This is a genomic window from Hyphomicrobium denitrificans 1NES1 (assembly GCF_000230975.2).
Lineage (GTDB): Bacteria > Pseudomonadota > Alphaproteobacteria > Rhizobiales > Hyphomicrobiaceae > Hyphomicrobium_B > Hyphomicrobium_B denitrificans_A.
Map to the genome: position 1 here is coordinate 969,173 of NC_021172.1, position 57,671 is coordinate 1,026,843.

Annotated in this window: 44 protein-coding genes and 1 pseudogene (2 of these 45 running past the window's edge); 13 read left to right on the forward strand and 32 right to left on the reverse strand. The window is 62.9% G+C overall.

Annotation, left to right across the window (positions count from 1 at the left end; translation table 11 throughout):
• Positions 1-1,562, forward strand: partial view of a bifunctional organomercurial lyase/mercury(II) reductase MerBA gene (merBA, locus tag HYPDE_RS04645; protein WP_015597218.1) — the 3' portion only. Its footprint begins 742 nt before the window's first position; the window shows 1,562 of its 2,304 coding nt (coding positions 743-2,304); its start codon lies beyond the left edge, outside the window; its stop codon occupies positions 1,560-1,562.
• 46 nt (positions 1,563-1,608) lie between these two features.
• On the opposite strand, the gene HYPDE_RS04650 is transcribed toward merBA, so the two are convergent.
• From HYPDE_RS04650 to HYPDE_RS04755, 23 genes and pseudogenes are all read right to left on the reverse strand, one after another.
• The gene (locus HYPDE_RS04650) at positions 1,609-3,360 is read right to left on the reverse strand and encodes a relaxase/mobilization nuclease domain-containing protein (protein WP_015597219.1); all 1,752 of its coding nucleotides are present in this window, start codon (positions 3,358-3,360) and stop codon (positions 1,609-1,611) included.
• Between the two features lie 247 nt (positions 3,361-3,607).
• On the reverse strand, positions 3,608-4,447 hold the full coding sequence (locus tag HYPDE_RS04655; RefSeq protein WP_015597221.1) for a lytic transglycosylase domain-containing protein: 840 nt from the start codon (positions 4,445-4,447) through the stop codon (positions 3,608-3,610).
• Positions 4,448-4,449: 2 nt separating this feature from the next.
• On the reverse strand, positions 4,450-4,962 hold the full coding sequence (locus HYPDE_RS04660) for a S26 family signal peptidase (RefSeq protein WP_015597222.1): 513 nt from the start codon (positions 4,960-4,962) through the stop codon (positions 4,450-4,452).
• Complete coding sequence (locus HYPDE_RS04665) at positions 4,959-5,468, reverse strand: DUF2840 domain-containing protein (protein ID WP_015597223.1); 510 nt, start codon at positions 5,466-5,468, stop codon at positions 4,959-4,961. The genes HYPDE_RS04660 and HYPDE_RS04665 overlap by 4 nt, the downstream gene beginning before the upstream one ends.
• Positions 5,465-5,719 carry a hypothetical protein gene (locus tag HYPDE_RS04670; RefSeq protein ID WP_015597224.1) on the reverse strand — a complete coding sequence of 85 codons (255 nt, stop codon included), beginning with the start codon at positions 5,717-5,719 and terminating at the stop codon, positions 5,465-5,467. The genes HYPDE_RS04665 and HYPDE_RS04670 overlap by 4 nt, the downstream gene beginning before the upstream one ends.
• Positions 5,716-6,354: a ParA family partition ATPase gene (gene parA, locus HYPDE_RS04675; protein ID WP_015597225.1), complete on the reverse strand. Its 639-nt coding sequence runs from the start codon at positions 6,352-6,354 to the stop codon at positions 5,716-5,718. Before parA ends, HYPDE_RS04670 begins: the two co-directional genes overlap by 4 nt.
• Positions 6,351-7,409: a replication initiator protein A gene (locus HYPDE_RS04680; RefSeq protein WP_015597226.1), complete on the reverse strand. Its 1,059-nt coding sequence runs from the start codon at positions 7,407-7,409 to the stop codon at positions 6,351-6,353. Before HYPDE_RS04680 ends, parA begins: the two co-directional genes overlap by 4 nt.
• 8 nt (positions 7,410-7,417) lie before the next feature.
• On the reverse strand, positions 7,418-7,702 hold the full coding sequence (locus HYPDE_RS04685; RefSeq protein ID WP_015597227.1) for a helix-turn-helix transcriptional regulator: 285 nt from the start codon (positions 7,700-7,702) through the stop codon (positions 7,418-7,420).
• 132 nt (positions 7,703-7,834) lie between these two features.
• Positions 7,835-8,458, reverse strand: a complete 624-nt coding sequence (locus HYPDE_RS04690; RefSeq protein WP_015597228.1) for a DUF2285 domain-containing protein — start codon at positions 8,456-8,458, stop codon at positions 7,835-7,837.
• Between the two features lie 7 nt (positions 8,459-8,465).
• Positions 8,466-8,606: pseudogene (locus HYPDE_RS19800) on the reverse strand (transcriptional regulator domain-containing protein); the annotation flags it as partial.
• 121 nt (positions 8,607-8,727) lie between these two features.
• Entirely contained in the window at positions 8,728-9,006 is a 279-nt protein-coding gene (locus HYPDE_RS04695) for a DNA -binding domain-containing protein (protein WP_015597229.1), read from the reverse strand.
• A gap of 57 nt (positions 9,007-9,063) precedes the next feature.
• A complete protein-coding gene (locus tag HYPDE_RS04700; RefSeq protein ID WP_015597230.1) occupies positions 9,064-9,336 on the reverse strand; it encodes a hypothetical protein in 273 nt (90 codons plus the stop codon).
• A gap of 182 nt (positions 9,337-9,518) precedes the next feature.
• Positions 9,519-9,878 carry a response regulator gene (locus HYPDE_RS04705; protein WP_041320871.1) on the reverse strand — a complete coding sequence of 120 codons (360 nt, stop codon included), beginning with the start codon at positions 9,876-9,878 and terminating at the stop codon, positions 9,519-9,521.
• 92 nt (positions 9,879-9,970) lie between these two features.
• Positions 9,971-10,291, reverse strand: coding sequence for a DUF736 domain-containing protein (locus tag HYPDE_RS04710; RefSeq protein ID WP_015597232.1), 321 nt, complete (start codon positions 10,289-10,291; stop codon positions 9,971-9,973).
• 544 nt (positions 10,292-10,835) lie between these two features.
• Complete coding sequence (locus HYPDE_RS04715) at positions 10,836-11,318, reverse strand: hypothetical protein (RefSeq protein ID WP_041320873.1); 483 nt, start codon at positions 11,316-11,318, stop codon at positions 10,836-10,838.
• Positions 11,319-11,459: 141 nt separating this feature from the next.
• A complete protein-coding gene (locus HYPDE_RS04720; RefSeq protein WP_015597235.1) occupies positions 11,460-12,398 on the reverse strand; it encodes a DUF2493 domain-containing protein in 939 nt (312 codons plus the stop codon).
• A 308-nt stretch (positions 12,399-12,706) separates the two neighbouring features.
• Positions 12,707-13,768 carry a DUF7146 domain-containing protein gene (locus HYPDE_RS04725; protein WP_015597236.1) on the reverse strand — a complete coding sequence of 354 codons (1,062 nt, stop codon included), beginning with the start codon at positions 13,766-13,768 and terminating at the stop codon, positions 12,707-12,709.
• Positions 13,768-18,093, reverse strand: coding sequence for a bifunctional class I SAM-dependent methyltransferase/DEAD/DEAH box helicase (locus HYPDE_RS04730; protein WP_015597237.1), 4,326 nt, complete (start codon positions 18,091-18,093; stop codon positions 13,768-13,770). The genes HYPDE_RS04725 and HYPDE_RS04730 overlap by 1 nt, the downstream gene beginning before the upstream one ends.
• 209 nt (positions 18,094-18,302) lie before the next feature.
• Complete coding sequence (locus tag HYPDE_RS04735; RefSeq protein ID WP_041320875.1) at positions 18,303-20,438, reverse strand: ParB/RepB/Spo0J family partition protein; 2,136 nt, start codon at positions 20,436-20,438, stop codon at positions 18,303-18,305.
• A gap of 172 nt (positions 20,439-20,610) precedes the next feature.
• Positions 20,611-21,564, reverse strand: coding sequence for an ArdC family protein (locus tag HYPDE_RS04740; protein ID WP_015597239.1), 954 nt, complete (start codon positions 21,562-21,564; stop codon positions 20,611-20,613).
• Positions 21,565-21,825: 261 nt separating this feature from the next.
• The gene (locus tag HYPDE_RS04745; RefSeq protein ID WP_015597240.1) at positions 21,826-22,950 is read right to left on the reverse strand and encodes a hypothetical protein; all 1,125 of its coding nucleotides are present in this window, start codon (positions 22,948-22,950) and stop codon (positions 21,826-21,828) included.
• Positions 22,947-24,194, reverse strand: coding sequence for a type II toxin-antitoxin system HipA family toxin (locus tag HYPDE_RS04750; RefSeq protein ID WP_015597241.1), 1,248 nt, complete (start codon positions 24,192-24,194; stop codon positions 22,947-22,949). The genes HYPDE_RS04745 and HYPDE_RS04750 overlap by 4 nt, the downstream gene beginning before the upstream one ends.
• A complete protein-coding gene (locus HYPDE_RS04755; RefSeq protein WP_015597242.1) occupies positions 24,187-24,522 on the reverse strand; it encodes a helix-turn-helix domain-containing protein in 336 nt (111 codons plus the stop codon). Before HYPDE_RS04755 ends, HYPDE_RS04750 begins: the two co-directional genes overlap by 8 nt.
• Before the next feature lie 335 nt (positions 24,523-24,857).
• Between HYPDE_RS04755 and HYPDE_RS04760 the strand changes: the two genes are divergently transcribed.
• The 6 genes from HYPDE_RS04760 to HYPDE_RS04785 all read left to right on the forward strand — a co-directional run bounded on the left by HYPDE_RS04760 (position 24,858) and on the right by HYPDE_RS04785 (position 38,405).
• The gene (locus tag HYPDE_RS04760) at positions 24,858-26,060 is read left to right on the forward strand and encodes a Druantia anti-phage system protein DruA (RefSeq protein ID WP_051111969.1); all 1,203 of its coding nucleotides are present in this window, start codon (positions 24,858-24,860) and stop codon (positions 26,058-26,060) included.
• A gap of 33 nt (positions 26,061-26,093) precedes the next feature.
• The gene (locus HYPDE_RS04765; protein ID WP_051111970.1) at positions 26,094-28,967 is read left to right on the forward strand and encodes a hypothetical protein; all 2,874 of its coding nucleotides are present in this window, start codon (positions 26,094-26,096) and stop codon (positions 28,965-28,967) included.
• The gene (locus HYPDE_RS04770) at positions 28,961-30,073 is read left to right on the forward strand and encodes a hypothetical protein (RefSeq protein WP_015597245.1); all 1,113 of its coding nucleotides are present in this window, start codon (positions 28,961-28,963) and stop codon (positions 30,071-30,073) included. The genes HYPDE_RS04765 and HYPDE_RS04770 overlap by 7 nt, the downstream gene beginning before the upstream one ends.
• Positions 30,057-35,597 carry a DEAD/DEAH box helicase gene (locus HYPDE_RS04775; protein ID WP_015597246.1) on the forward strand — a complete coding sequence of 1,847 codons (5,541 nt, stop codon included), beginning with the start codon at positions 30,057-30,059 and terminating at the stop codon, positions 35,595-35,597. Before HYPDE_RS04770 ends, HYPDE_RS04775 begins: the two co-directional genes overlap by 17 nt.
• A 28-nt stretch (positions 35,598-35,625) precedes the next feature.
• Positions 35,626-37,602 (forward strand): AAA family ATPase, encoded by a 1,977-nt coding sequence (locus HYPDE_RS04780; protein WP_041320001.1) that lies wholly within the window; start codon positions 35,626-35,628, stop codon positions 37,600-37,602.
• An 89-nt stretch (positions 37,603-37,691) separates the two neighbouring features.
• A complete protein-coding gene (locus HYPDE_RS04785; protein ID WP_144061201.1) occupies positions 37,692-38,405 on the forward strand; it encodes a hypothetical protein in 714 nt (237 codons plus the stop codon).
• A 653-nt stretch (positions 38,406-39,058) separates the two neighbouring features.
• Here HYPDE_RS04785 and aat read toward each other — a convergent pair.
• The 7 genes from aat to HYPDE_RS04820 form a co-directional block, all read right to left on the reverse strand.
• Positions 39,059-39,730: a leucyl/phenylalanyl-tRNA--protein transferase gene (gene aat / locus HYPDE_RS04790; RefSeq protein ID WP_041320004.1), complete on the reverse strand. Its 672-nt coding sequence runs from the start codon at positions 39,728-39,730 to the stop codon at positions 39,059-39,061.
• Positions 39,731-39,790: 60 nt separating this feature from the next.
• Positions 39,791-41,131 carry an acetyl-CoA carboxylase biotin carboxylase subunit gene (accC, locus tag HYPDE_RS04795; RefSeq protein ID WP_015597250.1) on the reverse strand — a complete coding sequence of 447 codons (1,341 nt, stop codon included), beginning with the start codon at positions 41,129-41,131 and terminating at the stop codon, positions 39,791-39,793.
• Between the two features lie 45 nt (positions 41,132-41,176).
• A complete protein-coding gene (gene accB, locus HYPDE_RS04800; RefSeq protein ID WP_015597251.1) occupies positions 41,177-41,668 on the reverse strand; it encodes an acetyl-CoA carboxylase biotin carboxyl carrier protein in 492 nt (163 codons plus the stop codon).
• A 63-nt stretch (positions 41,669-41,731) separates the two neighbouring features.
• Positions 41,732-42,181, reverse strand: coding sequence for a type II 3-dehydroquinate dehydratase (gene aroQ / locus HYPDE_RS04805; protein WP_041320005.1), 450 nt, complete (start codon positions 42,179-42,181; stop codon positions 41,732-41,734).
• Positions 42,182-42,339: 158 nt separating this feature from the next.
• Positions 42,340-43,206, reverse strand: a complete 867-nt coding sequence (locus HYPDE_RS04810; protein ID WP_015597253.1) for a DsbA family protein — start codon at positions 43,204-43,206, stop codon at positions 42,340-42,342.
• 32 nt (positions 43,207-43,238) lie between these two features.
• The gene (locus HYPDE_RS04815) at positions 43,239-44,645 is read right to left on the reverse strand and encodes a M48 family metalloprotease (RefSeq protein ID WP_015597254.1); all 1,407 of its coding nucleotides are present in this window, start codon (positions 44,643-44,645) and stop codon (positions 43,239-43,241) included.
• 228 nt (positions 44,646-44,873) lie between these two features.
• Positions 44,874-47,885, reverse strand: a complete 3,012-nt coding sequence (locus tag HYPDE_RS04820; RefSeq protein WP_015597255.1) for an Rne/Rng family ribonuclease — start codon at positions 47,883-47,885, stop codon at positions 44,874-44,876.
• Positions 47,886-48,651: 766 nt separating this feature from the next.
• On the opposite strand from HYPDE_RS04820, the gene HYPDE_RS04825 reads away from it, so the two are divergent.
• The 3 genes from HYPDE_RS04825 to prfB all read left to right on the forward strand — a co-directional run bounded on the left by HYPDE_RS04825 (position 48,652) and on the right by prfB (position 53,900).
• A complete protein-coding gene (locus HYPDE_RS04825) occupies positions 48,652-49,914 on the forward strand; it encodes an N-acetylmuramoyl-L-alanine amidase (protein WP_041320006.1) in 1,263 nt (420 codons plus the stop codon).
• Positions 49,915-50,059: 145 nt separating this feature from the next.
• Positions 50,060-52,639, forward strand: coding sequence for a penicillin-binding protein 1A (locus tag HYPDE_RS04830; protein WP_015597258.1), 2,580 nt, complete (start codon positions 50,060-50,062; stop codon positions 52,637-52,639).
• 126 nt (positions 52,640-52,765) lie between these two features.
• Positions 52,766-53,900, forward strand: a protein-coding gene (prfB, locus tag HYPDE_RS04835) for a peptide chain release factor 2 (RefSeq protein WP_144061203.1) whose coding sequence is annotated in 2 segments (ribosomal slippage) — positions 52,766-52,834 and positions 52,836-53,900 — 1,134 coding nt in all. Because the reading frame shifts where the segments join, the coding sequence is not laid out codon by codon here.
• 33 nt (positions 53,901-53,933) lie between these two features.
• On the opposite strand, the gene HYPDE_RS04840 is transcribed toward prfB, so the two are convergent.
• Entirely contained in the window at positions 53,934-54,323 is a 390-nt protein-coding gene (locus HYPDE_RS04840) for a tautomerase family protein (RefSeq protein ID WP_015597260.1), read from the reverse strand.
• A 132-nt stretch (positions 54,324-54,455) separates the two neighbouring features.
• Entirely contained in the window at positions 54,456-54,764 is a 309-nt protein-coding gene (locus tag HYPDE_RS04845; protein ID WP_015597261.1) for a hypothetical protein, read from the reverse strand.
• A gap of 210 nt (positions 54,765-54,974) precedes the next feature.
• On the opposite strand from HYPDE_RS04845, the gene HYPDE_RS04850 reads away from it, so the two are divergent.
• The 3 genes in view from HYPDE_RS04850 to HYPDE_RS04860 are tightly spaced (at most 3 nt apart) and all read left to right on the forward strand, a layout consistent with a single transcriptional unit that may run on beyond the window.
• Complete coding sequence (locus HYPDE_RS04850; protein ID WP_015597262.1) at positions 54,975-55,979, forward strand: class I SAM-dependent methyltransferase; 1,005 nt, start codon at positions 54,975-54,977, stop codon at positions 55,977-55,979.
• Complete coding sequence (locus HYPDE_RS04855; RefSeq protein ID WP_015597263.1) at positions 55,976-56,788, forward strand: TrmH family RNA methyltransferase; 813 nt, start codon at positions 55,976-55,978, stop codon at positions 56,786-56,788. Before HYPDE_RS04850 ends, HYPDE_RS04855 begins: the two co-directional genes overlap by 4 nt.
• 3 nt (positions 56,789-56,791) lie before the next feature.
• Positions 56,792-57,671 carry the 5' portion of a 50S ribosomal protein L11 methyltransferase gene (locus tag HYPDE_RS04860; protein WP_015597264.1) on the forward strand. The gene runs 59 nt beyond the window's last position, so the window shows 880 of its 939 coding nt (coding positions 1-880); the start codon lies at positions 56,792-56,794; its stop codon lies off the right edge, out of view.

Below are 57,671 nucleotides of genomic sequence, written 5' to 3' on the forward strand. Positions count from 1 at the left end.
AAGCCGGCCGGGCGCTCTTCGGGCCGAGCCTCGCCGGCGTCGATGCGGTGCAGGACGTCGACAGCAACGCCGAAACACGCAGCATTTCACAGTCGGCGTCGGCCGATCGAACACCAACGAACGGCCCAATGCCGAACCGTCGTATCCGTGCGAGCGGGCGCAATGGTGGTGCCTACGATCTTGTCGTCATCGGTGCCGGCTCGGCCGGGTTCTCGGCCGCGATCACCGCCGCCGACCAGGGCGCGAATGTCGCGCTGATCGGCCACGGCACGATCGGCGGAACCTGCGTCAATATCGGCTGCGTGCCGTCGAAGACGCTGATCCGCGCGGCGGAGACGCTGCACAACGCGCGCGTCACGGCGCGTTTCGCCGGTGTCTCAGCGCATGCGGAACTCGCCGATTGGCGCGCGACCGTACGGCAGAAGGACGACCTCGTCGCCAGGTTGCGCCAAGCCAAATATGCCGACCTGCTACGTGCCTATAACGGCATCGCCTATCGCGAAGGCTTTGCGCGTCTTGTCGAAGGCGGCGTCGAGGTGGGAGACGCCCACATAGCCGCAGGCAAGATCATCATCGCGACTGGGGCGCGACCGGCGGCGCCCGTCATTCCCGGCATCGAGACCATTCCCTATTTGACCAGCACGACCGCGCTCGATCTCGACGCGTTACCCCGGTCGCTGGTGGTGGTCGGCGGGGGTTACATCGGCGTGGAGCTCGCCCAGATGTTCGCCCGCGCCGGTGTCAAGGTGACGCTGGTCTGTCGCTCCCGCCTTTTGCCGGAGGCCGAGCCGGAGATCGGCACGGCGCTGACCGGCTATTTCGCCGACGAGGAGATCGAGGTCGTTTCGGGTATCGCCTATCGCGCGATCCGAAAAACCGAGAGCGGCGTGGCTCTCGAGATCGTGTGCGACGGCCGCAACGTGATCATCGATGCGGAGAAAGTCCTGGTCGCCACGGGGCGCGCGCCCAACATCGATGGCCTGGGTTTGTCCGAGTTCGGCGTCTCGCTCTCGCCGAAAGGCGCGATCATCATCGACGACCGCATGCGTACGACCCGCGCAGGGATCTACGCCGCCGGTGACGTCACGGGCCGGGATCAGTTCGTGTATATGGCCGCCTACGGCGCGAAGCTCGCGGCCAAAAACGCCCTCAATGGCGACAGCCTGCGATACGACAACGCGGCGATGCCGGCCATCGTGTTCACCGACCCACAAGTGGCGAGCGTCGGCCTGACCGAGGCTGCGGCGCGCGCGGCGGGGCATGCCGTTCGGGTCTCGACGATCGGTCTCGACCAGGTGCCGCGCGCACTCGCCGCTCGGGACACCCGCGGCCTCATCAAGCTCGTCACTGACGCCGGTAGCGGTCTGCTGCTCGGCGCACATATCCTCGCCCCGGAAGGGGCCGACAGCATCCAGACTGCGGCGCTTGCGATCCGGCAGGGGCTCACCGTCGACGACCTCACGGACACGATCTTTCCGTATCTGACCACAGTCGAAGGCTTGAAGCTCGCGGCTCTGTCGTTTGGCAAGGACGTTGCGAAGCTATCCTGCTGCGCTGGGTGAAACTCAAGGTTGGAGCACGGACGACTCAGGGCTGGACATCGGACACCTACAGCCCAAGCCCGCGGCGCTTTCCAAAATTCCAATCCACGCTCCCTCCTGGCGTTAGTACGCCACTGACTTGGCGGCCGAGCTCCTTCTCCAATGCCGGCCGCCATGGCACGAGCTGGAAACCGAGTCCGTCGTCGATCATGGCGAAACGGCCGGAGGCGAGCGTCAGCCGCTGCCGATAGACGCCCGACACATGCTCGCCTTCGGCCGCTGGCTGATGGGCGAGACCCGTCTCGGCAGATAGCTTCGCTGCGGCGTCTTCCAACTCCCGCCGTCGCAGCGTGGCGAGGAGTTCGCGTGCGAAGACGACACGCTGTCCTTGCCGCCTTGCGAGGCCTTCTTCGGCGAGATGATCGATACGCGCCTCCATCGCGTCGCGGACCTCGGCGCCGAACCCACCACCGCTAAGCGGTGAATCCTTCGCGAGGAGCTGCCGGTCGAGCCAGGTTGCGCCGGACGCGGATACCTGCGTCTCGATCGAGAGGTCGGAACGGGTCGCGAGCGACAGGCGGCGCCGCCCGTTCGCGTCGTCGTAGACCCGCGCTTCGACGATCGCACCGGCGGGCGCGTCGCCGGTCAGCTCGATGTCATTGAACCGGAGATGATGCGTGCGTCCATCGATGCCCGCGACGATCGCATAGGCCGATCCCTTGAGTTCGTCGTCGAGGCCTCGCTTGATGAGTTTGCCCAGCACCGGGTCTGACGGATCCTCGCCGTGCAGAGCGAAGGTGCTGACGTCCGGTTCATGTCCATCGGCGGTCATGGCCTGGTGCATGGTCTTGATGATGTCGCCGCGGATGCCGAGCTGGCGCAGCGTCTGCTCGAGCCCAGGCTTCAACGTCCAGCACGCCGGACCGACCGGATCGGCCAAGCCAAAGCGTTCGAGCTTGGCCGCGCGGCCGAGCAACAGCCGGCGTAGCTCCGGGTCCTCGGCGTTCGGCCCGGGCCTCAAGTCGGCGACGCCGCCGCACTCATCCGCGATGTCGCGCAATCCGCGGTCGAGACTCGTCCAACGCTCCGACTCCACCTCACGCTGGAGCGCGGTGCGGATCTCCTGCTCGTTGCGCGGGCCGAGCTCCAGCGTGACGCGTTCGGCGGCACGATCACGGAAGCCGCAGCTGATATATTCACGGCTGATGACCAGGTCCTGGCCGTCATCGGCGCGGCCCCGAAGGAGGACATGGACGTGCGGGTTATCCGTGTTCCAGTGATCGACCGCGACCCAGTCGAGCTTGGTGCCGAGATCCTTCTCGACGTCGCGCATCAGCTCGCGCGTGAACGTCTTGAGGTCGCCGATTTTGGCCGCATCCTCCGGCGAGATGATGAAGCGGAAGTGGTGCCGATCGTCCTCGCACCGTTCGGCGAAGGCGCGCTCGTCGGCTGTGTCGGAGGCGGCATCGAACATGCGCGCGTCCTCGCCGTCGCGTGTTACGCCCTCCCGCTTGAGGTAGGCGATGTGCTTCGGCAGCGGTGCCGATCGGAAGCGCGCCCCCTGGTGTCGGACGACGCGCGCTTTCATCACCACGCGGCGGGCATTCGATCGCAGCCGGATCGAGACCGCCGCCCGGCGACCGCGGCCGAACCGGGACCGGCTCCGGCCCTGGCTCGATCGAAAGCTGTTGCCGACATGCCCGGCCTTCTTCGCGGCCCGCATGACCTCGCCGACAAAAGTCTGCGGGCGCTTGGCGCCACGATTGCCGTGATTGATGCGCCCAGGCCGGACGCGCAGGTCGTCGTCGCGCGTCGTCATGGCCCTGCGCCCCAGGCCGAGCCGAGGCGACGGCGCTCGGATGCTTGAAATCCTTGGACTATTGGGCGAAAGCGCCAGCAGGGGGTGTTGGCGACGTTGGCAAATTCCTCAATCTTCCCAACCACATATGCCGGACCGCGGGCCGGCCTTTTCCCTTGCCGTCCGTGGGTTGGTTGCCTCCGCTCCCCTGCGCCCCCACCCAAACCTGTCCGACGACCCGCCAGAGACCGATGAGACCAAAGGCAGTTCATAGCCTGGGCTCATGCGCCGACAAGGGCGCAAACAGGCCTACGGATGAGGGCGCAAGGCCCGTCCAATCCGTCGCCGGCCTTGGCATGGACCGACGTTTGCCGATGTCACCGGACGACACTGCGCTTGCGCTTGAGCCGTCGTTCGCGCGCATCGGAAACAACGGCGAACTGGTCCAGGACCGGATGATGGCGGTGATGACGTTGGCCGGCGCCGACCCATCGTCGCGCAGCAACGGTGCGAGCGCGGCGACGTAGGCTTGCGTCTCCACCGGCAGTGGACGGCCGCTCGCAAGGTAGTCTTCGTAGCGTCCAGGGCCGGCATTATAGGCAGCGAGGAAGCCGGCTGCGCCGTAGCGATCGTGCAGCTCGCGAAGATACCCCGAACCCGCGAGAATGTTGTCGTGCGGATCAAAGGGATCGGCGCCAAGGCCGTAGCGCGACCGCAAGTCGGCCCACGTCTGCGGCATGATCTGCATCAGCCCCATCGCCCCCTTGGGCGACACGGCGCGCACGTCACTGCGACTTTCGGCCTGCATGATGGTTTTGATCCAAGACGCTGGAATGCCGAAACGCAGCGCGGCTTCCGCGACGAAACGCTCAATCCGATCACTCTTCGATGGCACGGTCGATTGCGCGGCCGGTACGGTCTGCGCGTTGGCGATGTCGTGCGCGGCGAACAGCACCAGCGCGACCGCGACATGCAGATGGCGGCGAAAGCGGCGTGCATGATGTGAGCCGGAACGGTGAGCGGGATGCGCGGCGATGGCCGGGAAGAAGGAAGGGACGCAAGCCCCGGAGGACTGGATGCCCGCTGAGTGTGAGGACGGTCGAGGCATGGTCAGTTCTCCTCGCGCGTCCAGATCGGATCGGCCCGGCCGACAATGGTGGTGAGTGGCAGTGGCCCGAAATACCGACCGTCGAGGGAGTCGGCCGGCACAGTGTTCATGACGAAGACTTCGCCAGACGTGAGCGCGCGGCAGCCCTGCCAGTCGGGCAGAGCGCGGCCGAAGCGATCGCGTTCGAGTGCCTCGCCCACGGTGATGCCATCCACGGTGATGGCTCGCCCGGTGCGGCAGACGGTTTGGCCGGGAAGCGCGAGGACGTGCTTCACCAGCGGCACGCCGAGCGGCAAGTAATGGCGCGACGCGAAGAATTGCGCGAGTGATTGGGGCGGCGTGACTACGACGAGTTCGCCGACATGGAGCGGAAGCGCGCGCCGCAAGGCGTAGAGCCCGATCGGCACGCTGGAGCTGGCGTTCCACAGCAGCTTCGGCGCGGGATGAAAGACGCTCGTCAGCCCCACGAACAGCACCACGGCGCAGGTAGTGATGGCGAAGCCGAAGCGCGTCATGGAGTAAGCCTTCGGCGCAGCAGCCATGCGCGGTGCTGGTCGCGGCTGTAGGGCCGCGGTGGCTCGCCGGCGACGAGGCGGTTGTGGAGATGGCGCCAATGGTCGGGCGCGGCATCGGCAGCATCGATGTCAAGCGCCTCCACGGCGTCGATCGCCTGCAGCACGCGCTCGACCTTGGGCCAACCGCTGATCCGCAGCAGAATCTCGCCGCCCGGACGGACGAAGGGCAGCGTCTGATAGGTTTCGCCCCGGTCGATCGCGCGCACGATGTCGATGCGCGAGACGATCGTGCCGAAGTCGTTGGACGCCCATCGGACGAATGCGAAGACGCTGCCCGGTGCAAAGCGCAGGATGCGTCGGCGGCGATCGAGGATCGTCTCGCCGCAGTCATGGCCGAAGCGGATCCAGTGCTCGATGCGCCCCTCGAGCCAGGTCAGCTCTACGTCGGTGTGCAGCGGTCCGGCGTCAGGGCGCGGTGCGCGCGCCGTGTTGGGATCGACTCTCACGGACGATCTCCATCGGTGTCGGGATATTCGCGCGCGAGCAGGTCGCGCAGCATGTCGGCGACGGTGATGCCGCGCTGGAAGGCGGCGATCTTGATGCGTCCGCGGAGCGCCGGCGTGATGTCGACAGTGAGGCGGGCGGTGTAAAGGTCTGCGGCGATGCTGGCCGACGAGGATGGATCGGGGCTCCTGATCCAGCTCTCGGCATCGCGCGGCCGCGCTGCGAAGCCGCTGTTACGGTCGCGCGCGGTCATGGCGCAAGCCTCTCGATTTCCGACGCCAGTGTTGCGATCTCGCGTGTGGCGAGGCTGCCGTCGTCGCGTTCGAACACGAGCTGACCGGTCTGCGCCGCCTCGGCGAAGATGATGCGCTGGCCGATCCGCGCCGCGAGCGCCGGCGGATCGTGTTCGGCCAGGCTCTCAGCCGTTTCGCGGGCGATGACGGTACGCGCCGGACAGCGGTTGAGGACAAAGCGCGCGCGGAGTGCCGGGCGGAAGACCCGCGCTTCGGCGATCAGCGCCAGCATCTCGGCGGACGCCCAGCCGTCGAATGGTGACGGCAGCGCCGGAATCAGCGCGAGATCGGCGGCGAGGAGCGCCGAGCGCAGCGAGGCGGCGACGCGCGGTGGGCCGTCGATGACAACGTGATCGGAATGTCGGGCGAGCTCGGGCGCCTCGCGATGCAGCGTGTCGCGCGCCAGGCCGATGACGCCGAACAGGCGGTCGAAACAGCGGCGCGCACGCTGCTCGGACCAATCGAGGGCCGAGCCTTGCGGATCGGCGTCGATGAGCGTGATCCGCTTTCCTTGCCGGGCCCATTGGTCGGCGAGATGCAGCGCGAGCGTCGTCTTACCGACGCCGCCTTTCTGGTTGAGCAGCGCGACGATCATCGCCTGCTCCCGTCGGCGGTTTTCCACCGATCGGCGTCGCGTCCAACATCAGAAGAGTTAGATTCTTCTTGGTTAGAGTCTAAGTTAGGTGGCTCGCAAGTGACGGAATTTCCAGCGGAAAATACCGCCCCGGGTTCCTGATAGCACGCGATGCCGGTTCCTGATGGCACGCGGTCCTGGGTTCCTGAAGGCACGACGCCATCAACAGGCTGTCCACAAGCGCCTGTGGATAAGGTGCCCGGGGCGAAGACCAACAACTCGCGTCCGGTGCGGTCGCACTCGACGGCGACGCGATAGCCTGGCAGCGGCTGTCGGCGTGCGATATCGCGCAGCTCGAAGGCGAAGCGCTTGAACGGCGAGAGGCTCGCCGACTTGGCGTAGAGATGCCGGAGGTCGAACCGCCAACCTGCGCGCTGTCTGCCAGCGTGCTTGCGCACGATGCGATAAAGCCAGCGCTCGAGGCCGCCGGTCAGCGCGAAATATTCGCGATCGATGGTGAGGACGAGCGCATCGTCGAGGACGGCGCGATAGAACCAGTCGGGCACGATGAGATCGATGCCGTCGGCGTGTCCGTGCGCGTCGGCGCGTTCGGTCCATTCGTTGATCCAGGAGAAGCGGTGCATGCGCCGCTCGCTGGTCTGGCGCAGCGTGGTGGCGACAGTGGTGGATTGCAGGCGGTCGAGCGCCGCTTTGAGCCGATGGTAGTCGCGTGCGCTGACACCGCGGCCGATGAAGGTGAGAATCTCGTAGGGCGTGGCGGCCATGAGGCGCGAAGTGCGCAGACCGGCGTCGCGTGCCTCGACGATCTGGCTGGCGGCCCAGATCAGAACGTCTGCATCCCAGATGGTGGCCATGCCGTGCTCGGGCACGGCTTCGACGCGGATGGCGATGTCGTTCATCCGATAATCGATTGGCGTGATGCGATGCGTCTTGGCGAGCGAGAAGAATGGATATGCCATGAGGTCTTGCGCGTCGCGTGGCGCGAGATTGCCCGGTAGGGCTCGAAACAATTCGAGCTGCTCGCGCTCTGATCGAGTGAGGTGCCGCCGCGACATGAGTTCTGTCAGCGGCGTGGATGGCGGGCTTGCTCGAGTTCGGCCGGCGTATGGCGCCGCGCCGGCAGCACGACGACCTTGCCGGGGTCGGACGTCGACGCTTTGGCGGCGGATTGGACCCAGCTCTGCAGATCGTCGACCGCGTAGACGACGCGGCCGCCGAGCTTCGAATAGCGCGGCCCGGTGCCGTAGATGCGGTGCTTCTCAAGCGTGCGGATGGAAAGGCCGACGAAGCGCGCGGCCTCGGGCGTGCGCAAGTAGCGCGGTGGCAGGCCGGCGAGATTGGTGGACAAGGGATACCTCCGTGATCCTGTTGAGGGCTGCCGAGTGACAGCGGCTGTCTCGGATCACGGTGGCGGACGGCGTGCGCCCAGGGGGATGGCGAAGTCGTGGGGTAGCGAGATCGCCACCCCTGCCGAGAGCGGCTAGGTTCGGCCTCGGAATGGATAAAGCAGCAAGCGACGGTAGCCGCCCTGCATCAACGAGAAGCCGAGGCGCGCCAGGCGCACGGTCCGATCGCGAATGTCGTGGGTTTTCCAGCCGCGATCCGGCATTCGACTGCTACCGAAGAGCGCCTCGGCGATGTCTCGGTAACTTGCCTTGTCGAGCCGGCCGTCGAGCGCGCGCAGCGCGAGCACGAGGCGTTCGCGGCGCGCGGCGGGCAATTCTGCCGGGTTTCGGCCTAAGGCGCGTCCGGTCAAACCATGCCACAGGCGGATCGCCGCTGCGGCGCGCACCTCGAAGAGCTCGTCAAGCGGCAGAACAACGCAAGGGGTGTGCTCGCCGTGCGCTTCGAGGATGTGCAGTCGGAACACGGTGCCGCGCCGTTGGATCAGCCGCGTGGGCCCGTCCTCGGCAAGCGCCGGGTCGAGTGAGACGGCGTTACGTTTGCGGTCTGAACCTGCGAGACCAAGCGGGAGAGAACTTATCGGGATTACGCTCGGCAGGCTCGCCACCGTCCAGAGGGGATGAAGAACTTGGCTGGCTTCGCCCGTCGTGAAATCGCACCCCCCAGCGCTCGGCGAAGCGATCGAGCTCGATAGCGGCAAGGGACCGGTGTTCGCTCGCTCTCTCGAGCCTCTTCCAGTCGCGCTCGAAGTCGAGGTTTCGGTTTAGGAACTGCCATGCGAAACCGGGCGCGTCCAAGGACCGCAGGTCGTCATAAGCTGCCCGTGAACGCCATTCGGCACGAGGCATAAGCGATCACTCCTCCGATCGACACGCTCCCCGGCGTCTCTCGGAAGATTCGGTTGAGAGAAGCGAAATCGCTACCGTCCAGACCCGCAACGGGCGTTGCCGCCGCGGCAAGGAACCAAATTCAGTGGGGAGCGCCACCGCGCAGGAGATGGCGGTAGCCGTGCTCCGTCATCCAGCGGGCCCGCGCCAGGTGGGTTTCCCAGGCGCGCCGCGCCCTGGCCGGCTCGGATGCTGGATCGATGTGCAACACCAGCTTCGCGACTTCCTGCCAGTCGGCGCCATCCTCGGCGGCGTCCAACAGGCGCAGATAGGTGACGAGGTGCTGCTCGTCATAGCCCGTAAGGATGCCATCGGTTGGCGCCGCGTCTGCGACAAGGGGATCGAGCGGTGGCGTATGCATCAAGCGCGAATCCATCAAGGTCGGTCGGTGTCCATGCTCCGCGAGCGTAGCAGCGTTTCAGATTCGAACGCGTGATGCTCGCCGCGCAGGAGCGGCGGGCGGCTCGTTGAGGAGCATGACACCGCGACCCCGGTCGGATTCGACGAACAGGACGCCCGCGCCTTCCAGCGCGCGGCGGACCTGATCGCGCGTGCCCTCGTGCACCGGGAGGCCGCGTTCGGACTCCAGGCGCTTAAGCGCGGTCAGCGCCACGAGGGCTTTCTCGGCGAGCATTTCCTGCTTCCAATTCAGCAAGGCTCGCGCCGCCCGAACTTGTCGGCCGGTGATCATCCATGATCACCTCCGACAGACGATCTGCGCAAACCAGGAAAACGACTATAATAGTCGCCTTTGCGCGCTTCAACGCCGTCTTTGGCCCGAATCGGGCGGCAAGTAGGGTCGTTTGGGCGCCGCCGGGCGGTCGCCGATTCGCGCCACCGGGGAGCGAAGCGCTAAGGCGCACCGAGGGGGCGTTAGCGTTCGCGGATGTGCGCTGCAATCGCGCGAATGACGGTCTCATAAGGCGCCGGCTTGAGAATAACGACGATGTCTGGGTGTAACCTTTGGAGATCCGGGGGGAGGCCCAGTCCTGTGAATATCACCAGTGGGACTGACTTGTCGCAGAGCGCGCGGGCGACCGGAGTGATCGGACCGTCTAGCAGGTTGGCGTCGAGAATGGCTCCGTCGGGAAGCTCAAGGATAAGCGCGAGGGCCGCCGTGGTGGTCTGTGCTGGGCCGAGTGCAACGCCGTCGCAACCGATGATCGCGTCGACGAGTCCAGCGGCAATCCATTCATTGTCCTCGGCGACGAGGATTCGCTTTCCGCTCAGCATGGCCGTCATCTCGTGGAAGGCAGGCTCTGAAATTGCTTGGCTACGCGAAAGCCCCGCCCGGTGGAGCCGGGCGGGGCATTGGCGGAACGGCCTCAGTCGTTGTTCTTGCGCGGACGGGACCAGATCAGGGTGTAGCCTTCGCCGTCCTCGTCATCGAACAGGTTCGCGTAGATCGGCGCGTTGAACGAGGGATCATCGAGCTTGAGTGAGAGGTAGTCGCGGCCCTCTTCGGAGCGCTTCGACCAGGCGGCCCCGATCTCGGCCCGGCCCACGTAGACGCGGTGGCTCGGAGCGTTGTCGTTGGAGCGGTTGGTCTCGGCGACGATGCGGACGCCCTTGGCCTGCACGCTCAGGGTGACGATCTCGCCCTGGAAGTCGCTGCCGACCTTCTTGAAGGAACCGATGTTGGCCATGTCATTTCTCCTTGGCTGTTTCGAGCCCGCGACCACCGCGGCCTCGATGGCGATCGACAGGCCGAGGACGATCGACGACGCACCCGCTCGCGGGCCGGAGCGCAGCGGAGGATGTCGGCGGTGAGACTTTCTTGTTTCGCGAGGAATGGGCTTTAGCCCAGGGGAAGAAAGTCGATCCGCCGACGTTGCGGCTCAGGCGATCGAGGCGCAGCCGCTCTTCGGCCAGATCAGGCCATCAAGAGGCCAGGTGCGTCCGTGCGCTGAACAGCATCCTCAGGAGAAGACGTGGCGGATGTCGGTTGTCCCGCACAAGATGTCGGACGGTTCAGGCGTAGAGAAAGAAACCGTGGCGCAGGAAAAGGCGGGATTGCTATTCGCGGAACAGCCGCTCAGCAACGCTCCGGACAGCGATTCACTGGTGGGCGATCGATCGCGACTGCATAGAGGGAAGCGCCTCTCCGAAGTGAGTCGCTGCATCGGGAACTCAGCACATGATCTGTCAGCGCCTGATCACCAAGGGATCGGTTGCCGAGACGGCGAAGGTCTAACCCTGTCGCGTCGCGCCAGTGAGAAGTGGCTGAGGCTCGTTCTGTGATGCCCCGCCCGGTCGCAACGGAAGGGGCTCCGCGAACACTGTCATCCGCGCCCAAGCCGTGCCGCCGATGAAGAGCGCCCCAATCCAGGCGAACACCTCGCGCCAGACAAGCGAGGGCACGCCGATCTGCGAGAGACCGAGGACAGCATGGTAGCCGGCAATCGCGGCGGGAATGGCGAAGGCGGCGGCGATGACGGCGCGAAGCACTGGCGGGCGAACCACGGCGAACGCGATCTGTCCGATTGCCAGCGTGACGGCGCCGGTCACGATGCCGACAAGGAATGCGCCCAGGACGCCGGCGCCGCTGTGAAACGCGGCCATACCAGCGGTAAGCCCGATGAAGAACGGTAGCGCGTAAACAGCAAGCGTGAAGATCAGCCAGCAAAACAGGCCGATCCCGAACATGCTGAGGATGAGTCCGATGACAAGCATGGTGGAAGCCTCCGTGACAAAAGATGTGACGGTCGCGCCTTCCACCACCACCGCGGCGCGGTCCGAATTATAGCCGAGGGCAGCCCATCTTGCGAGAGCGATGCGGCGGGATCGGGTTGCCTGTCGTGGGGTGGCGGCGCGTCATGCGCCGCCCGCGCCGAATTTCCAGACCGGAATGCCAAGCTTCTTCGCCTTGTCGGCGAGGTTGTCCTGGATGCCCGTGCCCGGGAAGTGAAGGACGCCGATCGGCAGGATCGCGAGCATCGCGTCGTTGCGCTTGAATGGAGCGGCCTTCGCGTGCTTCGTCCAGTCGGGCTTGAAGGCGATCTGCGGCACCTTGCGGTTGCTCGCCCATTTGGCTGCGATGAGTTCGGCGCCCTTCGGTGAGCCGCCGTGGAGCAGCACCATGTCGGGGTGCTTGGCGTGGACCTTGTCGAGCCGATCCCAGATGAGGCGGTGATCGTTGAAGTCGAGCCCGCCGGTGAGCGCGATCTTCGGCCCGGGCGGCAGCATCACGTCCGTCTCGGCGCGCCGCTTGGCGGCCAGGAAGTCGCGGCTGTCGATCATCGCGGCGGTGAGCGTGCGATGGCTGACCTGCGATCCTGAGCGGGGACGCCAGGGCGTGGCGGTGTGCGTTTCGAAGCGCTCGGCGGCCTGGTCGCGGAAGAGCTCCATGCAGTTGCGGCGCTCGGCCAGCGTGAGACCCTCGGTGGTGAGCCGCTCGAGTTCGACGGATTGCACCTCCGAGCCGTTCTGCTCGCGCTGGCTTCGCTGCTGCGCCAGCTCGTTGTCGTCGAGTTCGCGCTCGATGCGTTCGACAGCGCGGTGGAAGAGATTGACGGTCGACCAGAGCAAGTCCTCGAGGTCTGGTTCGAGACGGGTGTCGTTCAGGGTCGAGACCAGGGCGTCGAAGATGTCGGCGATGGCGCCGGCCACCGCGTTGCCTTCGGGAAGCGGCCTCGGATCGGGCTCGTCCTGGAAGGGGCGGTAGCCGTAGAGCTGAAGCTCGTTGAGGACATGGTCGGTCGGGGATGAGCTGTGCGGCGGTTCGAATTCGGTGTCGTCGTGGTCGGTCGTCATGGTGAGGCCCTTTTTGCCGGATCGGCCGCGCCCATCGCGGCCTTCGTGGCGATCACCAGACGGCGGGCGGCGCGGCCCAGAACCCGGAGCGCAGCGCAGGGCCGCAGCGTCAGCGGAGGATGGCGAAGCCCGGCTATTTTGCCTCGCGATGCAAAGGCCCGAGAGGGCCGGCGGAAAATAGCCGGGCGCAGCCATTGCCGGGCGGGGCCGGCTGCCGTCCGATCGCCCTCTAGAAGGCCAGGGCGCGGACTCTGTGCGGCACTTCGGCCTCGCCCGACCGGCCATGGGGACACTCGAACTGCTGCTGCTCAGCCCGTCTCGGCCGACATCAAGAGCATGAAGCGGGCGACATCCTCGGGGACGAACTGAATCCGCAAGGCTGCCCGAAGCGCATCGAGGCCAAAGGCGCGTAAATCCTCGTTGAAGTCGCCGCGCCTGGGTATCCACACGATCGTCTCGACGCCAGTTGCCTCGGCGCGTTCGGTCAGAGCCATCGCGGCCACTTCGCCGGCCGCATCATTGTCGCGCGCGATATAGAGCCTGCGCAGCGTCGGCGGGAGCATAAGCGCTGCGAGGTGGTTGGCCGACAGGGCAGCGGCCATCGGCAGTGTTGGCAGCACGCAGCGCAGCGACAGCATGGTCTCGATGCCTTCGCCGGCGGCGAGCACGTCGTTCGCCACGCCGAAGCGCACGGCGTTGCCAAGGAGATCGCCCATCGCGCGTCGCGGCGTGTCGATCGGCGCCTTGCCGAGCCGCACGACGTCGAAACCGTAGGGATCAAGCCAAGTGCGGTGCGCGCCGGTGATGCGCCCATCGAGATCGGTGACGCGCGCGATCATCGCAGGCCAGGTCTCGGTCGGCGAATGCTCGTCGGGCCGGTAGTAGCAGCGCGGATGGAAGCGCAGCGCGCCATCTTCGTGCAAAGGCGTAATGCCACGATTCCGGAGATACGTCTCTACGAGTGTGCGCATCACCGGCTGCGACATGGCGAAGAGCCGTCGTGCCGCGTCCGGCGAGCCGATTTGCGCGGGCAGTCGCGGCTGTTTCGGCCGAGGCTCCGTTTCGATGCGTGGCAGGCTAAGGAAGCGGCGGGCTTCGTCGGCGACATCGTGGAAGTCGAGGAGACCGCAGCTCTCGCGGATGACGTCCAGCAGATCGCCGTGCTCGCCGGTGGCGGCGTCGGTCCATTTGCCGGCCGGCCCTTTCGGCGACTCCTTGAGGCGGACGAACATGGAGCGTCCATGTGTGTTGCGCGCGTCGCCCACCAACCAGTAGCGGCCTTCGCGGTGGCCATTGGAGAGATAGTGGCGGCACACCGCCTCGGCCTCACGCCCGAGGCGCCCTGCCAGTTCGGAGGCGTCGCGCGGCATCACGCGGCCTCCCGTTCGGCGATGCGCTCGACGGGATAGCGGTCGAGCACCCGCGCCAAGACCGCGGCGCCCGTAGCGTCGGTCGGCACGAACATGCGCAGCTTCCACGAGATGATCTCGTGGAAGAGGCCGTAGACTTTGAGCCGGTCGCGCATCGTGTCGTTGAAACCCGACAGCTCGATGCGCTCGGCGCCCATGACGCGGACTCGGCGGAGCTGCAGACCTTCGGCGAGGTCGAAGACGGTCCGCCCCTCCAGGAGGGCGGCAAAGGCATTCTCGGGGGTCAGCGTCAATGCGTCCGCGGCGAGCGCGGTCGCTACCCAGGCAGGCGAAACCTTGCGGCCGATGATCCGCTCGCCGGCATCGGTCTGAAGCCGGTAGACGCGTGTCGACTCGTTCGGCAGCCGCTTCCAGATCGGCAGGAGCAACCCCGCTACAACATGGACGGTGCTGTCGGTGAACTCGGGCACTTCGCCGAGTTCAGCGGCCCATGCCGCGGCGAAGCGCCCGCGGTCGGCCTCTGTCCAGTGGCTTTCCGCCATCGCCTTTAGCGGCAGGCTGTGATTCTCCATCGGTCGGATCAGCCGCACGCGCCGCTCGATCTCGCCGTCGTCGAGCATGAGGCTCGGCGCCGGGACCTGAACGGCGGCACGGCCGGAACGCTCGTTGATGAGGAGCAGGGCGCGCGGATCGGAGAGCCTATCGAGCCCCTCGTCCAGCGTGACAGGATGGTTGCGCTGGCGCTCGGTGATGGTGAGTAGCCGAGTCTCCGCGCCGGTGCCGGGATGGGTGTAGATCGTGCGTCGATCGGTGACGACGAAGCTTTCGGCCCGCAGCGTCTCCAAACCGACGTCGTATGTACCGGACGCGATCGCGCCCTCGATGCGCGCGGTGAGCAACTGCTCGAACGCGGTGAACAGCACGTTCTGCAGGTCGATGGTCAACGCCAGCAATCTGTTCAAAAAGGTGGTGATCGGCGGCAGCTCGTCCTTGATGCCGTTCGCGTCCGTGAGTTTGAGGCCGGTCGAGTCCTCGAAGGTCTGAAGCGAGCAGCCTTCGACCTTGCCGCGCGCCAGCAGCATGTAGAGCTGGCGCAACGCGTCGCGACCGTAATGGCTTTCGAGATTGTCCTCGGGCCTGAACAAGCCCTGGCCGCCGGTTTGGCGTTGGCCGCGCGTGATCGCACCCAGCGTGTCGAGACGGCGCGCGATCGTGCTGAGAAAGCGCTTCTCCGCCTTCACGTCCGTCGCGATTGGCCGGAACAGCGGCGGCTGCGCCTGGTTGGTGCGGTTCGTGCGGCCTAAGCCCTGGATGGCGGCATCCGCCTTCCATCCGGGTTCGAGCAGGTAGTGGATGCGCAACCTGCGATTCCGCGCCGACAGCTCGGCGTGATAGCTGCGCCCGGTGCCGCCGGCGTCGCTGAAGACGAGGATGCGCTTGGCGTCATCCATGAAGGCGGCGGTCTCGGCGAGGTTCGCCGAGGCGGCGCGGTTTTCGACCTGCAGCCGATCACCCTTGCGGATGACGCGCCGCGAGCGGCCGGTGACTTCGGCGACCGTATCGGTGCCGAAGCGCTGGACGATCTGGTCCAGTGCGCCCGGCACGGGCGGGAGCGAGGCGAGCTTTTCGATCAACCGGTCGCGGCGTGCGACAGCATCGCGACTCTCGACCGGCTGGCCGTCGCGATAGACGGGCCGGGACGAGAGATTGCCTTCGCTGTCGGTGAACGGCTCGTAGAGCTGCACCGGGAAAGAGTGGGCGAGATAGTCGAGCACGTACTCGCGCGGCGTGATATCGACTTGGACGTCGCCCCAGTCCTCGGTCGGGATTTCCGCGAGCCGGCGCTCCATCAGCGCCTCGCCGGTCGAGACGAGCTGGATGACGGCGGCATGGCCCGCCTCGAGATCGCGCTCGATCGAGCGCATCAGCGAGGGCGTCTTCATCGATGTGAGCAGATGGCCGAAGAAGCGCTGCTTGGCGCTCTCGAAAGCGGACCGCGCGGCGGACTTCGCCTGGGCATTCAGCGTACCGGTCTCGCCCGTGATGTTGGCCGCGCGCATCGCCGCGTCGAGATTGTTGTGAATGATCGAGAAGGCGCCGGCATAGGCATCGTAGATGCGGATCTGCTCCGGCGTGAACTGGTGCTCGACGAGCTCGTATTCGACGCCTTCGTAGGAGAGCGAGCGGGCCGCATAGAGGCCGAGCGCCTTGAGATCTCGTGCCAGTACTTCCATCGCCGCGACGCCACCGTCTTCGATCGCTTCGACGAACTCGGCGCGCGTGGCGAAAGGAAAATCTTCGCCGCCCCACAAGCCGAGGCGTTGCGCATAAGCGAGGTTGTGGACCGTCGTCGCGCCGGTCGCTGAGACGTAGACGACGCGAGCGTTCGGCAGGGCGTGCTGGAGTCTGAGGCCCGCGCGTCCCTGCTGCGACGGCGCCTGCTCGCCGCGCTCGCCTTTGCCGCCGACGGCGTTCTGCATCGCATGCGACTCGTCGAAGATGATCACTCCATCGAAACCGGAGCCCAACCATTCGACGATCTGCCGGACGCGCGAAAGCTTCTCGCCGCGTTCGTCGGTGCGCAGCGTGGCATAGGTCGCAAATAGGACGCCTTCCGCGAGCCGGATCGGCGTGCCCTGGCGAAAGCGCGAGAGCGGCGTCACGAGGAGCCGCTCCATGCCGAGCGCCGACCAGTCGCGCTGCGCGTCCTCGATCAGCTTGTCGGACTTGCTGATCCAGACGGCGCGCCGCCGGCCTTTCAGCCAATTGTCGAGGAGGATGCCGGCGACTTGGCGGCCCTTGCCGGCGCCGGTGCCATCGCCGAGAAACCAGCCACGGCGAAAGCGGACGGCGTTCTCCGCATCGTCGCGCGTGGCGGTGACGAGGTCGAGAGTCTCATCAACCGCCCACGACCCGGCGAGGAAATCGGCATGGGCCTCGCCGGCGTAGATGACGCTCTCGAGCTGCGCGTCGGACAGCAGGCCATCGGTGATGAGAGTTGCCGGGAGATGCGGCCGATACGAGGGTTGGGGTGGCGCGACCGAGGCCATCGCCGCAGACTGCACCAGCTTCGTTGGATGCGCCTGAGAGCCGGGAATACGGATCGACTGAAGGACGTATGCTTCATAAAGCGCATCCGTGAGACGGCTCCCCTCGGGCGGCGTCCAGTCCACGGTCTCGCAGGCAAGCTCGACACCTTCGGGCTCGGCGATGGCCGCCGCCGCTGGCCGCGCTGCGGCACGCGCGAGATGGCCGCGAACGGTACGCGGGGTTGCGGAATTCGCCACCGGCGCCGTGCGGAGCGTCGTGGTGATCGAGCGTCGTGGCGGGACGTGCTCTGCGATCCAGGCGAGCAGCGTCGCCACATCGGGCGCGCTCCCTGCGGACGGTGGAAACCACGCCGGGTCAGGCGCCGGCACACGATCGATGACGGTGAGGCGGGTCTCGGTCGTCGTGCCATGCTTGGCATAGACTGCGCCATCGATCGCCGCGGTGAACACGATGCGGCCGCGCTCCTGGAGGCGGGCGAAGGCATCGCGCCAGGCCGGCGTCTCGGGACTGAAATTGGCGCCGGTGATTGCCACGAGCCGCCCACCAATGGCGAGACGCGCTAGCGCCGAGGCGACGTGACGATAAGCAGCGTCGGCCATGTGGCGATCGACATTCGCGATTGCGGAGAATGGCGGGTTCATCAGCACGATTGTTGGCGTTACCGCAGCGTCGAGATGATCGTCGATCTGCGCTGCATCGAAGCGACTGGCGGTGATGCCGGGAAAGAGGTGGTCGAGGAGCGCGGCGCGAGTATCGGCCAGCTCGTTCAGCACGAGCGCGCCGCCGGCGATCTCAGCCAGGATGGCGAGGAGCCCAGTGCCGGCGGAGGGCTCCAGCACGCGGTCAGTCGAGGTAATGGCGGCTGCGGTGCAGGCCGCGAGACCGAGCGCGATCGGCGTCGAGAATTGTTGGAGCGCCTGGCTCTCCTCGGAACGCCGCGTGTGGGTGGGCAGAAGGCCGGCGATCTTCGTCAGTGCGGCAAGTCGTGAAGCCGGAGAGTCGGCTTTGCGTAAAAGCGCCTTACCGTATTTGCGCAGGAACAGGACGGTGGCCGCCTCACAAGCATCGTAGGCAGTCTTCCAGTCCCATGCGCCGACGGCATCGGAAGCGCCGAAGGCTGTCTCCATTGCGAACCGCAGGACACCGGCGTCGATGCGCCGTCCGCGTTCGAGATCGGGAAGGAGAAGCCGCGCGGCCTGGAGGATGCCGGCAGATGCGGATGTGGGCGATGGCGCAGCCGCACAGGCGGCCGCGACGCGGGAAACAGTCGTCATGAAGGGAACCTCGGGAGAGCGGGTGCGGGCCGAGCCGACGGGCGCTCTCTCTCGATCCCGATCGGCTCAAACCCCTCCCGGCCGGCCTCTCGCTCTCCTGTTAACGCTCGTGATCCTTCAAAACGAAAGCGCCCGACGCGATGGCCGGGCGCTGAGGACGATAATCAGAAAGGTGAGCGGGACGGCCGATGCCGCCCCGCTCGTCGTCATTATTCCGCGGCGATCACGGCAGGCTCGTCCGCGTCTTCTTCGCCGGTGCCTTCCTCGTCGTCGGAGAGGAAGGCGGGCAGAGCCTCGTCACCCTCCGCGACGTTGCCGTCGATTGCCTCCGCGGCGTCGGCAACCGATGTGCGCAGCGGCTCGGGGAGCCAGCCGGTGCCCTCCAGCAGGCGCTCGGCCTCCTTAGCCATGTCGGCCTTCTTCAGGTGGTCGATAAGCTGCGCGGACTGTTCGCCCTTCGCCTCGCGCACCGCCTCGAGGATGCGGGGCTTGGTGACGCGGCCGAGATAGCTGTCGACTGTCGGCCGCCAGCCGGCCTCGACCATGTCGAGCTCGACCGCGCGCGCGAGACGCTCGGCCTGAACGAGGCGGCGCTGGATGCCATGAGCCGAGACGCCGGGGCCGCCGTAGCGGTCGCCCTTCTCGTAGAGCGCGTTGACCCCGAAGGAGACGCAGTGGGCCAAGAGCGCGGCCCGACTGGGTTCGTCGAGAGCGGCGAGCCAGTCCCAGAGGGCCGCCTCGTCCTTCGGCAGGTCGGTCTTCCAGGCCTGATGCCGTTCCGCGACCGCCTTCGCGGGCAGGCTGTCCTTCAGGTCCGCCGGCTGGATCGAGAAAAAGACCTCCCGCACGGACGCTTCGATACAGGCGCCTGATGCCGCGTGCTGGAAGGTGTCCAGGCAGAGCTTGTGCAGCAGCGCCGTCATCGCGACATGGGGATTGTTCGCCACCGCATCCCGCAGCGCCAGTGTCCGATAGGCGGTCAGTTCGCTCACCAGCCGGTCGGGGAGCGGCTTGACGATATCCTCCTCGTCCTCCTCGGCCTCGGGCTGGCCGCCGATCGTGATGACGGCGCGCTGGATCGTCGGCGCGGACGGCTCGAAACCTTCGCTCGTATTGCCGTCGCTGCCGGTTTCGCCGTCCGTATTCGTGCTGGCAGGCGCCTCATCCTCCGGGCGGACGTAGCCGCGATCGACCGAAAGGCTGCCATCCGAGTCGATGCTGACGAAGACGCCGGCGCGGGCGATCTCGGCGGGATCGTAGCTGACCGGACGATCGTCGAAGGCGGCGAGCGCTGTTTCGATTTCGCCGAGACGACTATCGACGTCGTCGGGAAGCTCATCGGCGTTCTCGTACGCCGCCTCGAGCTTGGCGTACTTGGCCTTCAACGCCTCGATCGTCGCCTGTTCCTCGGCCGTGAGATCCGTCGGCGTCCCTTCGAGCTCGCGCAACTGATGCGTATGGCCGAACGGGAAATCGACATTCACCTCGATCCATTTCCACCCTTCGGCCGCGATCTTCTCCGCCTCGGCCTTCAGCTTCTCCGCGACGAGCGCATCGAGAAGGCCGACATTCTCCAGCCATCCGCCATCGTCCTGTTGAAAGAGATCGCGCATGACGATGCCGCCAGCCTGCTCGTAAGCCTCGATGCCAACGAACAGGGCTCGCCTGTCCGATGCGCGCGCGGTCCGCTCGGTCAACATGCGGCGGATCTGATAGGGCTCCTGGCTATAGGAGCGCTGAAGCGACTCCCAGACCTGCTCTTGGCGCGCGTGATCGTTTGTCACCGCGAACGCCATGAGCTGTTCGAGCGACATGCCGTCTCCGGCATAGATGTCGAGCAGCTTCTCCGAAACCGTCGCGAGGCGCAGTCGCTGCTTCACCACGTTCACGCCGACGAAGAAGGCGGCAGCGATCTCTTCCTCGGATTGGCCCTTCTGGCGCAATACCTGAAAGGCGCGGAACTGGTCGAGAGGATGGAGCGACGCGCGGTGAACGTTCTCGGCCAACGAGTCTTCTTCGGCGGAGATGTCGACGCTGGGATCGCGCACGACGCAGGGCACCGGCGCCGTTTTGGCGAGACGCTTCTGCTTGACGAGCAACTGGAGCGCACGATAGCGCCGGCCACCGGCCGGGACCTCGAACATGCCGGTCTCCAGGCCATCGGCATCGAGCACCGGCCGGACATTAAGGCTTTGCAGGAGCGTGCGCCGCGCGATGTCCTCCGCCAGTTCCTCGATCGAGACGCCGGCCTTCACGCGCCGGACATTCGATTGGGAGAGAACGAGCTTGTTGAAGGGGATGTCGCGCGACGACGACAGGGTGATCTTCTGAACGGCAGTGGCCATTGGGAGGTCTCCGCGACGGGCGCCGAAAGACTTTCTCTCGGCTTCCAACCCGTCACGAAGACCGGCGCAGCCCTCTTCCTCTGAGCGCCGGATATCCGGCGAACCGGAGATCCGCATCCGCACAAATCCGGCTTTGCGTGACGGCCGGCTTACCGTTGCTACAGAAGGCGCATTACGCGGCCGCCTGCTCGTTCGCGGTGGAGGCCTGTGCGTCATCCACAGGAAGAAAGCCGAGAAGGAAGTCCGCAGCTTTGCTCGCCTGCGATGCCGCGCGAACGATGGCTCGGTTGTCCTCGCGCAGCACCTCGAGCCAGGAGCCGATATAATCGGCATGGCGTACGGTCGGCACAATGCCGAGCGAGGCGCAACAAAACGCAGCGTTCATCTCGGCGACCAGCTCTTCGAACGCATACTTCTTCGAGCCGAAGGAACCAGAGAGGTCGCGATTGAGCCGGTGCGGTGCGCCGCTGGCGTGACCGAGCTCGTGGAGCGCCGTGCGGTGCCAGTTGATCGGCTCGAAATAGGCTTGCGGCGGTGGGACCTGCACATAGTCGTGTGCGGGCATGTAGAAGGCCCGGCTGCCGCCGATGCGGAAATCGATGCCGCTCGCTTTGATCAACGCGTCCACCTTGGGCTCGATGAGACCCGGCTCGGGTGGCGGTGCGGCGACCACGAGATTCTCCGGCAGGCCTTCGCATTGCGCCAGGTTGAAGACGGTGAAGCGCTTCAGGAAGGGGATCGCTTGCGCTTCCTCACCGGTCTCTTGCGCCCGTTTCTTCTCGTCGTCGGGAACGAAGCGGTCGGCATAGACGACGGTGGTGCCGTGCTCGCCCTTGCGGACGTTGCCGCCAAGACCGAGGGCCTGGCGAAACGTCAGCCAACCCTGGACCGGGAAGCCGTGCTCGATGACCGAACCCCAGAGGATCAGCACGTTGATCCCGGAATAGAACCGGCCAGTGCTGGCGTTCTTCGGCATGGCGAGCGGCGCCTTCGCTGCCGCCGTGCCCCAAGGCTGCACCCAGGGCACACGGCCGGCCTCCAGCTCGGCAATGATCTTGGTGGTGATTTCATCGTAGAGGCTCGTCCGGCTGGCACCGGACCGAGCGCGAGCGGCGTCTCTGGACATCGCGGATCTCCGCGACGGGCGCCGGGAGCCTCTCTCCCAGTCCTCAACCCGTCACGGAAAACCCGTCCGCACTCTCACTCTCGGGGCGTTGCGGGGGTGTCCCCGCAGAAGGGGTCGGCCGAGACTACAGGCTCGGCCGTAGGGGAAGGCTTTCCCTTCATTGTTTGAAATATTCGGAATTATCGTAGTCGAGCTACGACAGCGGCAACAAAGTTAAATAACCGTATCCGGCTTGGTGGCGGCCATCGTCGCTGAATGTCTCTACGCGCTGCCGATGATGCGACGACCTGCGCCAAGCGGGATCACCCATCCCCCGGCGCGATCGGGACGCGCGAATTCATCGTGCTTGATGGCGGCGGCCAGCCGATCACGCACTGTCTTGGCCTCGCCCTCGATCGCCGCGTCGATAAGATCGCGCTCTATGCCGACGAAGACTGGGCGCAGGTTGAGGCGCGCAAGCACATCCTGATCGGCGGGATTCGCGGTCGCGTCAGTCAGTGGTCCCGCTCGCGTCACGAATCCACCCACGAGCCCCTCAATCGCGCTGGCGCCGTCCACTTCCCGCACCGGCGCAGCATCCAGAAGGGCGCGGGCGCTCGCGGCATCGCGCTGAAGTCCGGGCTGGAAGCGCTCGCGGGCAAGGCGCCGGAGCGCGCCCGCAAGTCCGGCATGGCCGAGCGGGTCGATCAGGTTGGCGATGTGGTGGCGAAGGAGGCCGATGAAGACCGCGTCCTTGTCGTCCGCATCGATCGGCTCGCCTTCGTCGACCGGGTCACGGACTGATAGGTATGCCTGCGCCGGTCCATTTAGCGCGGCGCCCCAGCGCGTGGCGATCGCGACGCGCTTGATCGTGACCTTCCGTCCTCTAGCCGTGACGTCAATGCGCTGGGCCTGCGCCCATCCCCTGCCGAGCGCCTTATCGGGACCACCCGGGTCATGACAGCCTTTGGCCTCGGCCACGGTCAGGGAGGTGAGATCGGCAGCGCAGGCCACCCAGTCCGGTAGATCGCCACGAGAGCGGCGGACGATGTCGATGCGGCGCCGCCCATCAAGAAGCAGCGATTGGCTCGTGAGATGCGCGAAGATCGAAAGATCGAGATAGCGCTCGAGATAGGCGCGGGCCACGAAGCGCCCGAACAAGCCCGACAGCGCGACCTTCACCTCGCGCGCTTGTCCCAGGGGCTCCTTGAAGATGAAGGGCGTGCCCGGACCGGTCGCGGCGAGCAGGGCGTCCAGAATGGACCACGCGCCATAAGCAGCGCCGGGGGTCTGAAGCACCTCGCGGATGCCCGCATCCTCGATCTCGGAAACCTCAAGGTCGACGGTCGGGCCGGCGACAGGGCTCGCGGATGCAGGATCGAAGCTATGGATGAAGGTTCGGGTCACAGCGCCAGCGCCCGCTTGAGGTCGTCGTGCTCAAAGGCGCTGGCCATGCGGGTGATCTCGGCGGGGCGGGCGCCGGCCTCCTTCGCGGTCTCCCGCCAGGTCGCTGTCACGACCGCGACTTCCTTGATGACGCCGCGAGCCGCTGCGAGGCCGAGGCCGAAGTATTCCGAGGCGGCCTCGAGGAGGTCTATCGAGCAGGTGCCTTCGTCGAGATCGATGTTCGTTGTCAGTACGCGAGCCTTGAGGTCGGTCGGCACGGGGTTGAGATCGTAGATGGGGGAAAGCGTCCAACCCGCCTTGCCGAGCAACAGGAAGCCATGGTTGCGGAGATGATCGTCGACGTTCGAGATCAGCACGTTGAAGGCGACGCGACGATAGAGCGCCTGGGCATCGGTCTTTGCTTGCGCTCCGTGCTGTGTCAGCGCATCGACGATCTCGGGATAGCTGCCGCGCTCGCCGTCCTTCGATCCCGTCATCGCCATTGCGGAGAGGAAGGGGATGCGAATGGCGCCGGTCCTGTCGAAGCGCCGAGACAGGAGCACCGCCTTTCCGCCGACCCGCAGCAATTCGTGGGAGGGTGTGGCGATGCCGGCGCGCCCCGCGAGGCGTAAAGCAATCTCCTCCCAGGTCTCCAAGCTGTAGTCGTCGGTTTCCTTGGGGAACTTCGCGATGGAGAGGTGGCCGTGCTGATCGACGATCGACGCCTTGGGGCGTGAACCTCCAAGTGATGATCCGGGCGCGAAGATGAGTTGGAGATCCTCATCCGTCTCCTCGTCGCGAAGGACGCGTTCCGTCACGGCGAGGAGACGCCCGAGCTCGATCAGGGCGGGCACGCCCGCATGAAGCGGCGCTTGGAACACGTCATCGCCCGCCCAGCGGAATCGGAGCGCGCCAAGGCGGGTCTCATCGGCGACGCCAAGAAGATAGTCGCTTTCGGCGAGAGTCCGGATCGCGCGGCCTTCGCGCTCGGCGAGGCGCCGCTCGGCACGCTGCATGAGGCGGCGCCCCCAGGTGTCCGGCGCCGAGTCGCCGATGGACCCGAAGATGGCCTGTCCAGGCGGCGGCGCAAAGCCACCGCGCGTCAGTGCGAGAGCGGGCTCGATCGAGAAGCGATCCGGATCGGCGAGCCATTCCGGCGCGTACTCGAAGACGACGGTCTCGTTGCCCCGCACCTTGTTACTGCGGGCCAATCCGACCGGACGTGTGCGCCCTTCAAGGTCGATATGGACTTCGATGTCAGCCATGATCGGTCGGCGTCGATGTGCGCCTGAGGCGGACGCGTTTCGGCAACTCAGCGCTGGCCAGGGCCTGGCCGACGCTGTCGCGCGCGATGTCGGCGATCTCGGCCAAGCCATCGAGCAGTCCAAGCGCGTGCAGGACGGCGGCATAGATGCCGATGCTGACATTGGCGTCGCCCGCTTCCACCCTTTGCAGGGTCGAGCGGGACGTGAAAGCGCGCTCAGCCACGACCGCCATGGGCAGCCGCCGCCGACGACGGGCGTCGTGGATATCCGCGCCCAGCTTCCGCAGTACGCGCCGCACAGCGGCAGGGGGATGGTGCGGTGTCGGCATTTGTTATCTTCATATTACCATGACAGCGTTTATGTAGCACGAAGATTACAATTTTCCCAGCCCATGGAAAGGGAGGCCCTGCCGCGTCATCGATATAGCCATTTGTGTATCCAATGGTTACACTCATAGCATGCCTGGCAAGGACGTCGGACTTCGAATCAGAGTGGAACGCGAGTTGCGCGACCAGTTTCTTGAGGTCTGCCGGCTCCAGGACAGACCTGCGGCTCAGGTTATTCGCGAGTTCATGCGAGCATATGTGGCAGACCGCGTAGCGCCTGATGCGGCAGCCGCCGCCGGACAAAGGCAAATGCACTCGCACGTTAAGGGGGGATCTGTTGTCAAAAAAGGCGACCGTCGTACGCGTTTCGACCCGTGAAGCTGGCCTCAAGAGGCGATTGCGGCGACATCTAACCTCACTCGGGTTCCAGAGAACTGACGAAGGGGATCTTGCTCCGCCCGGCACCGGCAAGGAAGCGATTCGGACCGTCCACGGAGTTCAACGCGAGGATCGGCTGGCAGCTAACAAGCAATTTCTGTCTGACCAATTCCTCAAGCTGGCAAAGCATTTTGCCTCCGGCAACGAGGTTGATCCGCAGAAAATCTCGCCTGCGTTGGAGCGTATAGAAACTGGCACATGGCAAGGCGATCTCTTTCGCCTAGCGGCGCTCACGTGGTCAGTTCCGGTCTCAAACGGGTTCGGCCGTCGCCTCCGATATCTGGTCTGGGACGAGAACAACAACAAGCTCATGGGCATCATCGCGATTGGCGATCCGGTGTTTAATCTGCACGTGCGCGATAGCCTTATCGACTGGACCGTCAAAGATCGGAGCAAGCGCCTCGTCAATATAATGGACGCATACGTGCTTGGCGCGCTTCCCCCTTACAACATGCTTCTCGGGGGCAAGCTCGTCGCGTGCCTCCTGCGCACGAGGGATATCTACAATGATTTCGCAAAAGCGTATGGCGGCACGAAGGGCATCATTTCCAAACAGGAAAAGAAGGCTCGGCTGCTCGCGATCACAACATCTTCCTCAATGGGGCGGTCCTCCGTCTATAACCGCTTGAAACTCGGCGGCGTCGAATATTTCAAATCAATCGGTTATACGGGCGGATGGGGACATTTTCATATTCCTGACAGCTTGTTCTTGGACCTCCGCGATTATTTGCGTCACATCGATCATTCCTATGCGGACTGCAATCGCTTCGGGCAAGGTCCGAACTGGCGCCTTCGCACTACGAGGGCAGCTCTCGCGGCCTTGGGCTTCAAGGAAGACATGCTGCGGCATGGCATACAGCGCGAAGTCTTCTTCTGCCAACTCGCAAGCAACGCCGCGAAGTTGCTGCATTCCGGTGAGGGGCGGCCGAATCTAACCTCGCTTCTCACAGCCGAAGAGGTATCGAAGCTCGCTGTTGAGCGCTGGATCGTGCCGCGCGCGTTGCGGCGCCCCGAGTTCAAGGAGTGGGAGGCGGAAAACATCGCCGTCTTGCTGGGCGATCAGCGCGGCAAGCTTCTAGCGAAGCTGGCGCGCACGGGGTGAACCAATGTGCGCCTCGACAATAGGATAGCCGCCATGCCCGTGCCTCTCGAACAATGGCAAGCGCGCCTGGAGAGGCACTTCGAGTCGCTGGCGCGCAAACGGTCGTCGTCGGGCTTTCCAATTTTTGCCCTGGAGCACGGCTTGGATCAGGGCGAGTTGGACGAGATCGCTTCCCAACTCCGCTCGCGGCTCAGGGCCGGCCTTCAACTTGCTCCGCATTGGCTTCTTTGGGTCATCTACGCGACCGAGCGCGGTTACACTTACACGGGCGACGAGTACTGGCAGTCATTTGAAGAGAGCACCCCGGCCTGGGAGTTTTCCGACCGGGACAGGATCAAGCCCTGGTTCAGGAAGTTTCAGAAGGCCTATAACGGCGTCGAGCCGTCCGGACCGTGGGCCGAACACAGGCGAATCATAGCCTGGCCCATCACGCACGCGGTTCTTCCACGTTACCTCCAGCGAGAATTCGCCCGCGCGCTCTATGATCTTCGTTTTCGTCTCGCGACGATGTCCAGTCTTGAACCGGCGCGCATTGGACGGCTGCTCGCGGCCAACGCATACGCGACGACGCGCTTTCAGGAGTTTCTTCAGCAGGAGGAATTGACGGGCCGCATCGTACTGGCGCTTCTCGGCGCGCCGTCGGGCGATGAAGGCCGTGAGCCCATATATCGCAAGACGCTCGATCGGATCGTCGCAGACCTCGAAAAGATACGAAGCGCGCGCGGATGGTTGAAGGAAACCCAGCGCGTCGTATCCGATCGTTTCAAGGGAATCGGCCACGGCGTCGCGCCGGTCCAGAGGCCGGCTGACGTTCGAGCAAGACCCGCCGAGCAGCTTCCCCATCCTGAAGTCCGGCCCAGCCTGCTGCTTCGCTACAGCGGCGACAGCATCTGGTCCGTCGTCATTGACATGCCTGATTTCAGAGGTGTTGCTGCGCTCAACGCCGAAGTGGCATCGTTCCTGCGGCGCACGCGTTGCCGTCTAAACGGCGCGCCGGACAGAAAGCCCGCTGGCTGGCTTCTGTCCGGAAGCCGTAAATCCGTCGTAAAAACATGGCCCGATCAGGCAAAGCCGCTTCTCGAATTCGAGCGACCGAATGCGTATCTGACGCACCTGCTGGAATCGGAATGCCGGCTCGGCGCCGGCCCCGTGTGGCTTTTCCGCATTGGGGCGGATGGCACCGCCCTTGAGATTGCCGGGCACGTCGTCCGGCCCGACTGCGACTATGTTGTCGTCACCGCCGGTGATCTTCCCGAACGACACGCCTTCATGAGCGCATGCACCATCGATTGCTCCGGGGTGAAGGCGTTCAAGCTCGCTATTCCCGCCGCTGTCGGCGCCGAGGACACGCGCTGGCTGCACAAACTCGGTTTGCAGATTGCCCGGACGATCCGCGTCTGGCCTGCCGGCATGCCAGGCCGCAACTGGGACGGCGAAGGCCGCAGCGAATGGCTGACGACAGAGCAGCCGTGCCTCGCGCTCATGCACGATCATCCGGTCGAAGCCTATGCGCTCAGCATCGACAGGGACGGGGAACAGATCATCAAGGCCGGCAATCCCGGCATGCCCATCTACCTGAAACTGCCCGCACTCCCCGTCGGCACGCACCTGCTGACGGTGAGGGCGCGCAGAAGCGGAGCCCTGGAGGGAATCGCGTCCGCGCCCCCGGAAGGTCACCTGCAACTCAGCGTCCGCGAACCCGAACCCTGGATTCCTGGTGTTCTGTCGCACGCGGGCATGCTCGTAAGACTCGATCCGCCGGAGGCCAGCCTAGATATGTTCTGGCAAAATAAGGTCGCGCTGTCGGTGCTCGGGCCGCAAGGTCACTCGGTGTATTTCGTTCTGCATCTCGAAAGCAGGGACGGCAGCGAAATCCTCTCTGAAAACATTGGCGCTCCAATGGAGTTGCCGGTCACCCCGGACGCTTGGAGCAAACAATTCGGCCAGTTTGTGAAGCGCGAAAAGGTCGCGTGGAGCCTGCTCGAAGCCGCCGCCGGCCGGCTTGTGATAAATGGCGAGACGCTCGGTGAAACGTCTTTTCGTTTTGAGCATGATGTGCCGCCTCTGCGCTGGGTGCTGCGCAACGAGCACGGCAATATCGTTCTCCGGCTTGTAGACGAAACCGGTCACGAAGACGAAGGGCCGGAAGCCAGTTATTGCGATATGCAGCGACCGCTCAGGCGTGAACCATTCACACCGGAAGCCTGTCGCGCCGGTCTGACCGTGCAGCGCCCCGGCGGACTGTTTTTCGCCCGGCGGGGGCAGCACAGCGACATGGTTGTTGTGAGCACCGGCTTGACGGCCGGCGGATTTCAGGGGCTGGGAGTCAGCCCAGTATGCGATGACATCGGAACTACGGCTCTGACGCTGGCAGAGTCATGCCGCATTCTTGCGCTGTGGCGTAAGGCGCGGCTGGCGGGTTTCCTCGCTGACAGCCGGTGTCAGCAGGTGCGGAACAGCATCGTCCTAGCGATCTTCGAGCGCATTTGCGGTTCGACTTGGGCATCCGCCGAATCCGATTACCGCCGAAATCCGGGTTCGGCAAATGCCAACGACAATCTCAAGCGTTGCGTTGTCGATGGTCGAACTCCCGGCTTTGCTATTGTCCTGCATCGTGACCATGGAACGATGAACGGGAATTTCGGGCAGGCATCGGCTTGGTACGCTGAACTCTCGCGTCGCTACAAAGTCTGCACCGATCCTGGTCTTTGCACATTCGCGCTCAAATTCGCGAGCGCGCCCGACCGCATAGAAGATGGCTACAGCGCAAATCTTGACCACATGCTTGGTCAGCTTGCCGCTGCGCCTGCGATCCTCCGCGGCGCTCGACTATTGGCGACGCTGTGTGCGCAAGAGCAAGGTCAGTCGATTGCCGACACGTCGCTACTTCCGAGGTGGCGATGGTAATCACCGAGCTCCGACCGGATGACGTCCTCGCCGATTGCCGCCGAGCGCTGCATCTGGCGGCGGCTGCGGGCACGCTCATCGACGATGGCCTGCTGGCCGCGCTGTTAAGGCGCAGCGCGGGCATGCGTTGTCCCTGTTCGCGAGCGGCGTTGCGGGCTTCCCTTGTTGAAAGCCTTCAGGGCCTGTCTCAGGACGTCGGACAGCTTGCGGATCGTATCGACGAAATTATCGATGCTCTCATCGTCGCGGGCGATCTGCTCGAACTCAGCGATGTCGTCACCGACGATCCAGGAGCGAAGGGCACCTGGGTTTACGCGGCTCCGCCGGGCTTCGTCGCGCGTTCGAGCGGCAGCATCTTCCTCATCGGCGTCGTTCCCGACCAGGACACGTTCCTGCCGGAAGGGCTCGCTTCCCGTGTCACCCATGAAGGCTTCACGCGGCTGATCGCGCAGCAACCGGGGGAAGACCTGCCTGCCGAATTGCGCGAACAGGGCCTTCAGGAGCTGTCGGAGCATGTTTGGCTGAAGTGCCCTAAGATGGAGTCGGCGCAGGAAATGCTGGCCGCGCTGGAATACCGGCTGGCGTCGCAGCCGCCGAGTGGCGCTATCGGCGACTTGCAGATTCTCGACTCCGCTCAGCCTGTCACTTACTACCGCGGAAGGTGGACGGCTCCGAAACGCCAGAGCGGCAATTTCGTCGCCCGCCGCCCCCAGGAATTCGGGGCTTCCCTTTGGTGCTTCGTCACGCTGCAAGACGGGGTTCCGGCAAGGCTCCTGGATTTTCCACTGAAGAAGTCGCGCTGGCGCGGCTGCGATGCGGCATGGCACGTTCAGATGGCACTCGATCGCCGATTTGGTCACCCGCAGCTCTACCGGCGGCGCGCCGCCAACGACGGAGTCCGACTGGATTTCTTTTCACCGCTGCCGCTCTGGGCGGAAAGGCGGCTGATAATATTCGGGGGGCCCGTGGCTCCCGAGAAGTGCCTGATGTCCTATTGGCTTCCGTCGAGCGAAGCGAAGGTCGAAGAGCGCTTTCTGCAGGACCGACTCTGGCTTTCGGCCGCGGACGGCGCAAGTGAAGGGGGTTCGCGTGCAAACAATCCTTGAAACGATCGAGAACCTTCACGGGTCGCTGCGCGATTACATCGAGGCGACATACCATATCAGCGCGCGCTCGCTGATCGAGCGGCGCAAGGAATTGCTGGATTGTCCTGGCGTCATTCATCAGGTGCCCTATCTGGAATCGACGCCGCGGTATCAGACCGGCGAAAAGTTCGCGGACATGAAAGGGCTGCCACCAGCGGCCCTGCAAGTCTATTCATTGCTCACGAAGGCGGACGGAGACCTTCCGCGGCTCATCTACGATCCACCCTACAAGCACCAGTCAGAGTCGATCCGCGGCTGCCTCATCGACGGCAAAAACCTCGTTGTCATGACGGGCACCGGCTCGGGCAAAACCGAATCCTTCCTGCTGCCGATTCTCGGCAAGCTTGCACGCGAGGCCAACGCAAAACCGGCATCCTTCAGGGACAATCCGGCGATGCGTGCGCTGATCCTCTACCCGATGAACGCGCTCGTGAACGACCAGTTGGGGCGGCTGCGCTCCCTGTTCGGCGATCCGCGCCTGGTTAAGCTGTTCAAGTCATGGGCCGGGAGGCCGCCCCGCTTCGCCCGTTACACGAGCCGAACGCCCTATGCCGGCATCCGCACCACCAAGAAAGATTCCGTCAAGCTCAAGTCATTCGGTGAGTTCTACGCAGACATCGAACGCCGTGCGGGCGGCGAGGAGTCGGACGACCAGAAGGAGGCGAAGCGCCTTCTCGCCGCGCTAAAGGAGCGCGGCAAGTGGCCGGCCAAGCCGTACCTTACCGCGTGGTTCGGGGAGAAGAATTCCGGATGGGCCGACCGGAAGACCGGAGAATTCGTTCGCGCCGTCACCCTACCGGACGACTCCGAGTTGCTTACGCGGCACGAAGTGCAGGCCGCGCCGCCCGATCTACTCGTCACTAACTATTCGATGCTCGAATACATGCTCATGCGTCCGATCGAACGGACCATCTTCGACAGGACGCGCGAATGGCTCGAAAAGAATCCGATCGAAAAATTTCTTGTCGTTCTCGACGAAGCCCACCTTTACAGAGGAGCTGCCGGCGCGGAAGTCGGCCTGCTTCTGCGGCGGCTGCGCGACAGGCTGGGCGCGTCTTCCGAGCGCTTCCAAGTGATCTGCGCGACGGCGAGCTTTAAGGATCATGAGTACGCGCCAGAATTCGGCGCGCAGATTTCGGGTCTGCCGCCCGAAACATTCATCCCGATCAGGGGCTCGCTCGATCTACGCTCGCACAGCGCCACCGGGTCGAACCATGACGCGGAGGTCCTTGCCTCGATCGACCTGAAAACATTTTACGACGCAGTGGAGGATGTCGGCCGTCTCGCTGCCATCAAACCTCTTCTGGAGTATCGGCATGTCAGCGGCAGCCACACCGCCGAGGCCGCGCTTTATCACGCGCTATCCGAGTTCGGCCCTATGGGTCTGCTGGTCAACGCGACGATGCAGCAGGCGCTCCCCGTCGCTGAACTCGGTCGCGACTTGTTTCCCACCTCGCCGCCAGCAACTGCCGACACCGCCGTCACGGCGCTGATGGCGTTCGGCAGCGTTGCGAGGCTCGATCCGAAAACGCCAGGTCTGCTTCCGTGCCGCGTTCATAACTTCTTCCGGGGCCTGCCAGGCCTTTGGGTTTGCATGGATCCCAATTGCAGCGAGATCGCGGAAGAGGACAGAGACGGGATTTGCGGCAAGATGTACAGCCAGCCACTGGAGCGTTGCGAATGCGGCGCTCGTGTTCTGGAGCTGTATACGTGCCGGAACTGCGGCACAGCCCACGCGCGGGCCTACACCGACGACGTTGACGCGCCTTCAGCGCTCTGGTCGAAGCCCGGCCGGGCGCTCCGCATGGCCGCCGGCGCCACGACGCCGCTGCTGCCCCTGGATCTTCTGCTTGAGGAGCCCGCCATCGAGGACGTGGCGGAGCCGGCCGATTACGATCTCGAGACGGGGCGGCTTAATCCGCCCAATCTTGGGTCGCGCACCCGCACTGTCTATGTCCGCAGCGATCGTGTCTGCGAAGCGGTGGACGAGGACGACGACGCAACGGCCGGATTTGAGGCGCGCGGGCAGTTTGTGCCTTGCGCCGTCTGCGGTAAGACCGCTCGATTCGGGCGCAGCTATGTTCAGGATCACCAGACGAAGGGTGATCAGCCATTTCAGGCGCTCGTCGCGCGCCAGCTTCAGATTCAGCCGCCAGCACCCGTGCCGCCGACGCGCTTTGCGCCGCTGCAAGGACGCAAGGTTCTGGCGTTCTCGGACTCCCGCCAGGTGGCGGCCCGTCTCGCCCCGAATTTGCAAATGTATTCCGTCCGCGATTCCCTGCGTCCGCTCATCAGTTGGGGCTATCGCCGTCTCTTGGGCGTTCCTGTACTTCGATCGAACCTCAATCTGGAGGATCTCTATCTCGCCGTGCTGCTTGCTTCAAAGGAACTGAATGTGCGGCTGCGCCCGGAAATGAAGCCGGGCGAGAGCTTCGGAGCCGAAGGGATTGTCGAACGCGCTGTTCGCGCCAAGGAGACCGAAGACGATGCGGGGCTTTTGAATCTCTGCATGGAACTGCGCAACGAACGGCCCCCCGAAGCCCTGCTCGACAATATCATAACCACAATTCAGGACCGCTTTCGCGGTTTTGAAGCGCTTGCGCTCGCGTCGATCGTCGAACGCAGCAAGCATACAACTGCCTTGCAGCAACTGCCTTCGATACCAGGTTTTGCCGAAACGCCCGAAGCCAAGGTGGGCCTCGCGCGCGCATGGCTGCGATGCTGGCAGGGGCACGGTTTCTGGCTGAGCGCCATGCCGCCGGTCTGGTGGCGGCGGCCCCGTTCCGAGGGCACCAGCATCCGTGGCCAAAAGGGCAAGTTCAACGCGATGACTCGCATAATCAATGACAAGGCGGCTCTCAAGATTTTCTGGGATAAATGGTCGCCCGCGCTGCTTGCTCTTTTCACGCAGGACTCGGACAGTGGCTTCAAGCGTCTCAGGGGCAGCGAGCTTTCACTGCTCTTCGATGGCGCATGGGTTCATTGCGATAGCTGCAAATCCGTCCACCGTCCGGTGCCGGGACTCTCGCATTGCCTCGACTGCGGCAGCAGTCAAGTCAAAGCACTCGACCCCGATACCGATCCGGTCTTTTTGGCGCGCAACGGTTTCTACCGAAAGCCCGCCATCGAGGCCCAGAACGGGCGCCAGCCTATGGCGCTGATTGCCGCCGAGCACACAGCGCAATTGAACGCGCCGCAAAACGAAGATGTGTTCTCCAAGGCGGAGGAGAACGAACTGCTGTTTCAGGATATCGCCCTGGCGGGGCGCAACAGCAACGAGGCTGCTATTGACGTTCTGTCCAGCACGACCACGATGGAAGTCGGAATCGACATCGGCGCTCTGTCCGGCGTGGCCCTGCGCAACATGCCGCCAGGCCGCGCCAATTATCAGCAGCGGTCGGGCCGCGCCGGGCGCCGCGGCAATGCGGTTGCAACCGTCGTTGCCTTCGGCAGCGCCGACAGCCACGACGAACACTATTTCTCCGAGCCGGACGGCATGATCCGCGGCGATGTTGTCGATCCGAAGCTCACGCTCGATAATGCCGAGATCGTACGGCGTCACATTCGTGCGTTCCTGCTTCAGAACTACCATCAGGACCGGCTGCCGCAGGTCGATCCCAACCAGCGGCACGACCTGTTCTCCGTGCTCGGCACGGTCGCCGAATTCCGCCGTAACACCTCCATCCTGAACCGCGACGATTTCGCGTCCTGGCTTAAGGAACACGACGAACAGCTTCAGAAGCGGGTGTCCTCATGGATACCCACGGAGCTGAAGCCGGAGGATCGCAAGGAGTTGCTGGAAGGCGTGGTGGCCGACTGCCTGAAGGCGGTTGATGACGCGATACGCCCCGGACCCGGTGAGACGAACGAGGCTACGGAGGCGGATGACGACGACGATGAGTCAGAAGACGCGGCCGAAGAAGGCGAGGAGCGCCCGCGGCAGACCTCGCGCCCGGGAAAGCTGCTGGACCGCCTGCTTTATTGCGGCAAGCTGCCCCGGTACGCCTTCCCGACCGATGTAGCGACCTTCCATGTCTTTGACCGGGACCGTTCGTCGCGTTTCCGTCCGATCATGCGCTTTGCGCCGTCGCAGGGCTTGCCGATCGCGCTGACGCAGTACGCGCCGGGAAAGCAGGTCTGGATTTCCGGCAAGTGCTACACCTCCGGCGCGATTTACTCGGTTATGTCGGACGACCGTTTCACGGCATGGGAGTCAAAGCGCATTTACATGGAATGCAGTGAGTGCGGCTTCGCGAAGACCTTTCCCATCGGAGAGGCGAACCGCAACGAGGTGCGCGACTGCGAAGCGTGCGGGGGCGAAGACACTTTCGGCCCCGGCCGCTACTGGCTGCGTCCGCCTGGCTTCGCCCATCCGGTCGATGCCGAGGAAGTCACCTCGCCGGATGACATGCCGGAAACGAGCTACGCCACGCGCGCGAAGCTTACGATGGGAACGCCGGACGAGGGTGCCGGCTGGCTTCCAGTCAATGACCGCATCCGTGTTCTGCCGGCGCGCGACCACCTGCTTGTGTCGAACACCGGACCGAACCACGACGGCTATACATATTGCGTCAAATGCGGTCGCATCGAGTCAGCAACGGATCCCGGGCCGAAGCTGCTCGGGCCGCACCGCAAACCCTTCCCGGACGATGATGACAAGCAAATGTGCGACGGCACGAGCCCGACACGTCACGTCGTCCTCGGGACGGATTTCATAACTGACATCGCCCTGTTCTCGATGCGGGTTGCCGCCCCTCTGAAGCTCAAGCCCGGCCACTCATCGACCGCTGTTGCGCTGAGGACGGTCAGCGAGGCCCTGGCGAAAGCAGCGTGCCAGTTGCTTGAAATTGAATCGGGCGAACTCATGGCTGAATTCCGCCCCGCGCTTACGCCGGGGGGAACGAGCGGTCTTGAGGCCGAGATATTCCTCTACGATACGCTGCCGGGCGGCGCCGGCTTCTCGAGCCAGCTTTCCGCTAGGGGCGTAGAGCTGTTTCAACGCGCTCTCTACCTGATGAAAACATGCGCTGCCAATTGTGATGCGTCCTGCTACCGCTGCCTGAGAAGTTTCAAGAACAAGTTCGAGCACGGCCTGCTAGACCGCCACGTCGGTGCCCAATTGCTTGAATACCTTCTCAATGGCGAGCAGCCGCAATTCAACGCCGACCGCCTCAGGACCTCGACCGAATTTTTATTCAACGATCTACTGCGGCAAGGCGTCGGCGGCGTTCAGCTCGAGTTGAATGCGCCGTTCGCCACACCGGCGGGCGCGTTGACCGCTCCCATCATGGCGACCACAGCCGCGGGGCAGTACATCATCGCTCTTTCCGGCCCCTTGACCACGGATCACCCGGCAGACTCCGAGATTGCGAGGTTCCGTGATAACGGGGGCAGCATTCCCGTGATTGTCGAGAACGAGCTGATCGTCCGAGGCAACCTGCCATGGGCCACGCGGAGCGTGCTGCAAAAGATCGGTGGCCTGTGACGAGATTGGCAGCCGCGGAAGGTCCGCCATGATCGAACTGCTTGGCGTAAAAGAAGGCAAGGAATTCGAAGCGGCCCAGCACCTGCGCCGCCAAATTCTGGCAGCATGGCCTGACATCGGCCAAAGCACAAAGGACCACATCAAGATATTCGTGGGGCTGAAGCTTTACGGCTACCGTCTCGAAGACATCGATCTCGTCGTCATCGGCCACCTTTCCGAGCCTCGCCCGTTCGACGTCGAGTTCAAGTTCTTTCCGCGCGACGGGGAGCCGTTCGTTCCCCGGAGCGCTCAGGTCAAGAATTTCATCCTCGTTGTCGAAGCGAAGTCGCATGACGCGACTGGCGTGCGCTTCGAGGACAAGATCGCTTCCGTCTGCTACCGCCGGGGAGGACATACCGTCTGGGAGTCGGTGACGGAGAAAAACCGACTTCAGATGTTCGAGTTCAAACGCTACCTCGCTGATCATGGTATCGAGCGCATCTACGTGCAGGACCTGATCTTCTTCTCCGGCCTGCGGGAAGGAGACCTGCCGCACCGTCCCCACAATTGCTTCGGCGTGGATGCAAGTTTCGAGCGCATCCTCAATGTTCTCGGACAGATTTCTGCTCCGCTTCACCACAAGCGGGACGCTCTTATCTCATTCGGATCAGATCAAACCTTCGCTGCGCTGCGCGATCCCGCTTTTCCTCTTCTGCAATCGATCGAACCGACGCCGTTGGACCGCCGGCGGATGGATCGGATCATCAAGGCTTCGCTGCCCGAAGCGTGGCTCGACGACCTGGGCAACAAGCAGGTCGTCATCCGGGGGCGCGGCGGCGTCGGCAAGACGGTCATATTGCTGCAAATGGCCTATCGCGCGTTCGACCGCGCGCGCCTGCGTTCGCTCATGCTCACCTACAACAAAGCGTTGGTCGCCGACATGCGGCGCACGATGGCGCTGCTCGGCGTGCCTCGCAGCATCGAAAATGGCGGAATCAGCATTGATACGGTCCATGCCTTCATAGGGCGGCTTATGCACGGGCTCGGCATCATTCAGGACTATGCAGGCTTCCTTGAAGCATACGAGCAGAAGAAGGATCTTCTGCTGGAGTACCTGCGGAGCCAAACCGTGTCGGCGGGGGATATCGCCGAACTCCTCAAACGCCATCCCACCGACTTTCTGTGGGATACCGTGTTTGTCGACGAGGGGCAGGACTGGCCTGCCAACGAAATCGAAATTCTGCGCGCGGTCTACGGACCCGAACGCATCGTCGTGGCTGACGGCGTTGACCAGTTCATTCGTGGGTCCGTTGCCGACTGGAGCCGCGGCATCACGCGCGAGCAATTGCGCGCGCGGCGGCTTACGCGGTGCTTGCGCATGAAAGCCAATCTGGCGCTGTTCGTGGCAGATTTTGCCGCCGCGCTCGGGCTTGCAGATTGGGACCTGGAGCCGAATCCTGACGCGAACGGCGGCCGAGTTATGGTCATTGAAGGCGATCTTGCGGCCCGTCCGGAGGTCTATTCAAAGCTTTGCGCGGAAGCGGCCGAGCTCGGAAACTATCCGATCGATCTGCTCGCATGCGTTCCGCCTGCGCTCGTGGTCTATGATGGGCGCGAGCCGTTTTCGACGCCGGCGCGTGTTCTCGCCGGGCAGGGCGTGAAAACCTGGGACGCTTCGTCTATCGATGTGCGGGAGAATTTCCCGACGGACCGCGAGGCGCTTCGCATCGTTCAGTACGATTCTTGCCGTGGGCTGGAAGGCTGGACGGTCATCAACTACGGCTTTGACGAATTCTGGGATTACAAGTACCGGCAGCGGCTGGCACTGCCGCGAGGAACAGATGATCTCTTCGTAACAGCCGAGGAGGAGGCGACCGAGTTTGCGTCGCGTTGGGCAATGATTCCGTTGACCCGCGCAATGGATACCCTCGTCATCAACATTTCCGACAAGCCTGGTCGCGTCAGGGAAGCGCTTGAAGCGCTGCGCGAGAAGCGCGCCGACTTCTTGGAATGGGTCAAACTATGAAGCGCAAGCAACAAAAAGAACTGTGAGTGCCAATGACTATGTCTGCTCTCCAGGAAACCCTGAAAGGTATAACGGATCCGCGGAAGAGGATGGAGTTCATAGATGATGCGTTCCGCCCACCGGAGCCTCAACTCCTCGACACCTGCGTTCTTCAAAACCTCGACTGGGTCGATCGCCAACTTGAGGAAAAGGAGCGGGTTGTATGGGACGACGCCGCACTACTCGAGCTTTCCGCACGGTATGGATCGGACACCGCAAACGATCTCGTCGACCTCGGAATCTTGTATAAGCAATTCGAATATTGGGGTGGCTATCCCTGGTTGGTTTGCGAGACGAATTGGTCTGAGGCGTCAGTCTTTGGCGGCAATAGAAGCGCAAGACTTCGGATCATTGTTAAGTTCTTTGGTGGACATCAAGAAGATGTCTCCAATGACGCTTTTCCAGGGGTAGCTCTCGGATTGCTCGGGGACAGTAGATCGGCCCGTATCTCTCCACTTATTTTGAAGGGGTTGGGAGTGAGGTCACTCGGGCAAATTTTTGCAAGCGACGGGCCTCTATCATTTCTTCGCGATGAAGGAGACAGGCGAGTTGCGGGCTATGCACTTGTGGCAAATATTCCGGCCATTCTTACTACTGACCGAAAGACATTTTGGAAGCACCGAGACGTATTGAGAAATTTCGGCGTTGAAGTAATGCGGCCGAGCGAGTTGCTCGATTTATACGAGCCCTATTGGGCCGCGCTTTCCAATGAATTTCAGCGTCGGCAGAACGAGAGCAGTCCTTCGTCTCCAGGCCGGCATTAACTGCAGAGACGTGAGGAGTTATCTACTGACGCATCAAATGCGCCCACGTCGGCGCCGTAGAAGCCAACACAGTGCTGCGGGCCGGACTCGAAACCGACTAGTGGATGGGCTTAGTGCACCGAGCCATTACGCCGCTGCCTTTTCGTCACCATCTCGGACCTTTGTTGGCCATGTGTCCTTCCACACCGCCGCAGCCAGAGGCGTTCATCTATCTGCTCGTCCGCCTACCACCAACCCGCGAGGCGCAACGGTGGTCTCGAAGCGGGAGAGAGACGGCGATGATAGCGCGCATGAACGCGTTGTGCTACGAAGGCTGACGGTCTTTCCCTGTTATCGGCGCGTAGCGCTCTATGAGGTCGACGACGCGAAAAATCGACCAATCGGCGTCGATAGACGCTGAAACGTCGCCGAATTCGAATCGCGCGAATTGTCCTTTGAAATCATAAGCGAAAAATTTTGACGGCTCGTTGTTCGGATTTCGAGCAGTGTCAGAAAAAATTTGCGCTGATAAATCAGCGCGGTACGATGCTTTGAGAGAATCGAGTGGGAGTAGATTATCGTTCGATTTTATCGAACGGAATTACATACATTATTGCGGCCGGGAGGCAGAGTTAGGGCGCCGATGTGCGGGATGGCCGCTAACGGATGTGCGCTCAGTGCTCGCTGGCAATGACTGCGGCGACGTCGGCGCCGGTTGCGTCGCGAGGCAGTGCGAAGAAGTCGGCGTTCTTTTCGAGAGCCCTTTCGAGTTGCGCCTGGAACGTCACGCGGTCCAGTTCGACAGTGCCGAACTGGCGGAGATGCTCTGTTACGAACTGCGTGTCGAGAAGCGTGAAGCCGCCGCGGATCAGCCGCGCGGCAAGGTGAACAAGCGCGATCTTCGATGCGTCGCGCTCGGTCGAGAACATGCTTTCGCCGAAGAACGCGCTTTTGAGCGCTACGCCGTAAAGGCCGCCGACCATTTTATCGCCATTCCAGACTTCGACCGTATGGCAGGCGCCAAGATCGAACAGCTCGCGGTAGAGCACACGGATGCGCGTGTTGATCCAGGTCGACATGCGCCCCGCACGCGGCGCAGCGCAGCCGTCGATGACACCCTCGTAGTCGCTGTCGATCTTGACCTGAAATGGAGTCGTGCGGACTGTGCGCAGAAGACGCCGCGGAATATGGAAGCCGTCGAGCGGCAACACACCGCGCTGCTGCGGCTCGATCCAATAAAGCGCGGGATCGTCCGCGCTCTCCGCCATCGGGAAAATGCCACAGCTATAGGCTTTCAGGAGAACCTGCGGCGTAATCTCGAACATTGGATCGTCGCGCGACGCCATGCCGGTACTTGCCAAGCGAACTCTCAAGCGTGCGCGGAACAAGTCGCGCAGAGGCAAAGTCTACTTCATCCCCAAATATTTTTCGAGCCAATGAATATCGTAGACGCCATCGGCGATGTCGGGGTCTCTCACGAGATCCTGGAACAACGGGATCGTCGTTTCAATGCCATCGATCACGAACTCCGACAAGGCGCGGCGGAGACGCATCAGGCAGTCGTTGCGCGATTTGCCGTAAACGATGAGTTTGCCGATCAAACTGTCGTAGTAGGGGGGTATGCGGTAGCCCTGATAGACGCCGCTATCAACCCGGACGCCGAGGCCGCCCGGCGGGTGCCAGTAGGTGATCTTACCCGGCGATGGCCGAAAATCGCGAGGATTTTCGGCGCAAATGCGGCACTCGATGGCGTGGCCTTTGATCTGGACGTCTTCCTGCGTGAAGCTGAGCGGCAGGCCTGCGGCGACACGGATTTGCTCGAGCACGAGATCGGCACCTGTGACCATTTCCGTCACTGGATGCTCAACCTGCAGGCGCGTATTCATCTCGATGAAGTAGAACTGGCCGTCCTCGAACAGGAATTCGACCGTTCCTGCGCCGCGGTATTTGAGCTTGCGCATCGCGTCGGCGACAGTCTTGCCGATCTTCTGCCGTTGCGCGGCGTTGAGCGCGGGTGACGGGCTCTCCTCGAGCACTTTCTGGTGGCGTCGCTGCAGCGAGCAATCGCGCTCTCCAAGGTGCACGGCATTGCCCTTGCCGTCGCCGAACACCTGGATCTCGATGTGGCGGGGTTTTTGCAAATATTTTTCGATATAAACGGCATCGTCGTTGAACGCGGCCTTGGCTTCGGCGCGTGCCGTTGCGAGCGCCGTGCCGAGGTCGGCTGCCGAAGTGGCAACCTTCATGCCACGCCCGCCGCCGCCTGCCGCTGCCTTGATCAGCACCGGGAAGCCCATGTCCTTGGCGACCTTCATCGCCTCGGTTTCGCTCGTCACGGCGCCGTTGGAACCCGGCACGATGGGGATGCCGAGCCGCTTTGCGGTTTCCTTGGCTTCAATCTTGTCGCCCATGATCCGGATGTGCTCGGACGTGGGGCCGATGAACGTGATCTTGTGCTCTTCGAGGATCTCGGCGAAGCGAGCATTCTCGGACAGGAAGCCGTAGCCTGGATGCACCGCATCGGCGCCGGTGATTTCGCATGCCGTCACGAGAGCCGGAATATTGAGGTAGCTTTCGCGAGCAGGTGGAGGACCGATGCAGACGCTTTCGTCGGCAAGCCGAACGTGCATCGCGTCGGCGTCGGCCGTTGAATGGACGGCGACTGTCGCTATGCCGAGCTCCCGGCACGCGCGCTGAACGCGTAAGGCGATTTCCCCCCGGTTTGCGATCAAAATCTTATCGAACATTTCTTCTCCAGCGTCCTTGCCCGTGCCTCATGCACGCGCGGCGCTTCATTCAATGATGATCAGGGGTTCGCCGTATTCGACCGGCTGCGCGTTTTCGACGAGGATCGCCTTGACCGTTCCAGCGCGCGGCGCGGGGATCTGGTTCATTGTCTTCATCGCTTCTATGATCAGAAGCGTATCGCCTTGGTTCACCTTGCTGCCGACTTCGCAGAACGCGGGTGCGCCCGGTTCGGGTGAGCGGTAGGCGGTGCCGACCATCGGCGACTTCACGGCACCGGGATGCTTGGAAAGGTCGTTCGGCAACGGCGCTTGCTTGACTTCTGCAGCCGCTGGCGCGGCAGGCGCCGCCGGGGCGGCTGCAGCGTAGCCCTGGGGAGGCACGGCGGAAATCGAGATTGTCTTCGCGACGCGGATCTTCAGGCCGCTTTTCTCGATCTCGATCTCGGTGAGGCCGGTATCGTTGAGGAGCTCGGCAAGCTCACGGATCATCTGACTTTCGGCGCTTCCGCTCTTGGGGCCCTGGTCTTTTGCGGTCATCAGTCCTCTGTCCTTGAGGTTTATCCGTCTGCGTCCGACTTATAGCCTATGTGTAGGTGCTCGTTACGCCTTGCTGGCCGCCAGGATGTTCGCCATGGCTGCCACCGCGAGTTCGTAACCCTTGCCGCCGAGGCCGCAGATGACGCCCGTTGCCGCAAGCGAAACGTAGGAATGCTGACGGAACTGGTCGCGACGGAAGATATTCGAAAGGTGTACCTCGATCACAGGCAGCTCAGCGGCCTGCAGTGCGTCCAGGATCGCGACCGACGTATGCGTATAGGCGCCGGCGTTGATGATGATGCCCTTAGCCTTGCCGCGCGCCTCCTGTACCCAGTTTACAATTTCGCCCTCGATATTCGACTGGCGGAATTCGATCGTCAGGCCACTGGCAGCCGCGGCTTTCTCGGTGCGGGAGCGAAGATCGTCGAGCGTCTCGCTGCCGTAGATCGCCGGTTCGCGGACGCCGAGCAAATTGAGGTTGGGGCCGTTCAGGACGTAGATAAGGGGGGTCATGATTTGGAGGTTGCTCAAGCGCCGGGGCGGTGCCCAAGCCAATTGCGGAGCCAAGGGTCTATCAGTTTTCCCGGCGAGCGCAAAGTATGCCTCCGGGCCCACGGAAATCCGGGGCCCGGAACGTTAATAAGTGCAACCAAGGCTTGGAAATAGGCCGATCAGCAGATCGGGCAGCCATTCTTCCGAAATCCACTGACAAGCGCCTCGAGCTGGTCATGCAAGTCGTCCGGAGCCCCCGGGATCGATTTGTCGCCGACGAGGAAATGCGGGGTGCCGTTGATGCCCATTTTCTTGGCGAGAATTAAATCGTCGCGAAGCTCGTTTTTCACCTCGTCGCTCGCCATGTCGGCTTTGATCTTGTTCATGTCGAGGCCGAGCGACTCGGCGATCTTGAGGGCCGACGCCTCGTCGGCATGACCCTTTGAGCCAAGCATGGCCTGGTGGAATTCCCAATACTTGCCCTGGCGTTTCACTGCGAGCGCAACGCGGGCCGCTTCCTCCGAGCCCTTCGAGAGGATCGGTAGCTCCTTGAAGACGAAACGGACCTTCTTGTCGTTCTGGATCAGCTTCTGAACTTCGGGGAGCCCGCGTTTGCAGTAACCGCAGTTGTAGTCGAAGAATTCGACGACCGTGATGTCGCCGTTGGGGTCGCCCGCAACCGAACTTCCGGGGCTGCGGAAGATCGACTTGCCATTCTCTGTCATGAAGGACTTGAGCTTGGCGTCCTGGTCCTTCTGCATCTTTTCATCGAGTGCGTTCTGCACGTCGATCATGATTTCAGGGTTCTTGATCAGATAATCCTTGATGATCTCGCCGAGCGCTTTTTTCTGCTCGTCGGAGAACGTCGAGCCACCGGCGGTCGGGGCGATAGTTTCCGCGTGTGCCCGCGGGCTGACCAGACCGTCAATGGAGCCGATTGCATACGGCAGGAGCAGCGCCCCGCCGATGGCGAAAATCGCGACGGCCGCCTTTCGGCCGGCCGATACCGAGCCGGCGATGTTTCGGATGATGTTCTTCAGGGTCATGGATATCGTCTCACTCATTGGACTGGGGCGGCTCATGTCTCAGGCTTGTAGTTTATGATGTCGCCGTTCTTCAACCACTCGGGAGATCCCGCGCGAAGGCGGGGCTGGGCACGTTTTGCGAAGATTTGCGCCTGTTTGACGTCCCCTTCGTAAAAATATGCCTGGGCCGTCATTGCATCGGCCTCGGGTCCTTTGCCCTGCTTATAGTAGGCGTTTGCAAGCAGGCGGTAAGCCCTTCCATTCTGGTCCGTGATCAGGGATCTGCGCAGAAGATCGATTGATTCCTTGGAACTGTTGCCGTCGTTGCTGCCTTGCAACGCGTTGGCAAGCTCGACCTCTATCAATGGGCTTGCAGGCGCCAGTTTCAAGGCCTGCTGCAACTCCGGTACGGCCCTGCCCATTTTTCCCGACCGCATCAAGACGTCAGCCTTCAGTTCGTAGAAGTACGGATAGTCGGGGTTTTCCGCGATCATTGCATCGATCTGCTTGACGGAGCTTTCAAGTGCGCCGGGGCCGCCGCGGAAGAACGTTGCAATGGCGCGCGCATATCGTGCCGGCAAAGATTTGTCGCCCGCTGGGTAGCGATTGAATACGGCGACCGGCGTTTCGAGATAGCCCGAAAGCTTGGCGCGCATCAAATCGTGGCGGAGCTGCAATGACGGCGGGTCCTTCTGGTTGACGTAGGGGCTTGCGGCGACGAGCTGGCTCAATCGGGCCAGACGATCAACAGAGAGGGGATGGGACCGGATAAATGGGTCCTGCATATCCGCCGAGAGATATTCCTGCTGTTTGAAGCGCTCGAAGGTATCGAGCATGCCGCGTCCGGATTGCTTCGTCGCGGTGAGGTACTTCAAGCCGGCCTGATCCGCTGCCGATTCCTGGGAACGGCGCTCGGCAAGAAGCCCTTTCATGATGATGTTGCTGCCGCCCTGCATGATGGCTTGTCCGCCCTGCATGGTTTCGCGGCCGGAGGTTCCGCCAGAAACGCCCCCCGCCACCATTGCGCCGAGGCCGAGAACCTGAGTCAGCAGCACGCGTGTCTGGTCCTTTGCAATGCGCGCGCGAAGCGCGGCCATGTGCCCGCCGGCGATATGGCCGCTTTCGTGGGCGATAACGCCGATGACCTCGTTCGGCGTTTTCGCCTGCATCAATGTGCCCGTGTGGACGAAAACGTTGGCGCCATCGAGAACGAATGCGTTGAATGCGTCGTTGTTGACGATGCGAACGGTAACGCGGCCGCTACCGAATCCCGCAGCCTGAAAGATCGGCTTGGCATAATCCTGGAGCAGGGCTTCTATCTCGGCATCGCGGATCAGCGGCAGACCCTGCGCGCGAGCGCTCAAGGTGCCGGCCGAGATGCCGGCAGCGAGTGCGCAAAGCGCGACGAGCGCGCGGCGCCCAAGCGCGGCTGGCGAAAATCCTTTGCTCGTCGCGGACATATTGCTGTGCCTCAATCTCGATGTGTGTCTCGAGACACCGTAACGCTAAAATATTCAGCAGGCCCAGCTGGGTCAAATACGTGGCGAGCGTGGGCCGTTATGATCAGTCATCATAATAGGGCGCCAGAATGGCGGACGTTGTCGGCGCATCCGATCTTGCGATCACGCACAGAAAAAGGCCGAGCATTCGAGCATCGGCCTTTCCGAGTTCCTCACTTGCGGCCAGCGTTATTCGCCGCTGAATTTCCTCTGCCACCAACCTTTGCGCTGAGGCACGGATCCCGTAGCTGATTCCGCCTCGCCTGCTTGCTCGCCGGGGCCGACCACGACGCGCTCGATACGCGGTTCGCTCGATCCGATTTCGTGACGCCGCCGGGTTGGGGCGCTTGGCGCTGCCGCTGGCTCCGGAGACGCTTCCGTGGCCACAGGTTGCGGGCTGGGCTCCGACGATTCCGCGATTGACGGCGTCTCTGTTGCGATGTCATCCGCTCCGTTGGCCGCCGATGGAACGTCCCAAACGCGACGCGGACGCCGGCTCTGAGGCGGAGGTGCCGTTCGCTCATTCGAGCCCGCTTCATCGGGCTCGCTCCGATCAGGAGCTTCGACAGCTTCGTCTGATCCCTCGTCGTCAACGTCCGGATGTTCGGTTTCGGAAGTCGCTGTCGAATCCTGCGCTGAATCGCGACCGCGTTCGCGCCCGCGGCGGCCGCCGCGGCGTCCGCGTCTGCGGCGTTTGTTGGGTTTGTCGTCAGAACCGTTGCCATCGCCGGCGTAGGCTTGCGCGCCGTCATCGACGGATGGCTGTTCGCCAAGCCCTTCGATATTGAAGTTAGGCTCGCCGGATTCGTGGTGTGTCTCGTCAGTCGCGGCTTGATCGCGGTCGGAGTCTTCCCCGCGCGGCTCGAAAGAATAGTTTTCGCTGCGATCGTCGCCGCGGTCGCGTCCGCCTCTGCCGCGGCGTCTGCGACGACGGCCACGGCGCTGATCGTTTTCATCGCCGTCGCGGCCACCGTTACGCTGTTCGCGGTCGACGGTTTCCTCTTCGACTTCTGCGGCTTCGCTCGATATATCGATGTCGGAGGATGCGTAGGAGGGGGCATCGCCTTCGGCGTCAAAGCCCCAGTCCATGTTGACTGCCGCGCGCTCCGCGCGGCGAACCGGAAGGGCCGATGTGGTACTTCGCTCGACGGTGAAGTTCGCGCCCTGCACGCGATCGCTGCCAAGCACTGTTACCGAATAGCCGTGCCGCACTTCCATGTCGGCGATGTAGGCGCGCTTGCTGTTTAAGATGTAAAGCGCAACTGCAGGCGTCGTCGTAGCGATCAGGGGACCGTTGGCGCCTGCCGTAATCACGTCCTCGATGCCGCGCAAGACTGCGAGCGCAATGCTCTCGGTTGAGCGTATGATGCCGGTGCCCTGACAATGCGGGCATTGCGACGTAGAACCTTCGAGCACACCGGTTCTGAGACGCTGACGCGACATTTCCATCAAGCCGAAATGCGAGATGCGGCCAAGCTGGATGCGCGCCCGATCGAACCTCAGCGCGTCCTTCAGGCGGCGTTCGACCGCACGGTTGTTGCGCTTCTCCTCCATGTCGATGAAATCGATGACGATGAGACCCGCGAGATCGCGAAGCTTCAGCTGCCGGGCGATTTCATCGGCGGCTTCGAGGTTCGTCGCGAGCGCCGTTTCCTCGATCGAGAATTCACGCGTCGATTTTCCCGAGTTGACGTCGATTGCGACGAGCGCTTCCGTCTGGTTGATGACGATGTAGCCGCCTGAGCGCAATGTCACCTGCGGCTGGAACATCGCATTGAGCTGGCGTTCGACGCCGTAGCGCGTGAAGAGCGGTGTCGGCTCGCGATAAGCGACGACATTCTTCGTGTGGCTCGGCATCAGCATCTTCATAAAGTCGGCTGCTTCCTGATGCCCGGCTTCGCCCGCGACGACGATTTCCTCGACGTCCTTGTTATATAGATCGCGGATCGAGCGCTTGATCAGATCGCCTTCCTCGTAGACGAGGCTCGGCGCCGTGGACTGAAGCGTCAAGTCGCGGACGCTTTCCCAGAGACGCAGCAGATATTCGAAGTCGCGCTTGATCTCCTGCTTCGTCCGCGTTGCGCCGGCTGTACGGATAATGAGGCCCATTCCCTCCGGAACCTCGAGCTCCTGAGCGATGGCCTTCAGACGACGGCGATCTTGCGGGTTGGTGATCTTGCGTGAAATGCCGCCGCCGCGTGCGGTGTTCGGCATCAGAACCGTGTAGCGCCCGGCGAGCGACAGATACGTCGTGAGCGCCGCGCCTTTGTTGCCGCGTTCCTCTTTGACAACCTGCACCAGAATGATCTGGCGCCGCTTGATGACTTCCTGGATCTTGTAGCTGCGCGGGCGGCGGCGCTGACGAGAGCGCGGGCCTTCGCGAAATTCCGGATGGGAGCCTTCGTCATGAGGCTCGGCCGAACCGTTGTCGTTTAGTGCATCCTGATGGGCGAACTCGTCGTCGCTAGCCGGACGTTCGTCGGACGGTTGTTCGGGTTGTTCCTCGTCGCCTTCAACGTTCGAAGGGGCCGCTTCGCTTTCCGTTGAGTCATCGCCCACGACGATCGGGCTCTCGTCGCTGGCGTCCGAGGCAGATTTCTCTTTCGCGCTCGTTTCGGCCGTGTCGTCGGGCGGCAACTCGGTGCGCACCTCATCGATGGACCGGCGAACCGCCGAAGCGACGACCTTGACCGTCTGCTCGCCGTCTTCCTCTCCGCCGATCTCTTCGATGTGCTCGTCTTCCTCGACGTCAACGATATGGGACGCCTCAAGCGAGGTGTCGGCAGGGGAGAGGTCGCCGAAATCGTCGCCGGGGGAATCGGGGCCCGTTTCCGCATCGGCGTGGCTGCGCACATTGCGACGCGCCAGCGCTTCGGCACGGCGGTCGGCAGCGGCCTCAAGCTCGGCTTCGGCCGCTGCTTCCTCGTCAAGGAGGGCCTGACGGTCGGCGACCGGGATCTGGTAATAATCGGGATGGACTTCGTTGAATGCGAGGAACCCGTGGCGATTGCCGCCGTAGTCCACGAAGGCAGCCTGCAAGGACGGCTCAACACGCGTTACTTTCGCGAGATAAATATTGCCTCGCAATAGCTTGCGAGCAGCGCTTTCGAAATCGAACTCCTCTACCCGGCCGTTGCGTTGAACCACAACCCGAGTCTCCTCGGGATGCGTGGCATCGATAAGCATTTTTGTGTTTGACATCGATTCAGTTCCTTGGCGCGCCGAGACTGCTCGCATCTCCGACTGCCGATAACGGCGATCATTGCGAGGTTCGTGCGGCGGCGCATTGTGTTGGTAAAATGTGTGGAAGTGAAAATCGGCCGGGACGATTTCTGCAGCATTCCAGCTCCGGCGGCGCGTGTGCGGCTCACCGTATCAGCCATGCATGCGGTACGGACTTTTGTCCGCCGGATGCCGCCGTGGATGGTGCGAGTTGTCGTCATGGCCTGTCGTGTAGTGCCCGGCTTCGCGCCAAAAAGCGGAACGTCCGCCGGGAAATGGGTTTTGCGACGCTTAGGACGTCGCGTTGATCAAATGGCCGCCTGGTTACCGGCGCTGTATCCAACGAACCGACCGGGGCGACCGGCACAAAGTCAGAGATCCTTGACGCCGCCCGGGCGGGCTTAACGTCAAAGCGCATTTCCAGAGCGGCGCCGATACCCATGCGCTCGCTCCAAGCAGATGCGATCCGTGCGCGTTTGATTACCTGTGAACGCAGAGCTTTCTATTCTGCAGCAGGCCGATCAAGCCACGCCGGCGCTTACCGAGTTATCCCACAATGGGTGTGTCTTCAGCGCCACCGAATATGGTGAAAGTCTACGAGGTCGTTCCCAGGCTGGCAAGTGATATAAAAGGGGAGCCGGAACACGCCCTCGCTTATGGGCTAATACTTATATCGTCTCTGAAAACAAAGCCTTAACACACCGGGGGTTCAAAGGTGGCGTCGAGGCATCGGGGTAATGAGGGCATGGCGAGGTTCTCAGAACATCTGTGGAACGCGCGGTTCTTACCTGCTATCGTGCTGGGCTTGATGCTCGCATTGGGAGTTGGCCGTGCGCAAGCGCTGCCGGACCGGGGTGTCGAGGCTACGGCCGTGCGACTGTTCGACGACGGCAAGGCGACCACCTTCGAGCTTACGATCAGCAAAGGTCTGACGGCGCAAGTCTATACCCTCGCGAATCCTTATCGGGTGGTTCTGGACCTTCCCGACATGACGTTCCATCTTGATGCGGCTGCCGGCAAAAAGGGGCGCGGCGTCATCTCTGCATTCCGCTACGGGCTTTTCGCGGAGCACAAGGCGCGGGTTGTTCTTGATACCACGGGCCCAGTCAGGATTGCCTCGGCCGGCATGACGCGTGTTCCCGGAAGCAAGGCCCTGAAGCTTGCCGTCGTTCTGGTTCCGATGGATGCCGCCGCTTTCGGCGGGGGAACCGGCGCGACGCTCGCTGCCGCGTCGCCGTCCGATCTCGGTTCCGACATGGCGCCGCCCGAGAGCGCCGACCGCAAACACAAGGATAATGCCAAGCCGGTCATCGTCATCGATCCCGGCCATGGCGGCATCGATCCAGGCGCGCTCGGGGCCAACAATGTGGCGGAGAAATGGGTCGTTCTTGCGGTCGCGCTGCAACTCAAGGCGGCGTTAGCCAAGACCCGGCGCTACGACGTCAGGATGACGCGAACAGACGATGTTTTCGTTTCACTCGACAGGAGGCTGAAGTTTTCCGCTGAAAATGACGCGGATCTATTCATTTCACTGCATGCCGATTCAATCGAGGAAAAAAGCATCGCGGATTCGATCCGCGGCGCGACGATCTACACGCTATCGGACAAAGCCTCCGACGAGCAGGCGCGTCTCATGGCCGACAAGGAAAACGCGTCCGACCTGATCGCCGGTGTCGGATCGATGAATCAGGAGGGTGGGGAGGAGGTCAAAAACATCCTGATCGACCTCCTGAAACGCGAAACCTCGAATTTCTCGGCCGATTTCTCTCATGTCCTGGCCAAAAAGCTGGGACAGGCGATCACAATGTCTCGCATCCCGCGAAAATCGGCAGCTTTCAAGGTGCTGAAGCAGACCCATGCGCCATCCGTTCTTGTCGAGCTTGGATACATGAGCAACAGTGCCGAGGAGCAGGAAATGATGACTGGCGCCTGGCAATACAAAGTGGCTGAGGCAATTACGTCGGCTGTCCAGAGCTACTTCAGCAAGCGAACCGTCGCACAGCCCTGAAGTGTGGGGCCGCCGACGACGTGCTGCCACATTCCCTGCTAATGTGCGATTGCGACGGGTTGTTTTTGCTGCGCCGCAGAAATAAACGTAGCACCGATGCTCACCGGAAGCGTAAGCCAGCGATACTAACGGAATCTGCGATTTGATGCGTGCGCCAACGCTGCCGCCCCCCGCGGCGCCCAGAAGACGGAAAAAGCGACGCAAAAGCCTGCTGCTGAGTTTTCTTGGCTTCAGCTTCGCAACATTCGTGCTTCTTTTCATTGCGGGATCGGCGGGGGCCGGCTTCCTCGTCTGGCAGGCGTCGCGCGATTTGCCCGACTATGAAAGCCTTTCGAAGTACGAGCCGCCCGTCATGACTCGCATCCATGCGCACGACGGATCGCTCATCGCCGAGTTTGCGCGCGAACGCCGGATTTTCGTTCCCATCAATACAATTCCGAAGCGCGTCATCGGCGCATTCCTGTCGGCCGAAGACCGCCGTTTCTACGATCATGGCGGTATTGACCTGCAGGGCGTCATGCGCGCCGTGTTCGCCGCGATCGAAGCGAAAATTCACGGCTCGAACAAGCGCGCCCAGGGCGCTTCCACGATCACGCAGCAGGTGGCCAAGAACTTTCTGTTGACCAACGAGCGCTCAATTGAACGCAAAATCAAAGAAGCCATTCTAGCCATCCGGATCGAGAGCGCTTATTCGAAGGATAAGATCCTCGAGCTTTACCTCAACGAAATCTATCTCGGGATGAACTCCTATGGCGTCGGTGCGGCAGCGCTGACCTACTTCAACAAGGAGTTGAAAGATCTGACGATCGAGGAATGTGCGTATCTTGCGGCGCTTCCCAAGGGCCCGAACAATTACCATCCCTTCCGCCAGAAGGCCCGAGCCACCGAGCGGCGAAACTGGATCATCGGGGAGATGGCTGAGAACGGCTACATCACCGCCGAGGAGGCTGAGGCTGCAAAACAGAAACCTTTGACCGTGAACCTCAGGCCGAGCGGCGCGCATATTTCCACTGCGGAATTCTTCGCCGAGGAAGTGCGCCGGACGCTGCTTGCGCGCTATGGCGAAGACAAACTCTATGGCGGTGGTTTGTCGGTCCGGACGACGCTCGATCCGCACCTTCAGCAACTCGCCAAAAGTGCGTTGATCGACGGGCTCGTCAAATTCGATCGCAAGCGCGGCTGGCGCGGGCCGGTCGCAAAAATCGATATTTCGGGAGACTGGGGCGTGGCTCTTGGTGCCATTCGCAGCCCTGCCGATATTCAACCGTGGCGGCTGGGCGTCGTTCTCGAAACCCAGAAAACGAAGGCAATCATCGGCTTCAAGCCGGCGCGGCAGCAGGACGCAACGCTGGTCAAGGACCGAGAGGCAGTCGAAGTCTCGCTCGATGAGATGAAGTGGGCCGCCTATCAGAAGGGCGGGAAGAAGATCGACGCCAAGTCGACGGCGGACATTCTGAAACCCGGTGACGTCGTCTACGTCGCGCCAAAGGACCCGGCCAACATTCAGGGCGCCTGGTCGCTGATGCAGATTCCCGAGGTTGGTGGCGGTCTCGTTGCGATGGATCCCTATACAGGGCGCGTGCTCGCTGTCGCCGGTGGCTTCTCTTACGATCTCAGCCAATTCGACCGGGTCATTCAAGCGAAGCGGCAACCAGGCTCGTCGTTTAAGCCGTTCGTCTACGCAGCCGCCATCGATAACGGCTACAAGCCGACGTCGATCATTCTCGATGCGCCGATCGAAATCGATCAGGGGCCAGGGCAGGATATCTGGAAGCCCGAAAACTACGATGAAAAAGACGTAACGGGTCCCGAGACGCTGAGGTTCGGAATCGAGCATTCGCGTAACCAGATGACCGTGCGGCTAGCACAAGATCTCGGCATGCCGCTCATTATCGAATACGCCAAGCGCTTCGGAATCTACGACGATATGCTGCCGGTTCTGTCGATGTCGCTCGGCGCCGGTGAGACGACGCTTCTCAGAATGGCTACCGGCTACTGCATGCTGGCAAACGGCGGCAAAGAAGTGAAGGCGACGCTGATCGACCGCATTCAGGACCGCTATGGCCGCACCATCTGGCGCCACGACGAGCGCCAATGCATGGGGTGCACGGCCGATCGCTGGGCGAACCAGCCGGAACCGGATTTGATCGATGACCGACCGCAGATCATCGATCCGCATACGGCTTATCAGATTACGTCGATCCTGGAAGGGGTCGTACAGCGGGGCACCGGCAAGGTTCTGAGATCGCTCGACCGGCCGATTGCCGGCAAGACCGGTACGACGAATGAAGAAAAGGATGCCTGGTTCATCGGCTACACCCCGACTCTCGTGGTCGGCGTGTATGTCGGCTACGACACGCCGAAGCCGATGGGCAAGGGCAATACCGGCGGCATGATCGCGGCGCCGATCTTTGGCGAATTTCTCAAGAATGCATTGGTCGATACGCCGCCGGCGCCATTTCGTGTGCCTCCGGGAATCAAATTCGTTCGCGTCGATTTGAAAACCGGCCTCAGAGCTTCGGCCGACGACCCCAACACGATCCTCGAAGCATTCAAGCCGGACGAAGAACCGGACGACGGCTATTCGATGATAGGATTTGCGAATGCGACGGCCGATGCGTCGGTGGGTGCGGGCGACAGCCCCTATCCGGGCACTCGATCGCCGCCCCCACCGCCGCCGAGCGCACGGCAAGACGGCGGCCTCGCTCCCAATGGACTGTGGTAGTGGCGCGCATTGCCGCGTGTAGGGAGCCGCGCGTTTACAGAGGTTCGCTATCTTTCTATTACCTTCGGGCTACGCTCTGTTTATTGATTCACGCCGGCCGACGGCCGGCTTTCGGAGGCCGCCCCGATGCGCGCAGAAGCGCAAAAATTATCCGACGATATCGAGGAGGCGATCGCCCTCCTGAGGAGGTCTCTTTGACTGGGAGACGGCTGAAGATCGTCTAGCCTCGCTCAATGCGAAGTCCGAAGACCCGAACCTCTGGTCCGATGCGAAGAACGCCCAGAAAGTCATGCGTCAGCGCCAGGCTCTTGAGCGCGCGGTTGGCGATTTCAAGCGTCTGCAGCGCGACTATGAAGATGCGCTCACACTTATCGAGCTCGGCGAAGCCGAGAACGACGAAGCGAGCATTGCAGAAGGCGAAGCCGCGCTGAAGCGCGTCGATATCGAAGCGCATCATCGCTCCGTCGAGGCCATGCTGTCAGGCGAAGCGGATGCGATGAGCACCTACGTCGAGGTGCACGCCGGCGCGGGCGGTACCGAGAGCCAGGATTGGGCGTCGATGCTGGCGCGCATGTACGCACGCTGGGGCGAACGTCGTGGCTACAAGGTGAAGCTTATCGACGAAAGCCCCGGTGAAGAAGCGGGCATCAAATCGGCAACGTTCGAGATCGACGGCGATAACGCTTACGGCTGGCTCAAGACAGAAGCGGGCGTGCATCGGCTCGTGCGCATCTCGCCGTTCGATTCCAATGCGCGCCGCCACACGAGCTTCGCTTCCGTGACCGTCTATCCGGTGATCGATGACACGATCGAAGTCGATGTCAATCCGGCCGATGTCGATATTTCTTTCGCGCGGTCGTCCGGCGCGGGCGGCCAGCACGTGAACCGCACCGAGTCTGCCGTTCGGTTAGTGCATAAACCGTCGGGCATCGTGATCTTCGCGCAGGAACAGCGTTCGCAGCACCAGAACAAGGATATCGCGTTCAAGCGGCTCAAGGCGCGGCTTTACGATTTGGAACTCAAGAAACGGGAAGCCAAGGCCAACGCCGAGCAGGCCGCCAAGACAGATATCGGTTGGGGCCACCAGATCCGCTCGTATGTGCTGCAACCTTATCAGCTTGTGAAGGATCTGCGCACGGGCGCGCAATCGACGAACCCGTCCGAGGTTCTCGATGGGGATATCGATCCCTTTATCGAAGCGGCACTGTCGCAGCGGCTCAAGGGCGGCGACGAGGCGGTGGTCGTCGACGATCTGGATTAGGATCGCGGGCGGGGCGCGAGCTTTGGGTCGACCCTAAAGCTCGCCCGTCAGGAATTGCGCGCGCCCCAAGCCGAACGACCAATCCTCGTCGGTGCACGACACCAAGTTGATCATGACGTCGGACGGAGCGATGCCGCAGCTTTTTTGCAGCTCTTCGACGGTCAGGCGGTAGAACTGTTCTTTCTGCTCTCGCGTGCGCGGGCGCGTCGTCACCTGGATCATGACGAATTTTTCGGTTCGCGGAATGTCGAGTCCGGTGTCTTCCATGATCATGGTCGCCGGGTCGTGCTCATGCACGATCTGATAGCGGTCGCGCTCCGGCACTTTGAAAGCCGCCAGCATCGCGCGATGGAGGGCATCGAGAAGCGTCTTCTTCTCGTCCTTGGTACGGCCTTCATAAAGATCGATGCGGAGCAGGGGCATGGGAAAAACCTTTTCGTGTGCCGGAGGCATCCTATCACGCCGGCGGCGCACGCTGGAGGTAGCCGTTTCCTACGGAATGGCAAGTCGGGGCGATCGCCGCAGTGCTGCTCGGAATTAACTAATACGGAGCAGCTACTGTCCGGGCCGGAACATCGACGGACCGCTCATCGGCGACGAATAGAAGCTGCGGCTGGGAGGTGTCGGCTTTAGCTCCCAGGGTGGTCGACCATCGTCGGTCTGGTCGGAACTCGTGCTCGACGTTACGCCGAACTGGAGGCCGCCGAGGGACTTGTTCAGATCCTGCTGATCGAGGTCCTGAAATTTTGTGGAGTCATCGGGGTTGGCGCCGCCGATGGATGTGGTCTCGAAAGCGTAGGATGCGCTCGCGATGGCCATCGCTGCCGCGAATGCCGCGCTCGCGATAAGACGATGATTGCGCATTAGCTTCTCCCGCATGCGTGTACGCGCACTTTAAACCGGCCCATACGGGTCATTCGCGGACGCATGTTGGCGCAATCTCTCTTTTTTCCAAAGTGTTGCGCATCGGTTACTTCGCTGGTTCGGCATACATCTTCGGTATGCGGGCGAGAGAACGGCTCCGGCCTGTCAATCAGCGGCAATCGTGCTAAAGCCGCGGGACTCGAAAGTTTTATGGATCTCCCGCCGCCGATGTCTCCACCCGACCGTCTGCAACTCATTACGTCCGACGGGTTTCGCGATTATGCGCTTCTCGATTGTGGTGCGGGGCGAAAGCTGGAGCGCTTCGGTGCAGTCGTCGTCGACCGGCCCGAGCCGCAGGCCCTCTGGAATCCCAGGCTGCCGAAATCGGAATGGTCGAAGGCGCACGCCGTTTTTTCCGCGTCGGGCGAGGATGATGAAAAGGGAAAGTGGCGCGTCGACAAGCCGGTGCCGGACGCATGGCCTGTGAGAATACCTTTTTCTTCGGGTGCGCCGGAACTTGCCGGTTCACCCCACCCCCGACCCCTCCGCGTCAAGGGGAGGGGAAGTGAGGGAACCGCCGTCGCAGGAATTACGATGCTCTGCAAGCTTGCGGGGCTTTGGCATCTCGGACTGTTCCCGGAGCAATATCCGCATTGGCAGTGGATGCTCGAGCGGATCGCCGCGGTCAAAGGCGAGACGCCGCGCGTTCTCAATCTTTTCGGGTATACCGGCGCCGCATCATTGATCGCCGCGAAGGCTGGGGCCGACGTCACGCACGTCGATGCATCGAAGAAAGCCATCCAGTGGGGCAAGGAAAATCAGACTGCATCCAAGCTCGATGCTGCCAAGATCCGTTGGCTGCTCGACGATGCCGCGAAGTTCGTCGCGCGCGATGTGCGTCGCGGTAAGACGTATCACGTCATCCTCGTCGATCCGCCGAAGTTCGGACGCGGGCCCGAAGGCGAAGTTTGGGATCTGTTCAAGAACCTACCCGATCTCCTTGGTGATCTTGCGAAGCTGCTGGCTCGGAAGGACGCGGCGATGGTGCTGACGGTTTATGCCATTCGCGCATCGGCGCTTGCATTCGATCAATTGATGCGGGACGCGCTGAATGGAAAGGGCGGCGCCTTCGAAAGCGGCGAACTCGCCATCCGCGCGCAGCGCGCCTCGCTTGTTCCGACCTCTCTTTACGTGCGCTGGAACGGCCAGCCATGAACGCGCCGAAGCCGATCACCAGCCTGACGAACGACCGCGTGAAGGCGATCCGCGCGCTTGAAATGCGCAAGGTACGTAAGGAAACGGGGCTATTCGTAGCGGAAGGCATCTCGCTTCTTGTCACCGCGCGAGACAACGGCTTCGTGCCGGAAACGCTCGTCTATCAGGCAGGCACGGCCGCGACTGGAATCGCACGCGGGCTCGTGACGCACGCGCTCAACGCGGGTTCGGAGGTTCTCGAAGTTTCAGAAGCCGTGCTTGCCAAGCTCGCATCGAAGGATAATCCGCAAACGGTTCTCGGCGTTTTTCGGCAACGATTTGCAGATCCGCCGGGAGCCTCGCGGGTTCGAGCCGACACAACGTGGCTGGCGCTCGAAGAAATTCGTGATCCCGGGAATCTCGGCACGATCATCAGGACGGCAGATGCCGTCGGATGCGCGGGTGTCATTCTCGTTGGGACGACGTGCGATCCTTATTCTCTCGAAACGATCCGCGCCACGATGGGCTCGATCTTCGCGGTGCCCATTGTCAAAATCGAGCGTCCAGCATTTCTGGACCTTGCGAAAGCATGGCCCGGTGACGTGATCGGAACGCATCTCGACGCGCGCGACGATTTCCGTGCATCAAGCTACAGAGGTCCGCAGTTGATCGTAATGGGCAGCGAAGGGCCGGGGCTATCGAGTGGCGCCGCCGCCGTTTGCACGAAGCTCGTTAAAATCCCGATGGCCGGAAAGCTCGATTCTCTCAATCTCGCGATTGCAACCGCGCTGGTGCTCTATCAGGTTCGCGGCCCGCAACTGAAGCTTTGATCCATGCGTATCGAATATCACCGCACGCTGATTGCCGACACCGTCCGAAACGAGGCTTTCTTTCGTGCGCTCAAGTCGGTGATCGAACCGGGCAAGACCGTCGTCGCCGATATCGGCGCGGGAACGGGGCTTCTCGGATTGATGGCATCGAACCTCGGAGCAAAAGAGGTTTTCCTGTTCGAGGCTGCCGAGGTTGCCGGCGTTGCAACGCAGGTTCTCAAGGCGAACAAAGCGAAGAGATGTCATCTCATTCCTTGCCACTCGACGGAATTCGATGACAAGCTGGCAGCCGACGTCATCGTTTCGGAAACGCTCGGCAACTATGCCCTCGAAGAAAATATCATCGCGACGCTGGTCGATGCGCGAAGCAGATTTCTGAAACCGGGCGGGGCCGTCATTCCATCGCGCATAGAGCAGTACGTTGCGCCGGTCGTTACGCCGCGTATCGATCAAGAGCTTCGCGCGTGGGAACGTATCGGTCATGGTCTCGATCTCGGGCCTGCGCAAACGATGACGCTGAACAACGCCTATGTGCGTCTTCTGAAACGCTCCGAGCTTCTCGATGATGGGGCTAGCGCTACCCTTTGGGATTCGATCGATCTTGCGCGTGAAACGCGAGCGAAGCGAAAGGGGCAGGCCGAATGGCCTCTCGCGAAACCGGCGACCATCTACGGGTTTGCGGTGTGGTGGACGGCGGGGCTGCGTCCCGGCATTTCGCTTTCGACGGCTCCGTCGGCGCCGCGCACGCATTGGGAACAACTCTATTTTCCGTTGGCGACGCCGATCGAAGCCAAATCGCACGATCAAGTCGGCATCGAACTCCGCTCCAATTCATCGGAAGAAGCCGGAACGCACCTCGCTTGGACGGCGATCCACAGGAATG

Bases quoted from the DNA above. Each gene is read 5' to 3' on its own strand.
- HYPDE_RS04650 (WP_015597219.1), bottom strand. From the start codon at position 3,360: ATGACGACGCGCGACGACGACCTGCGCGTCCGGCCTGGGCGCATCAAT.
- HYPDE_RS04655 (WP_015597221.1), bottom strand. From the start codon at position 4,447: ATGCCTCGACCGTCCTCACACTCAGCGGGCATCCAGTCCTCCGGGGCT.
- HYPDE_RS04660 (WP_015597222.1), bottom strand. From the start codon at position 4,962: ATGACGCGCTTCGGCTTCGCCATCACTACCTGCGCCGTGGTGCTGTTC.
- HYPDE_RS04670 (WP_015597224.1), bottom strand. From the start codon at position 5,719: ATGACCGCGCGCGACCGTAACAGCGGCTTCGCAGCGCGGCCGCGCGAT.
- parA (WP_015597225.1), bottom strand. From the start codon at position 6,354: ATGATCGTCGCGCTGCTCAACCAGAAAGGCGGCGTCGGTAAGACGACG.
- HYPDE_RS04680 (WP_015597226.1), bottom strand. From the start codon at position 7,409: ATGTCGCGGCGGCACCTCACTCGATCAGAGCGCGAGCAGCTCGAATTG.
- HYPDE_RS04695 (WP_015597229.1), bottom strand. From the start codon at position 9,006: ATGCATACGCCACCGCTCGATCCCCTTGTCGCAGACGCGGCGCCAACC.
- HYPDE_RS04700 (WP_015597230.1), bottom strand. From the start codon at position 9,336: ATGATCACCGGCCGACAAGTTCGGGCGGCGCGAGCCTTGCTGAATTGG.
- HYPDE_RS04705 (WP_041320871.1), bottom strand. From the start codon at position 9,878: ATGCTGAGCGGAAAGCGAATCCTCGTCGCCGAGGACAATGAATGGATT.
- HYPDE_RS04710 (WP_015597232.1), bottom strand. From the start codon at position 10,291: ATGGCCAACATCGGTTCCTTCAAGAAGGTCGGCAGCGACTTCCAGGGC.
- HYPDE_RS04715 (WP_041320873.1), bottom strand. From the start codon at position 11,318: ATGCTTGTCATCGGACTCATCCTCAGCATGTTCGGGATCGGCCTGTTT.
- HYPDE_RS04720 (WP_015597235.1), bottom strand. From the start codon at position 12,398: ATGACGACCGACCACGACGACACCGAATTCGAACCGCCGCACAGCTCA.
- HYPDE_RS04725 (WP_015597236.1), bottom strand. From the start codon at position 13,768: ATGCCGCGCGACGCCTCCGAACTGGCAGGGCGCCTCGGGCGTGAGGCC.
- HYPDE_RS04730 (WP_015597237.1), bottom strand. From the start codon at position 18,093: ATGACGACTGTTTCCCGCGTCGCGGCCGCCTGTGCGGCTGCGCCATCG.
- HYPDE_RS04735 (WP_041320875.1), bottom strand. From the start codon at position 20,438: ATGGCCACTGCCGTTCAGAAGATCACCCTGTCGTCGTCGCGCGACATC.
- HYPDE_RS04740 (WP_015597239.1), bottom strand. From the start codon at position 21,564: ATGTCCAGAGACGCCGCTCGCGCTCGGTCCGGTGCCAGCCGGACGAGC.
- HYPDE_RS04750 (WP_015597241.1), bottom strand. From the start codon at position 24,194: ATGGCTGACATCGAAGTCCATATCGACCTTGAAGGGCGCACACGTCCG.
- HYPDE_RS04755 (WP_015597242.1), bottom strand. From the start codon at position 24,522: ATGCCGACACCGCACCATCCCCCTGCCGCTGTGCGGCGCGTACTGCGG.
- HYPDE_RS04765 (WP_051111970.1), top strand. From the start codon at position 26,094: ATGCCCGTGCCTCTCGAACAATGGCAAGCGCGCCTGGAGAGGCACTTC.
- HYPDE_RS04770 (WP_015597245.1), top strand. From the start codon at position 28,961: ATGGTAATCACCGAGCTCCGACCGGATGACGTCCTCGCCGATTGCCGC.
- HYPDE_RS04780 (WP_041320001.1), top strand. From the start codon at position 35,626: ATGATCGAACTGCTTGGCGTAAAAGAAGGCAAGGAATTCGAAGCGGCC.
- HYPDE_RS04785 (WP_144061201.1), top strand. From the start codon at position 37,692: ATGGAGTTCATAGATGATGCGTTCCGCCCACCGGAGCCTCAACTCCTC.
- aat (WP_041320004.1), bottom strand. From the start codon at position 39,730: ATGGCGTCGCGCGACGATCCAATGTTCGAGATTACGCCGCAGGTTCTC.
- accC (WP_015597250.1), bottom strand. From the start codon at position 41,131: ATGTTCGATAAGATTTTGATCGCAAACCGGGGGGAAATCGCCTTACGC.
- accB (WP_015597251.1), bottom strand. From the start codon at position 41,668: ATGACCGCAAAAGACCAGGGCCCCAAGAGCGGAAGCGCCGAAAGTCAG.
- aroQ (WP_041320005.1), bottom strand. From the start codon at position 42,181: ATGACCCCCCTTATCTACGTCCTGAACGGCCCCAACCTCAATTTGCTC.
- HYPDE_RS04810 (WP_015597253.1), bottom strand. From the start codon at position 43,206: ATGACCCTGAAGAACATCATCCGAAACATCGCCGGCTCGGTATCGGCC.
- HYPDE_RS04815 (WP_015597254.1), bottom strand. From the start codon at position 44,645: ATGTCCGCGACGAGCAAAGGATTTTCGCCAGCCGCGCTTGGGCGCCGC.
- HYPDE_RS04820 (WP_015597255.1), bottom strand. From the start codon at position 47,885: ATGTCAAACACAAAAATGCTTATCGATGCCACGCATCCCGAGGAGACT.
- HYPDE_RS04825 (WP_041320006.1), top strand. From the start codon at position 48,652: ATGGCGAGGTTCTCAGAACATCTGTGGAACGCGCGGTTCTTACCTGCT.
- HYPDE_RS04830 (WP_015597258.1), top strand. From the start codon at position 50,060: ATGCGTGCGCCAACGCTGCCGCCCCCCGCGGCGCCCAGAAGACGGAAA.
- HYPDE_RS04840 (WP_015597260.1), bottom strand. From the start codon at position 54,323: ATGCCCCTGCTCCGCATCGATCTTTATGAAGGCCGTACCAAGGACGAG.
- HYPDE_RS04845 (WP_015597261.1), bottom strand. From the start codon at position 54,764: ATGCGCAATCATCGTCTTATCGCGAGCGCGGCATTCGCGGCAGCGATG.
- HYPDE_RS04850 (WP_015597262.1), top strand. From the start codon at position 54,975: ATGGATCTCCCGCCGCCGATGTCTCCACCCGACCGTCTGCAACTCATT.
- HYPDE_RS04855 (WP_015597263.1), top strand. From the start codon at position 55,976: ATGAACGCGCCGAAGCCGATCACCAGCCTGACGAACGACCGCGTGAAG.